Below are 56,707 nucleotides of genomic sequence, written 5' to 3' on the forward strand. Positions count from 1 at the left end.
ATCTTGGGAACTCCTCAGGCCGCGTCCTCGTCGCCGCCCCGGCCGTCACCGCCCCTGCCGTCGGCGTTCGCGGCCCCGTCCTCCCGGCCCCGGAACGGGAAGAAGTCCGTGTCGAAGAAGTAGTGGCGGCGGTGGTCGATCAGGTCCGCCGGTGTGACGTCGTTCCACGGCGGGAGGGTGGCGCGGAAGCCGCGGACCTGGTCCGTGCTCTCGGCCGGCAGGTAGCGCGAGCGCGGGTGGCGGCGCTGCCACTGGGCCCACAGCTTGTCGACGAAGGCGTGGTGGAGCCAGAACGCGGGGTCGTTCGGCGAGACGCCGGTGGCCATCTGGCCGCCGACCCAGAGGTGGACGCGGTTGTGGACGTTGGGGCCGCGCCAGCCTTCGAGGTGGTTCCGGAAACCGGTCGCGCAGGTGCTGTTCCACGGCTCGGTGTCGTACTCGTCGATCGCCAGCACCGATTCCACTTCTGCCTTCGTCGGCAGCTCGGGCGCCCGCGGGGACAGGCCGAGCTGGCGGCGCAGGAAGGGGTTCTCATCGATCTTGACCTTGAGTTCCCAGTTGCCGCTGCCGTACGCGAACGGGCCGTCCATCACCTGTCCGTCGAGGTCCCGGCCGGTACCGCCGAGGAAGTCCGGCGCCCAGAGCGACGAGGCAGGGCTGCGGTCCTGGGTCCAGTCCCAGTACGGGAGGGTGACGCGCCGGTCGACGGTCTGCAGCGCCTTCTCGAACTCGATCAGCATCCTGCGGTGCCACGGCAGGAACGACGGCGAACGGTGCCCCACCCGGCTGCCGGCATCCTGGTCGCTGAGGAAGAACGTGCTGTGCAGCGTCACGAACTCCTCGTACGTGCCGTTCCGCTTGAGCGTGAGCAGGGCGTTGACGAAGCGGCGCTTCTCGGCCCGGGAGAGCCGGGCCTGGTTCTTCCGTATGTTCACCGCGCGCCTCCGGTCTGCAGGGGCAGCAGCTGGGCGCCCTTGAGGTCGACGACCGCGGCGCGGGCAGCGGCCAGCGGGCTGTCGAAGGTCTCGTAGTGGTTGACGACACTGACCCAGGTGCCGTCGGCGTTCCGCATCAGGTGCAGGTCGCGGCCGTCGATGCGGACCGACCAGCCTTCGGTGGCGTGCCCGGAGTGGTCCTGGCCGCCGGCGGCGCCGTGGCCGGAGTGGCCGGAGTGGCCGCCCTTGCGGGCCGCGGACGCGTCGGGGGCGGTGCGGACGCCCTGGATACGGCGGCCCTGGAAGACCTCGTCGAAGCCGTCGGCCCCGGCGCCGGCGTCGGCGCCGCGCGCGCCGGTACGGGGCTCCGGGTCGGCGAGCGCGGTGGAGTTGGCGACGCCCAGGGCGGACAGGGTGGATACGACGCCTGCCGCGGCCAACAGGGCGCGGCGGCGGGTGACTTGAGGCATGGCGATCCTTCGGCGGAGGGGTGGTGTGAGCCGAAGAAGTACCACCGGGCCGGGGGCCGGCAAAGCACCTGCCTAAGCCGCTGCGGACTTCCGGACGCGCAAGATCCGAGTTGCGCGCGGCGAAAGATCGACGATCTTCCGGTCAATGCCGGGACGGACACCGACGGAACCGACAATTCCGCCCGAAAAGCCCGCCCCCGAACACAAACTCTTCACCACCCCACCCACCCAGCCTGCGCCCCAGCCCCCACAACCTGACGCAAAACCCCCGCTCGGCCGGAGCACCGCTCCCTCCCCGGACTGCTGCTCTCATCCGACCCCAGCCCACGCCACCCGAACCCGCCGAGGGAGCACCGCTCCACTCCTGGATCACCGCTCACGCGTCCCCGTACGACCCGCAATCCGCTGGACACCGTCACTCCGCGCCCCGCGATACTGACCTCATGGCCGTGACCCAACAACTCGCCCGCGTCTCGGCGGAGTATCTGGCCGCATGCCGCCGTTCAGCCGAAGAATCCCCGGACGGCGACCCGGGCTGGGACCGGCCCCCGGCAGACGTACTGGACCTGGACTGGGCAGCAGCAGCCCTCCTCCGCACCCGCGAACGGGCGGGCCCGGACGACCTCCAACTGAACGCCCTCCGCGACGCCACATCGGGAGACCCGAACGTCGACGTCGGCTACCTCAACACCCATCCCCACGCCATCGGCCCGTTCGGCCCCGCCGCAACCGCCGTCACCCCCGTCCAGGTCACCCGCATCTCCGACCTGCTCGCCGACATCGACCTGCCGTCCCTCTTGGCGACCCGGCCGGCGGACGGGCCGGACCTGACCGCCCGGACCGTTGACCGCGCGTACGGATCCGGCGGGGCTTCGGAGGCGTACCTCCTGGAGCACCTCGATGCCCTCCGCGCGTTCTACCGCGAGGCGTCCCGACGGCGTCTTCACATCGTGCTGTGGTGGGACTGACCTCATCCCCCGACCCGCACAGCCTCACGACCTTCGCAGTCGCGGCAGTCGCAGCCGGTCAGCGGAACTCGTGGACGAGTTCGATCCGGCCGACGATGTGGGCGTTGAACTCCGGCAGTTCCTCGGCCGGCACCCAAAGCTCCAGGATCGTACGGCCGCCCGCCTGCCGGACCGGGTACCTGCGGACGAAGTCCGACTCGACCTCGAAGCGGGTGACGAATCCGGCGCCGTCGTGCTTGACGTTCCAGTCACGGGCGATCTTGATCGCGTAGTCCTCGTTGAGGACCGGGTAGAAGATCGGCTGGTCGGCGAGACGCGGCGGCCAGGCCCGCCACCCCGACTCCCGGACGAGTTCCAACTCCTTGGGCCCGGTCGGGCGCCACAGGGTCGTCGTCGGTGGGTGCAGGCCGGCCATGGGAAGCGCTCTCTTTGAGGTACGGACGTGGCAACCGCGGACACGGCTCGCGCGCCCCGGTCTGACCTGGCCGACCGTACTGGCTGCGCCGCCGGGGCGACCAGCGGTTTTCCGTTCACCCAGCCCTTCGCTGCATCACTGCATGCCCCACGCAAGAGCCCCCCTTCGGGCCCACTGAACGTCGCATCCGACCCCGGGCGCTACGAGGGCACGGGCAGCGAGATCGCGCGCCTCTGGCTGGAGTGGGTACTCAGCGCCATGGTTCTCGGCGAACCGGCCACCGGGCTGGGGGCGCGGCCGGCCGAGCGGGGGCGGTAAGAGTCCGGGGCGGGCGTTGTGCGGGGGCAGTCGCTCTGCACCGGCGTTGGGCGCGTGACCATGCCGACCGGCACTGACAACGCCGCGATGGGGCCCGACGGTTCTTCCATGGCGCCGTACGTGATCATGAGCAGATGAGCCTCATACTTCCGCCGATCGTTCCGCCCGGCCGCATGAGTGAGCGCGAGCAGCCGACGTTCCGGCTTGCGCACGGAATGGAGCTGCGGCCCTGGGAGGCGGGCGACGCCGGCGTGCTGGCACGGTCGTGCCTGGACCCGGACATCCGGCACTGGAACCGCCCCGAGCAGCTGACGGTGGCCGGTGCCCGCGAGAAGATCGCCACCTGGCGCCGGCGCTGGCAGAGCGAGGCTGCGGCGATCTGGGCGATCGCCCCGGAAGGGGCGGAAGCGCTCGGCCTGATCGGCGTGGCCGACCTGGACCTGCCGGGCGGCCAGGGCGAGATCCTCTACTGGCTCCTGCCGGCCGGCCGCGGCCGCGGCCTCATGACGGAAGCCACCCTCCGCATCTCCCACTGGGCCCTCCACGACCTCGGCCTCCACCGCCTCCGCCTCACCCACTCCGTCCACAACCCGTCCTCCTGCCGCACCGCAACCAGAGCCGGCTTCCCGCTGGAAGGCACCATGCGCCAAGCCCTCCTCCACTCCGACGGCTGGCACGACGAACACCTCCACGCCCGCCTCCACTCCGACCCGCCACCCTCCTGAGGGGGCCCGCGCTGCCCGTCGAGGGCCGCAAGCACCGGAACCTGGTCTGGCCCCGGTCCGCCGGCAGGGCTCATCCCCGCGGGTGCGGGGAGCGCGCTCAGGGGGCGAGCAGCAGAGACGGGCCGGCCGGTCACCGGCAGAACGGGTGCGCTGCCGGGATGGCTGCCGGGACCGCATCATGATCGCGCAGCCCCACCCGCTTCGTGTCGTGCATCCTTGGCAGCGACGGCGTTGCCGCGGACGACCCTCGTCAACCGGTGGTCGGGGCCCAGCACCCGCTCACAGTCAGCCAGCGTCCGCTCGAACAACGGAATCGCCCGAACCAAATCCCCCGCCGACTCATACGCGTAAGCCAAGTTGTTCCCCGAGTTCAAGGTGTCCGGGTGATCGGAGCCCAACACCCGAGTCCGCTCGAACAACGGAATCGCCCGAACCAGATCCCCCGCCGACTCATACGCGTAAGCCAAGTTGTTCCGCGAAGTCAGGGTGCTCGGGTGGTCGTGGCCCAGCACCCGCTCAATGTCGGCCAGCGTCCGCTCGAACAACGGAATCGCCCGAACCAGATTCCCCGCCGACCGGTAGCCATAGGCAAGGTTGTTCCGCGAGGTCAGGGTGTCCGGGTGATCGGAACCCAACACCCGAGTCCGCTCGACCAGCGTCCGCTCATACAACGGAATCGCCCGAACCAAATCCCCCGCCGACTCATACGCGCTGGCAAGGTTGTTCCGCGAGTTCAAGGTGTTCGGATGATCAGAGCCCAACACTCGCTCGCCATCGGCCAGCGTCCGCTCGAACAAAGGAATCGCCCGAACCAGATCCCCCGCCGACCAGTAGCCATAGGCAAGGTTGTTCCGCGAGGTCAGGGTGCCCGGGTGCTCAGAGCCCAACACCCGCTCAGTGTCGGCAAGTGCGCGTCGTAGATGCTTGAGCGCCCTGCCGGGCAGGCCCTGCTCGCAGAGGAAGAACCCGGTTTCACTGAGGATACGAGCGGTGACGACGGTGCCGTCGTCCTCGGTGATGTGGTCGGCGAGAAAGTCTGCGTGGGGAATCAGGGTGCGCCAGGTAGGCCATGTAGCAGGGTCGTCCAGGGTGGCGGGCAAGGCAGTGTTCAGGTTGGCGGCAGCCCGGTTGCGTGCCTGGCCGATGGCGTCGGGGGGGCGGTGAGGGTCGTCGTGGTCGGGAGTGCGCGCGAGGGCTTGGACGAGCCGGTGGATGGTCAGGCTGTCGGTGTCCGGGTCGGGGGTGATCATGCTGTAGGCCGTGAGCAGGCCGATTGCCTTGTTCCGGGCGGGTGCTTCGGCGAAGCCGTCCAGCAGGGTGATGGGGATCTGGTCGGGGGCATACCAGGCCAGGGTCCGCAGCAGGTCGCCGGCGAGCGGGTGGAGGCTGTCGATGCGGTCCAGGGTGAGGCGCCAGACGCGGGCGATGGTGCGTTCGCTCGTGGTGGTGACGGAACCGTCGCGGTACATGTCTGCGGGGTAGCGGGCGAGGAGGTCGAGGTAGGCGCGGGGGGTGGGGGTGGTGACCTGGTTTTCGACCAGGTAGGCGGCAGCTTGTTCGATGGCGAGGGGCAGGTGGCCGAGTTCGGCGCACAGTTCGGCGGCGCCGTCGAGGTTGCGCAGGCCCGTGGCTGTGGTGATCCGGGTGAGGAGGTCCAGGGACTCGTCCGGGTCGAGGACGTCCAGGCGCACCACTGTGGTGGCGTGGTTCCAGGTGGTGGCGAGCCGGCTGGTGATCAGGAGGCGGCCGGTGGTGGGGCCTTGGGTGAGGGGGGCGATGTCGGTGGGGTCGTTGACGTTGTCGAGGATCAGCAGCCAGCCGGTGTGGGTGGCCAGCCACTGCAGGGCGCGTTCGGCGAGCTTCTCCACGGGCAGGGTGTGGGCGAGGGTCGGTTGCAGAGCGGCGGCCAGGTCGGCCAAGCCCTGCTGCACGCCTGCTTCACTGTCGGCGTTGATCCACCGGACCGGAGTGCAGCCGTGGGCGCGGGTGGCGGCCCAGTGGGCGGCGAGGGTGCTTTTCCCGATTCCTCCGAGGCCGTGAATGGCCTGGACCACAGCCCTGCCGGGGGCAGCAAGCGCGGCGTCGAGCCGGTCCAGTTCGCCGGTGCGGCCGACGAAGTGGTGGGGGCGGTTGTGGAGGTTGTCCAGCCCGGGCGGGGCATCCACCTCGGCTGCCGGCCGTAACGTCTCGGGAGGCAGCGCTAACGCTACGACGCTTGCGTTGTCGCCGGTTACCGCAGGCCCGTAGCTGTCGCCGGCGATGGCGATGGACCGCTCCCCGCCCGCGTCTGACCTGGCCGGAGGCCGAGTGGGCGCAGGCGGCTGGGGCCCCTCGGCCGGCTTCCGGAAAGGCCACCTCACGGCTGTGTACCGCCGTGGTGGTCACCGGTCGACAGGGGGCCGGTGTTGTCGCCGCCGATTGCGATCGAGCGGTCCCCTGCCGCGGACACTGTGCCCAGGGCCGGCTGAGCGGAGGACTGCTGGGGCGTCGGCTGCCCGCCCGCGGCCTGATCGGAGGGCGGGCCAGGGGTAGGGGCATGGGTATCGCTGGTGGAAATGCTGCCCGAGTTGCTGCCGCCGATTGCGACCGCGCGCCCGCCGGGGGCCTGGACCACGGGGCCCAAGGGTTCGCTTCCACTGGGGCGAGCGGCAAAGCCGTACCCCCACATGCCGGCCAGCGCCGCCACGGCCGCACCGACTCCCGCGGCCACCGACCATCGGACCCCGGAATCCTCCAGCACCGACGGCAGAACCAGCACCCCGCACAACCATGTGGGCACCGCGAAGCCCGCAACCGTCACGAGGCCCGCCACCACCCACCTGCCGAACCGTCCCACGCCCGCCCCTCCCCGAACGATCGTCCGTGTCCCCATCACAATGGCAGTCGCAGGCCGTTCCTGACGCCCCATCTGCGCGGACCAGGGACCTCTCCGAGGTGCTGTGTGCCCTTGGGGCGGGCGGAGGTGTCGGTGACGGGCTTAGTCGGCGCCCTCACGACGTCGCCGCACCATCGCCCTGCCGTACCGAAGTGCCCACACACCGGTGAGGAGCGTCAACGAGGAACCGAGGCTGCCGAGGAACTCCGGAATCGCGGCTGCCAGCAGCGCGTTCACCGGTCGGCCCGCCCGAGGGCGCGCTCGGTGTGGAGCTTGCCAAGTCGCTTGAGCTTGCGGCGGACCCGCTCCCCGGCGCTGTCGGGATCCGGCTCGTGCACGGCGGCCGCGGCCCGGCTCCAGCTGGCCTTCGGGTCGCCGGCCCACGCACGGGCGACGGCGGCCTCGGCGGGATTGAGGCCACGCAGCACGGATGGGAGGCGGGCGTCGCTCATCTCGTCGGCGAGGAGATCGTCTTCGGGGAGGCGGTGGTCGATGGCGAGGTCCGCGAGCGTGAGGGTGGAGGTGAGAGGGGACTGGAGGAGGCCAACCCTCTGACCCCGAATCCGGTGGTCCCACACCGGCTTCCACCGTTGCCGCTCCATCGCCAGGTGGGTGTTGAGGATGTCCAGGAGCTCGGGATCGGTCAGGTAGCGGCCGAGGTCGTCCACCCAGTCGCCGAGAAGCGCGTCGATCAGCCAGTCCCGGCAGTCCTCGGGACGCCGGATCCCCAGCACGTGCCGCGCGAAGGCGTCGACTGCCGCGTGGTCGCCCTCGATAGCCGCGTTCCGCGCCGCCAGGGCGGCACCCAGCACGATCCGGCGACTGAAACGCACGACGTCGTTGACCAGCTTGGCCCAGCAGAGGAACGAAGGGTGGGCGCCCAGGTCGTGGACGGCGAACTCGAAGTCCGCCATGCCGTCGCGCCACCAGATCGTTCGAAAGACGAACCTGGCAAAGCGGTCAGCGCGCAGCAACTCGGCCGAGCGGCAGAGAAGAAACGCCTGCAGTCGTTCCCAGAGGGGTCCAGGCCGACCGATGAGGACCTCGCGGACACACGGTGCTGCCCGGTCGGGCACCGGCCGCCGCCTTGAGGCCGTCTGGTCGGCCGGCTCGGGGAAGAGCACGGCGGCGGTGCACGGGGTGGTCGGGGCGGGCATGAGGTCTCCTTTGCCGTTGAGGGGAGGTTCCCCTATCTCTTGGCGCGGCAGAGACCGGAACCGGCAAAGAATCTTGGAAGCGCCCGAGTTCGGGGTCTGAGGAAAATCGGTGTCAGATCGTGCGCTAAGCCTCCGTCGGCGCTGGTGGGCGGTCGGCGGGGCGTCCGCATAGGCGCGTCTGAAGTCGTCCCCTGCTCGCGAGCAACCGGCCTTGGGGAGGATCGGCTCGGTGGGTAGCGGTTGGGTGTGCAGTTTGCTGAACACCTTCGGGTCGTGATCAGCGTTTGATGCGCCCTCGGATGGCGAGGACGGCGAGGGCGAGGAGCGCGGGTTCGAGGAGGCGGGAAGTCATCTCGATGTAGGTGCCGGTGGTAGTGAGGTCCTGGCCGCTGGAGCGGAAGACCACGGAGTTGAGCGTGACGCCCAGGGCCTTGTCGAAGCGTTTGCCGGTGAACCTGTCCCCGGTGGGGTTCTTCACCTCCTGCTTGTCGATGGTGAAGGTGACGGTGCCGCCGCCCGCCGGGACGGTGCCGGTGGCTTCCTGTTTCGGGGACGACATCGGCAGACCGAAGGCCATCAGCAGCACGATGGTGGCGACCATGGCGGCGGCGAGCCAGCCCAGGGCGCGGCCGGCGCGCAGGCCGTAGCCGGAGAGCAGCCAGTAGGCCCACAGCAGGCGGCGTTCGGCCTTCGGAGTGCCGGTGCGGTCGTGGCGGCGCATTTCGCACTCGCCGTAGTAGAAGTCGGCGGCGCCGGGTTCGTTCTTGCCGTCCTCGAACGCCTTGCGGAGCTGCCGGTACAGGGCGGCGACGTCGTCGGGGTCCGGGGTCCGGGCGGAGTCGGGGTGGTGCAGGCCGGTACGCCACTGGCCGGGCTCGGGTGCGGTGTCCGCGGGTATGGGGGGCTGTCCGGCGGTCTGAGCCCGCCAATGCTGCTCCTCGGCCAGCGTGCGTCGGCGGGTCCAGCGGACAGGGAATGTGCCTTTGCGGTGCCAGCCGGTGGGGGTGAAAGCGAGGGTGGTGCGGCCCTCCAGCCGGAGCTGGTCGAGGTGGAAGGCCCCGGAGAACAGGCAGTCGGACAGGTCGGTGTCGGTCAGGACCAGATGCGCGGCGTCCACGCCCTGCACCGACACCACCCGCACTACCCCGACCCCTGACAGCGTGCTCTCGTCCAGGGTCGCGCCGCCTCTCGTGGTGAAGGGGCTGGGGTGGGCGGTGACGGCGATAGGCGCCTCCAGCACCGCATGCCCGAGATCCACTGAAGCATGGCGAACGCGGACGGTGGCGGTCGACTGCCACCGAGTCCGCGCACACCGCACCTGCCTCGCTGCGACCTCCAGCGTGACCGGCGCCCCGAACACCGCCCCCGACAAATCCACCGTCCCCACGCATACCGCCGGCCCCCACCACGAAGCCAGCAAGAACTGCGCCCCGTGGAACCGGGCGTCGCGGGAAAATTGCACCCCGTCGAACCGGGCGTCGCCGGAAAACTGCACCCCGCCGAACCCGGCATCGCCCGAAAAATGCACTCCGCCGAACCCGGCATCGCCGGAAAACAGCGCCCTGTCGAACCGGGCCGCGCCGGAAAATTGCACCCCCTCCAACCTGGCCGCGCCGGAGAACTTCGCCTCGTCGAACCGAGCCTGGTCGGAAAATTGCGCCTCGCTGAACCAAGCGTCGTCGGAGAACTGCGCCCCGTCGAACCAGGCGTCGCCGGAAAACTGCACCCCGCCGAAATCGGCATCGCCGGAAAACTGCGCGCCGTTGAACCTGGCACCGCCGGAAAACTGCGCCGAACCAAACCGGGCATCGCCAGAGAACTGCACCTCGCCGAACCAGGCGTCGCCGGAGAAATGCGCCCCGTCGAACCCGGCACCGCCGGGGAACTGGGCCCCGATGAACCGGGCAGTCCCAAGGTGGGGGTGTGTGGTGGTGGGGTCGCGGACGGCATTCAGGAGGCGGTTGAGGAGGTCTTCGGTGAAGGGGGTGCCACGGTGGTCGATGTCGGCGCCGGGGACCAGGCCAGCCAGGTAGGTGTCGCGGTCGGTGCCGGTCAGGTGAGCGAGGCAGGTGGTATGGCCCGGGACATGGATGCCGCGGCAGCCGACGGGATCGAGGGGGTGGGCGCCGTGGGCGCAGTACGGCCAGGACGGTGCGGGCGGGCGCGTGCTCATGGGCTGACGGCTCCAGGAAGGAAGAGTGCCGGGTTGCTGCCCGGGTGGGTAGCAGCGGGGCGGGACAGAGGCGCGAGGTCAGTCGCGCCCGAACGGGTTGCGTTGCGGATGCACCCGGGTCGGCAATAGATGCGCCGCCTCAGCAGCCTTCCGCACCAACATCCCCTCGGCCCGCGCCGCAATCGGCGCCCAGGTTGGACGACTGATAGACACCACCTGCTTGTCGGATACCCAGCGCCCCTCATAAGCGCCGCCTGGCCGTGCGGCGCTCGCGGGCGTGCGGGCTGTTCAGGGAAGGTCGGGCAGGGCGTCGATCGCGGCCTTCCAGGGGTAGGCGTCGAGGTCGCCTTGCCTGGGTGGGTGGGGTACGAATCCGTCCTCGCCGAGGAGTACGGTCACGCCGGCGGCGCGGAGGTCTTCGACGTGGCGGGAGACCGCGGGGTGGGCGCCTTGGGCGCGGTTCCAGTGGGGCAGGGCCACGATCGGCAGTCCGAGTCCTATCCCTTCGGTCATCAGGCCGAGGGCGAGTGTGTCGGAGATGGCGCCGGCCCATTTGCTCAGGGTGTTGCTGGTGAGCGGGGCGATGAGGAGGGCGTCCGCGGCCGGCAGGACGTCGTCCTGTGACGGCAGTTTGTACTGGTGGCGGACGGGGTGGCCGGTCAGCGTCTCCAGCTTCTCGATCTCGCCGTCGGCGTCCTCGGACGCCCACCGGTAGGCGGAGGGGGTGAGGATGGCGCAGACGTCCCATCCGGCCTTCTGGGCGGCGCGGATGGGGATGTGGAGACGGCGGGCGGGCGGGGCGGCGCAGGCGATGAGGTACAGGGTGCTGGTCACTCGGGCAGTCCACAGCGAACGGCCAGCGCACGCAACCGTCCCTCGGCTGCGGGGCCGACGCCGAGCAGCTGGAGGTTCTCGATGGTGGTCCGGGTCCGGGGCCGGCACTGCACTTCCTCCGGCGCGAGCCGCTCGGCCGCGAGGAGTGTGTCGACGGCCTCTGCCCGGCGGCCGGCCTGGAGTTCGCCGAGGGCGCGGTCGGCGAGCATGTGTGCGCGCCGTTCGCGGGGCAGGCTGTCGAGGGCGTCGGCGGGGATGCCGGCGGCGGCTGCGATGGCGTCGGCGCCTTCGCTGAGCTGGACGTGGGCGGCCACCCGGTAGCAGGAGACGTTGGTCGGACCGAAAGCGGTCCAGAGCCGGTTGGAGTCGGCGCCGAGGCGGTGTGCGTGCTCGTCGGCCTGGTCGAGGAGTTCGGGGACTTGGCGGGCGTGGGCGGCCGGGGTGCGGTCGTCGGCTTCGGAGGCGGCCGCGGCTGCCATCGCGGCCTTGAGGTAGAGCATGCCGAGGACGGACAGGCCGTCCGGCCCGCCCGCCAGCAGGTCGTTCTGGAGGCGTTCGGCTGCGGCCAGGACGAAGCGGGCGGCGTCGGCGGGCTGCCCGTGGTGGGTCATCGCGTCGCCGAGGTGCCGGGCCGCGGACGCCATGATCACGGGATCCTCGCTGCGTTCCGCGGCGGTGACGGCGCGGTGCCCGGCGATGAGGGCCAGCTCCGGGTCGCCCCACTTGATCGCGGCCGCCTCGGCAAGCTCCAGGCTCAGGGAGAGGAGCGCGTACGCCGTGAGCCGGTCGTCGCCGCGGTAGTGCCGGGTGGCCCGGGTGGTGTCGACCAGCAGGGCCGGGATCGCGGCGCCGAGCTGCGCGAAGTGGCCGGCCTGGAAGCCGTTGCGGGCGTGGCTGAGGGAGCGGCGCAGTTGCTCAACGGGCAGGGGGGCGGTGTCGTCGCAGGCGCCGGTCAGGATGTCGTGGCGGTGCAGGACGCGGCGTACGGCATCGATCTCGGTGTCGCCGACGCATTCGGTGTCGATGACGTCGGCGAGCAGCCGCTCCAGGCTGATGCCAAGCCGGAGCGCGATGAGCCGCATCACCGACAGCTGCGGGTCCGCCTGCCGGCGCCCTCCCTCCAGCTCCTCGACCCAGCGGACGGATCTGCCCATGAGGGCGGCGAACTCCGGGCGGGTCAGGTTGCGGCGGGTGCGCCAGTAGTGGACACGGGCACCGAATGAGGAGGACGTCACGGGGCTTCTCCGGGTACGGAGCACAACCCACACACATCGTGTGGTCTCACTCCGGTATAGCGCCCCTACCGTGCCGCCATGGCCAACTCCCAGAACTCGTTCAGCCCTTCGTGGGCTTCACTGCTCCCCCTCGACAATGAGACGTACGCCCGGCTGATCACGGCCCGCAGGCAGGAGGCCCGGCTCGTGCCGTGCGGGGCCGGCCGGGATGCCGTCGTGATCGCCCCGCTGCGCCGCGGCCTCGCCGCGCTCGACGCGATGCAGCTGCCGGTGGAGGCCGGTTACTCGGTGCTCGGCAACTGGTTCCGGCAGGAGCTCACCGTGGTGGTGGAGGAGGGCTGGACCCACCTGTGGGAGGGGGTGCCGGGTGTTCAGGTGCTTTCGGTCGGTCACTGGCTGCTCGTGCCGGTCGACCCGGACGGCGGCACCCTGGCGGCCTCGTGGCTGAGCCGCCCCGAGACGATCACCCCGCGGCTGTGGCGGGAGGCGCCTGAAGGCCCGTCCCTGGCGGGGGTGTCGGCCCGGGTGGACCCGCGGGAGCTGCGGGAGGCGCTGTCGGCGGTGGACCAGGGGTGCCGGGTGGCGGTGGCGCCGTGATGTCCTCCGTGCTGCACGATCCCGAGGGCCTGCTCGGCGCGGTAATGCCGCTGGACCGGGAGCCGTACGTGTCCCTCGTGCACGCGGTACTCGCGCTACCGGAGACGGCCGACCTGCCCCAGGGCGACTGCGACCAGATCACGCTCCAGCTGACCGGGCACGGCCGCGCCGTCGCCGACGACGTCCGGCAACGCTGCGCCCGGCTCCCGCAGGATGCGCAGGCCCGGATGCTGGCCGCGGTCGTGCTCGACGAGGCGGAGCGTCGGCTCTCGGCGCCACGACTGGGCACGGTGCGGTGCGTCCAGCAGCGCGCCCGGATGGTCCGCGCCCTGTACGAGCGGCTGGACCGGCTCGACAGCATGAGGCTCACATCCCCGCCGACCAGGCTTCACAAGGGCGAGGCCACTCGGCCGGTGGGCCAATCCCGCCCTCCGGTGCCTTGACCACAGCCGCTCGCAGGAGGAGCGTCGCGCAAGTACCCGCAACAGGCTTGGCGTTGGAGGGAATCGTGGACCTACAGTTCTTCGGTATGGACCCGGACACACCCAACGGCGGATCTCCCACCGTGTGGGTGGAGGGCGACACGGCCGAGATCGTCGTACAGGGCTGGCTCCCGGACGCGGAGATGCACTCGAAGATCAGCGGGACCGAGTGGGTGGAGGGCCACCCCACCGGCGTGCCGGACCACGAGGGCGTGGTGCGGATCCCGGCCCGGATGATCCCGATCCTGAGGAAGGCGTGCGATGCAGCAGAACGTGCCGGACTTCACCGCCCTGCTGAGGAGCGCTGAGCGCTCGGCCGTCCATCTGGAGATGCGCGACTCCTACATGGACGACCCGCTGTTCGCAGCCTGGCGCGAAGGCCGGGAGGTCGGCCTGCCGCAGGAGTACCTGCAGTGGCGGGAGCTGGTGAAGGAGACCGTCGGCCGCGGCGTGCTGCTGCGCCGGGCCCGGATCGTGTCCGAGCCGGTGACCGACTACATCCGGTGGGAGCACTCCCTGACCACCCCGCACAACATCGCCGCCGGCGAGTCCGTCCGCTGGCTTCCGCGCCGGATCGCCTCCGACCTCTGCCTCCCGGGCAACGACCTGTGGCTGATCGACGGGGAGCGGGTCCTCTTCCACTGGTTCACCGGGGACGGGCACTGGGCCGGCCACGAGTTCAACGAGGACCCCGCCACCGTGAAGATGGTCGCCGCCGCCTTCGAGGCCGTGTGGGACCGTGCCATCCCGCACGAGCAGTACACCGTCTGAGCCCCGCCGCCCGCACCAGGACACCGCATGTCCTCGTCCCCGTCGTCCAGCGTCGTAGAAGCCCGGAAGGCCCTCGCCTGTCGGTTGACCGTCCTTCGGAAGGACGCCGGGATCACCGCGCACGAGCTGTCGGTCCGGTGCGGGTGGCACCCCGCCAAGACCAGCCGCATCCAGAGCGGGAAGCAGGCGCCTTCCGAGCCGGACATCCGCGCCTGGTGTGCCGCCTGCGGAGCGGACGGCCAGACGCCGGAACTGATCGCGGCCGCCCGGGCCGTCGAGTCGATGTACACCCAGTGGCGGCAGATGGAACGCAACGGGCTCCGCGCCGCCCAGGAGTCCGTGCTCGCCCTCTACGAGCGCACCCACCTCTTCCGCGTCTACGCGAGCCGCGTCCTGCCCGGCATGGTGCAGACCCGCGAGTACACCGCCGCGGTCCTGCGCTCCATCCAGCGGGAGCGGGTCGTGATCGATGACGTGGACGAGGCGGTCGCCGCCCGGATGGAGCGCCAGCAGATGCTGTTCTCCGGGCGGCAGCGGTTCGGCCTCCTCATCGAGGAGTACGCGTTGCGGGCCGCTGTCTGCGACCGCGACACCATGGCCGGCCAGCTCGGTCACCTCATCGCCGTCAGCGCCCGCCCCTTCGTGAGCCTGGGCATCATCCCCACCGGCTGCGACCGCCCCCATCTCCCCGTCGAGGACTTCTACCTGTTCGACGAGGCGGAGGTGGCGGTCGAGCTGACATCGGGGTACCTGCGCGTCACCCAGCCCCACGAGATCGCCGACTACGTGCGCACCTTCACGAACCTGTCCGCCACGGCCGTACGCGGAGCCGCGGCCCGGTCCCTCATCACGGCCGCCATCGACGCCCTCGGGTGACTGCGCGCAAGATGGCGCAAGTTCGTTGAGGCCGGCTTCCGGTCTTTCCTACGGTGGTCCTGCACCCCGGAGCGGCCACCTGCTTCGGAAGTGATCCCCGCGCGACGGGCCGCCGGGCAGACCTCCGCCCGGCCCAGGCGGACAGCACCACCTCATGCACCACTCGAAGATGATCGAGAGGAGCACGACATGACCGAGATGCTGACCAGGCCGGCCGAGCCGGCCTCCGGCCAGTACCGCAACCCCCGCGACTTCGTGAAGCCCGAGGTGTGGGACCGCGAGATCACTCTGCTGATGCGCGACCATCCCTTCGACGAGGTCATGGCGACCCGGCTGTTCCACGCCGCCGTCTCCTACCTCGTCACGGCCATGGAGAAGTGGGACGAGCCGGTCCCGCTGGAGATGTGCTGTGGCCGGATCGTGGACATCGCCGTGCACGTGTTCATCCTCGACACCAAGAACTACCGCGAGTTCTGCGCCGAACACTTCGACGGCCGGTTCCTGGAGCACATCCCCGAGATCGCGTTCAAGTACGACGGCTCCGTGGAGCGCACCGCGCAGATCATCCACGACAACGGGTTCGAGGTGGACTGGAAGCTGTGGGAGGCCGACTACGCCAAGTGCGGCCCCTGCCACCCCGGCGCCAAGTGCCACTGACCCGTAAGACCCGAACACCCCGCCGGAGGTGCAATCATGCGCCTCCGGCTTTTTGTGCCCATATGTGTGAGTTTCCGCCTTTCACCCTTGCCCCGGGACTCCCGCCGGTAGCGTCTCGCGCACCGGAACCGAGAACCTCCCGAGGAGCCTCATGTCCAGCGCCCCCACCACCCCCGCCGAGTACTGGGACAAGTACCGCCCCCACCGCGGCCAGGAGCCCCAGCAGCGCCCGGCGGCCGACCGCTTCGACTGGACCGGCCTGCCCGACAACGGTCCCGGCGCCGAACTCCTCGGCTCCCCCAAGACCGCCCTCGACCTCGGCCCGGCCGAGGGCGAGAACGCCGCCTTCCTCGCCCGCTCCGGGGTGGAGGTCACCGCCGTGGACTTCTCCCCGATCCAGGTCGAACGCGCCCGCCTCTTCTGGGCCGACCTGCCGGGCCTCGACTTCGTCCACGCCGAGGCCTGCGCCTTCCTCGACCAGGACCTGCGGCTGTGGGACGCCGTCTACTCGACGTGGGGCGCCGTCTGGTTCACCGACCCCGACGAACTGTTCCCCCGCATCGCCCGCCGCCTGGCCCCCGGCGGCATCTTCGCCTTCTCCCACCGCGAGCCCGTCGCCTGCCAGTACGGCGCCCAGCAGATGGGCGGCGCCTGGCTCGAAGGCCGCGAGAACGAGCTCACCGTCCTGCGCTGGCAGCACACCCCCGAACAGTGGACCGACCTCCTCAAGCGCCACGGCTTCACCGACATCCACGCCCAGGTCATCCCGGCCCCTGAGGCAGCCCTCGGCACCTTGCTGATCACCACCACGGTCGGCTGACGACGGGCCGAGGAGCTGCTGCTGAACGCGAAGGCTGCCGACGGTACTGAGGGGAACGTGACGACCTCGACTGGCACTGTGCGGCAGTTCGCGACCGAACTGGGTGCTCTGTGTGAGCAGAAGCCCAGTGAGGAGCTGATGGCGGTCGTAGCCGACGAGCTGTTCACACTGAACGAGGACTTCTACACCCTCTGAGTACCAGGGCAGGGCCCCCCGGTGAGCCGCGCCCAAGGGAATTCGCTGCCACCCGGCTCCAGACCCCATCAGCGTCCTATCCAGCAGGCTCGGCCTCGGGCCTGGTGCCCAGAGCTGTCCGTGTCGCGTCGGTGACCGCACGCCGCGCGTTTCCAACTTCGTTCTGTGCCCTGTGACGCACTGCTTGCACCCCGGGGCGACGATGCGCATCGGAAAGGAGCACCTCACGAACCTCTTGGAGGCCAGCCGCGTCCAGAGCGGCGATGGCCGGTACGTACGCGGCGGGCGGGTCGCCGAACAGTGGTTCCCACGAGGGTGGAGTCTCGACACGGCGGATTTGGAGCAGTTCTTGTGCGGCCCGGCGGGCGTTCTGATCACCGGCCCGGACGAGGGCCTCCAGGGCGGCGTGGGCGCGGCCAGTCCGGCATTCCCGCTGTGCGGCCCGGTCCAGTTGGCGCAGCTTTTTACTCAGGACCTGAAGGGTTGGGCGCATGTCCTCTGGGACGGCCAGGTCGGCCTCGGCAGCCACTAGCCTGAATGTCCGACGGGCGTTCCTTGCTGTCTCCCGGTCCTCATTCCGGTAGTCGCCACTCATCAGATCCGCGTATTCGTCTGCGGCTCGCAGGTAGGCGGGCATCACAGTCCAGACTCGTTCCCGTACGGCCTGGACGTGCACGACGTTTGCGGCGGTTTCAGCAGCGTCCCGGGCAGCCTGGGCCTGAGCACGGCCGCCGCGGGCCTGAAGCCACGATCCGAGAACGGTCCCGCCTACGGTGCCGGCCACACCGACAACGCCTATCAGCGCAGTAGTGATCTGCGAATCCATCAGCCGTCTCTCCTTGGCTGGTTCCCGGTCGGGTCCTGCTCAACGGCCAGCAGGGCGCGTGCCATGGCGTACTCGCTGACGGACCGCTGGGCGCACGGTTGCACCGGCGTACGTCCAGCTCGCCCACCGTCGAACGGATGACGGGCCGGGCCTCTCAAGACTTCAAGATCATCCCTTGCCCCTTGACCCATCTCTCTCACACCCTAATGGGGATCAACGGTCGCTAGAGGCGAGCAGACTGGTGACTTCGGCGAGGACGGCCGCGCCGGGCTTGATGTACTTCCGGGCGCCGCTAACGGGCTTGTGCCCCGACTTCGCCATGAACAGCGGCAGGGAGACGCACTGCTCGACGAGGTGAGTCAGGCCGAAGTGGCGGAACTCGTGCGGCCCCATCCGGTGCCGTCCTCGCCGCCGACGCAGGTGTGGCGGTCCAGCAACGCGCGCAGCTGGCCGTACTCCCCGGTACTGCCAGATGCTGCGGCATCGCCGTAGGTGCGGAAAACGATCGGAGATCCTCTGGTCCGCCTGCCACCATCAAGGCCCGATGGAACTTCGACCGCAGGGATGGGCATGGCCAACTTCCGCTTCGAACAGCATGACTACACGCTCAACGTCAGTCCGGCCCGTACCGCTGTCAGCCTGCAGCCCGGTTGGGGCGTCCATCGCCTCAGCCTGCACTTCGAAGTGAAGGCGATCGGGAGCTTTGGGAAGAAGGACCCCCATACGTTCGCGGGAGAACTCCAGATCTTCGACCTTCCGGGCACACCCACGTGGATCGGTGACCTTACCTGCCTGTGGCCTCTTGGCCTCGAAGAGTTCGGGACCAGCCTGCAGCTGAGCACGTCCATCACCGAGCAGCAGCTCCGCGGCCTGGAGAAGGCCCGCGCGGGCGCCGACCTGACCCTGCACGTGAACATGAAGGCCACCCGCGACGCCGAAGCCGATGCATGGCCTGCGGCACAGGGCCAAGAGCGCCTGGTTGTTCCTCATGCAGAGTGGTCAAGGGCGCTCTCCAGCGTGGACACCAGCGCCTACGTGGACGTCCTCGTACCCATAACCGACGTCGAGGGCCGGTCCACTGCTGCTCGTCGTATCCGCGAAGCCCAGGAAGCAATCCGAAACGGCCAGTTCGAACAGGCCGTGACGCTGTCCCGCGGGGCGCTCGATGCTGTTCGTGAAGCCAACAAGACGCTCCAGGTCTACAACAGCGCCAAGGATAAAAACCCCCGCGCCCGGAACCAGGCCGAGCGGTGGGCCATGCTCACCCAGGCCGCCTATGACCTCTGCAGCGGTGCCCCTCATGATGACGCCTGGACCACGGAACTGTTCACGTGGACGCGAGCAGACGCCGTGGCAGCGGTAGCCACCGCGGCGGGACTCCTCGCCCGTTTGGAGGACCTCGCCTAATCCTCATGCTGGACTCGGCCACCACCGAGAGTGTGGCGGCCGAGAGCCCCTGTTGGACCCGCTGGGTCCAACAGGGGTTGTGTTCGCTTCAGCGCGCGTCTCCGTCGATCCGGCGCAGCCCTTGAAGCGAAGGTGAACGAGGCCTACGCCGATGCCTGAGGACCGCGCGCTACCGGCGCCGCAGTAACGGCAACCTGCGGCGTCGGCGCGACGGCCCTCTGCGGAGATCGGGACGCTCCGGGCGTTGGAGGTCTCGTTGAAGGCGTTGGCGAACTCGCGCAGCACCCACACCACGGAGTTGCCCAGCATGGTGGCCGCCTCTTCGAGGGCGTCGGCCGCGAACTTGGAGATCTTGCCGGCCGCCCAGTCCCCGACGTCCTTCGTCAGCGGGTAGTCCTCTTCACCCTTCCTGAGTCAGAACTCGAAGGGCTTCTTCTCCTTCATCACGCAGTCCGTGACGAAGGCGTTCAGCTTCGGGTAGTTGTCGTGGCTCTTGTCCGCCGCCTCCCGCCAGCGCTTGAGCTGCCCCTCCGCGAACCGCTGGGCGTCCTCGTCGTCCCTGGAGCCCTCACCCACACAGACGGTGTGGCCCGCCGGGTAGTCCTCGCAGTCCTCCGGCATACGGCAGTTGGCGCGGATCTTCGGATCCGGGGAGCCGAGGTCGCAGTACTCGCCGGTGACCTTGTGGATGCCGACCATGTCCAGGCCGGCGAACTCAGGCGGATAGGGCTCCGGGGGCTTGGCCCCTGCAAGTGCCGCCGAGGTCCCGGAGGCCACGACGATCAGTAACGCGGCGAGCAGGGTGACGAGCCGGGCGAGCAACCTACCCATGGGACACCTTCCGCCAGCCGAGCTGGAAGGAGTCCTTGCTGTCAGGGGAGTACGGGACCAAGAGCACCGACTTCCGCGTGTACTTCTCCTCCTCGGTGACCTTCCAGTCCCCGTCCTCCCACTTGAGGATCAGGTTCGTGGTCTGGTCCTTGAGGGGGTCGTCGTCGGCGCCCTCGCCCCGGACGACGCCGTACCGGTCGTAGTGCAGCCACACGTCGAGGATCTCCCCGGTCTCGTCGAGGCTGCGGGCATAGACGGCCTCGACGCTCGTGGTGAACGTGATGCCGTCGGGGCTTCCCCCCGCCGGCGGCAGCCCGGCGGTCTCCCGAATCTTGCGGACCTTCGAGACCGCGCGGTCGACCGTCCCGGGCGAGTCCTTGGACGTGATGGCCTTCCACTGCCGACTCGCGAGTGCGCCGTCCAGGAAGCTCAGGTCCTGCCAGTAGCTGACCGCGGCGGAGAGGGCGCCGAGGGAGGAATGCTCGAACCCGCGCCCGATGCCCTCGGTGTGCACTGTCGGCTTCAGTACGGAGACACGGCGGGCCGTCTCCGGGGTGAAGTTCCTGCCCGGCCCGGCCCCCGGCGTGCCGGGGGCACTCGCGGCAGGCGTCGCCTCCCCGTCCGCAGCCGCCGCCGGGCCGTCGTCCTCGGCGAGGCTGACCACACCGACGGCGACGGCAGCGCCGATCGCCAGGCCCGCGACACCGACCCCGATCAGCCGCATGCGGGCCCGCCAGGCCTTGCGCTCGTAGTCCACGGCTCAGGCCTGGGTCATGTTGTAGAAGGCCGTTACGAGCGCGGCGGTGACGCCGATGCCGCCCCCGGAGATCAGGCTCCACACAATGGCCTGCTTCCCGCGGGAGGCGAGCGCTGCGCGCTCCGTGTTGTGCCCGACAGCCACGCAGGCCCAGCCGGACAGGCCGCGCAGGGTCGCCAGGGCAAGGCCGCCGCCTGCCGTCCAGCCCAGAATCTGCTCGGTGGCGTCCTTCAGCGGGCCGGGGACGGTGGGGGTGAACTCCGGCACGGGGTTGGCGTCAGCGGCGAACATGTTGGCGGCTTCGAGCAGAGCGCTCATGCGGGCACCTCTTCTTCGGCTAAGGCGGTACGGGCAGGTAAGACGGCAGGAGGGGGGCCGGGCACCGGCGGCGCCGCGGCGGGAGCGGGCGCTGCGGGCAGCGGGTCCCCCCAGCTCCGGTGGGCGGAGGACAGTACGGCTCGGCCGAGGTCCTCGACGGCGTCGCGGAGTTTGCGCGAGGCGAGCAGGTGCGCCTCGGCGAGGCCGCCGGCGCGGATGCGGGGCTCGTACGGCACGATCACCACCTGAGCGACCTGGGACTGGAGCATGGTGGCGGCCGCACGGACGACAGCCGGTACGCGTCCCTCGCCGGTCTCGGTGAGGGCGACCACCATGCGCTGGAGCGGGAGGCCTTCGGCGCTCGCGGTGCGCACAGCAATCTGGAGGGCGCTGACGCCGGGTCCGGTCGCCGGCACGGCGAGAACGGGCACCGAGCAGGGCAGGGAGCACCAGCCGGCCGTCAGGCACGCGACGCGGTGGCTGCGGGCGCTGACGATGTCGTGCGCCATCGGGTGGGCGGTGTCGCCGATCACCACCTGCCATCCTCCGGCCGCCGCCAGCTGGTACCAGGCGGCCGGCTCGGCGGGCAGGTGCAGGGGCGCACTGCTCCACTCCTGGTGGTCGGTCAGCACCTGCCAGTCCCCGTCCGGTCCCGAACAACGCGACGCGGCCGCGCGTACGTCGGACGGAGTCATCCGGCGGTCCGGCGGCACGGAGGCGACTCCGGCGCCCGGGTCAGCAGCCCAAGCGGGCCAGTGCGAGACCAGCCAGGGGGCGGTGTCCAGCACGACGGTCGTCCCGGTGGTGCACAGGTACGAAGCAATGAGGCCGACGATGGTCGAGCGGCCCGTACCTCCGCCGGCACCGAGCACCGGTACCACCAGCCGAGCCTGAGGCGGCAGCGCGAAGCCTAAATGCGCCCTCTTAGCCAAGACTTCCCCGCATTGCAAAAGTAATCAGACCATCAGGTCGCCGATGCGACACGTGCCCCCGCAGTCTATTCACGGGATGACGTGACACCAGTGGCACCTGAGAGGCCGTTGACGCGTCAATTCACTTCCCAGTCAACCAAGTTGGCGCGATTCACGCCATGCTGCCGCCCTTTCATCCCATCTGCTGCGAATTGACCGGCAGTACCAACCAGCTTCCGCAGCAAGGCCTTTGGGGTTGTAAATGTCGTGTGGCAGGGTGACGATCACAGCACGGAGGCGACGCCGGCATCGGACCAGACCATTCCGATGGTCGTCCGAGAGGACTGCGCACGGCCCAGGATCGGTGGCGGGGGGATTCTGTGAGAGCCAAGCGGGGGATCGTCGTCCTCGGTGCCGCACTCGCGGCGAGCCCGCTCGCCCTGGGCGTCGGCCTGGTACTTCTCCTCACGACATCCAAGGACGGCGGCGACAACGACCTGGGCGACTACATCAACAGCTCCGGATCGCTGAGGGTCGGGAAGGGCTTCGTGCCCGCGAAGTACGCCGGGCTCATCGAGGGCGCCGCCGCAGCATACGACGAGAACCTGCCCGCGGGGATCCTTGCCGCGCAGATCGAAGCGGAGAGCGGCTTCGACCCGGACGCCGTCTCCTACGAGGACCCGGAGACCAAGAAGCGGCCGATCGCGTTCGGCATCGCGCAGTTCATTCCCGACACGTGGGAGCCGGAGGGAATCGACGGCGACGGCGACCGCAACATCTGGGATCCGATGGACGCCATCCCCTCCCAGGGCAGCATGGTGTGCAAGCTGCTCAAGACCGCGAAGAAGCACCCGCACTACGACGGCTCCCCCATCGAGCTCGCACTCGCCGGGTACAACGCCGGCTGGGGTGCCGTGGAGCGCTACAAAGGCGTGCATCCGGAACGCTTCGCCGAAGGCCAGACGTACTGGTACGTCCAAAGATCATCAACCGTCAGGACGACCTGACCGCCCCGGACACCAGCGGCGACCCGGAGATGTCCGGCGACTGGACGAAGCCGGTGAACGCCCGCATCGGCACCGACTGCCACGTGCCGGGCGGCATGTGGGAGAGCGGCTACCACACCGGCATCGACTTCTCCGTCTCCACGGGCACGGCGGTCCACGCCATCGGACCCGCCACCGTGCATGCCGGGTTCAAGCTTCGATGAGACGAAAGGGGCGGTCGTCAAACTTCGGTGAGACCGTTCAAGGTCCGATGAGACAGGGCTGCGCCCTCCCGACATGGCGCCAAGTGGGGCCACGCCGCCGACCTTTTACCGCGGTAAAGGTTCCGAGGGGAGCCGGAGGACGGCGGGGACCTTTTACCGCGGTAAAGGTTCGGCGCGGGAGCGGGCGGGCGGCAGGCATGCCCCTGTCCCGTCCCAGGTAGGTCTGGGCAGCACTGCGCCCTGACATGCGGTGCCCAGGGCTGAGTGAGACAAGTCGTTGATCGGAGTCCCACCCAGCCCTGGGCAGCTTGCCGTTCATCCACGGATCCTGGCCAGAAGTCACAGCCGGGGCGGCCACGCTGTGCTGGTTGGAGCGGTGCGGGAAGTCGTGTTGCGTTTCTGTGCTTGAGAGCGGAGCTGGTGCAGGGTGAGGTGCATGCTGCTCCTTCCTCCTACTGGAGCTCCACGACGTCTGCGACCACGCAGCTGACGTTGTCGGGACCACCGATCCCGTTGGCGAGCGCGATGAGCTTGCGGACCGCCTGCTCGGGATCGCTGGCCTCGGAGAGAACCCGGCGGATCTCTTCGGTCTGCACGACGGTGGACAGACCGTCGGAGCAGAGCAGGTAACGGTCTTCCTGATGGGCGTCGTGAAGACGCATGTCGGGGGTGGCGTCGGCTCCTCGGCCCAGGGCTCGTATCAGCAGGGACCGCTGGGGGTGGGAGGCAGCTTCTTCCGGGCTGAGGCGTCCTTCGTCGACCATCGACTGCACCATGGTGTGGTCGTGTGTGATCTGGAACAGCTCTCCGTCACGCAGGAGGTAGACGCGGGAGTCGCCGATGTGGACCAGAGCCAGCTGCGAGCCGGTCCAGAGCATTGCGGTGAGCGTCGTGCCGGCCTCTTCGGGTGACGAGCTGGTCCCGGTGACGCCGTGCACGGCCTGCTTGGCCTGTTCGACGGCCTCTTCGAGGACGTTGAGGAGATTGCCCGCCGGGATGCTGTCGGATTCGAGGCGCTTGAGCGCGTCGACAGCGGCGGCGCTCGCTGGGGCTCCTCCGCTGCCGTAGCCGTCGGCGATGGCAAGCAGGCGGGACCCGGCGTAGGCGGTGTCCTGGTTGCTCTCACGGACAAGGCCTGTGTCGGAAAGGGCGGCGTAAAGGATGCCCAGGGGCTTGGCAGTCGGGGACAAGGCAGGGTCCTTCCAGGACAGATGGTCAATGAGGAAGGTGGCCAGGTCCCGCCGTGCGGCGGTGTCAGCCTCGACCTGCGCCCAGAACGCGCGGACCTCCTGGGCCGCCGACACTGCATCCAGCGCGCAGACGTGCTGGATGCGGGCCAGGGGCATCCCCAGGCGCCGGAGCCAGGCGACCAGTCGGGCCTGGTCCAGTTGTTCCGGTCCGTAGAGGCGGTAGCCGGTCACCAGGTCGACGCGAGCGGGGGTCAGTAGGCCCAGCTCGTCGTAAAGACGCAGCGCCTTCGGCGACAGCCGGGACGCCTTCGCGAACGCCCCGATGGTCAGCAACCCCATGCTCGTTCCTCCTCATGCCGAGCACATTGCCCGGCCCCACTGATGCTGCGCCTTCCCCCAAGGTGAAGGTCAACTCCTGGCCTTCCTCCCCAGGCCACGAGCCGGATTTCCCGCTCCGAGCTCTGGGCGATCGTGCTGCAGGGCTTCGCCGATGCGCATGGCGGTTCGTCTGAGTTCGGTGAGAAACCAGAGCCCGGGCCGTGGTCCGGAGCGCTCGTTCCTGTGGCAGTCGTCGGTTGAATTCCGCTTTGAACCAAGGACAAGGAGGCCGCGCGATACGGCGTGTTGCCACATCCCCGACCGCCAGAGGTGAGTAAGGCACCCCCATGAGCGCTCCATATGACCCTGAGGACAGGGAAAGGGTAGTAGCCAAGTTGCCGGCCGCCCTCCGTCAGGAACTCAAAGTCCGGGCAGCCCAGCTGGGAATCGACATCAAGGACGCGGTGACCGAAGGCGTCCAGGCATGGCGCGAGGATGCCTCCGCAGCCGTGCCCGTGGACACGTCTGGGGCGAGCTCGTTCTCGACGTACCTGCCCACAGGGCTGTACGCGAGCTTGGAGGAGGACTGCAAGGCCCGGGACGTGGCCTACAACCAGGGCCTCGCACGCTCGATCCGCCTCTGGCTCGACACGCACCCCGTCTCCGGACGCCGCAGCCCGGAAGCCCAGCGCGCCCGCAGGTTCGTCGTCTGCAACCAGAAGGGCGGCGTCGGCAAGAGCGTCATCGCCAGCGGGGTCGCCCAGGCGCTCGCGGAGACGGGAACACGTGTCTGCGTCATCGACTTCGACCCTCAAGGTCACCTGACCCGGTACCTCGGCCAGGACATGGTCTGCATCAAGGACCCCAGCCTCGCCAAGCACATGCTCGGCGAGACCAGCGGCCGGATCCGCGACCTGCTCCTGCCCATCGAGCACGGTGCGCTCGCCGGCCGGCTCTTCCTGCTGCCCTCCTGCAAGGACGCCTTCCTCCTCGACGCACGCCTGGCCACCACGCGCCACGTGCGCACCAAGGAGACGGCGCTGGAGAAGGCCCTGGAGGACCTGGAGAAGGAGTTCGACTACATCGTCGTCGACTGCCCGCCCAGCCTGGGGTACAGCATGGACACGGCTCTCTACATACTCCAGGACCCGTGAGGGCGAGGCTCCCCGCTCCTCCGGCGTCATCGTGCCGGTCCAGTCCGAGGACACGTCGGCCGACGCCTACGACATGCTCATCGAGCAGATCGAGGACCTCGTCGACGACCTCGACATCGAGGTCACCCAGCTCGGGTTCGTCGTCAACCTGTACGACAGCCGCAAGGGCTACGTCGTCACCAGCTCCCTGGAGAGCTGGAAGTCCTTCGAGGACCCGCCGGTGCTCACCGTCATCCCCGACCTCAAGGAGCAGCGCGAAGCGGTCCGGCTGAAGGAGTCGCTGCTGCACTACTCCCCCGACTGCGAGCAGTCCGAGTGCATGCGTGAGATCGCACGGAAGGTTGCGGCATGAGCAAGAGCGACCTCCTGGGCACGGGATCGGCGTTCGCCACCGCCAGGCGCTCCGGCGGCCGCAGCGAGCGCGGCCGCGCCAAGGCCATCGCCCAGGGAGACCTCCCCGCGTACGAACTCGTCCGCATCGCCCTTGACCGTGTGTCCCCGACGCCGCTGAACCCTCGTCGGAACTTCGGCAGCGACGAGGAGATGGCCCGCTTCGGCGAGGAGCTCCGCGAAGCCCAGCTCGCCGCCTGCGTGGCGGTCTCCCGCTCGGCGTACCTCGCACTGTGGCCGGAGCACGAGACCGGCGTGGGCGACGCCGAGTACGTCCTGATCAACGGAGAGCGCCGGTACCGGTGTGCCCTGGCGGTCGGCCTCGAAGCTCTGGACTTCGTCGTACGCGACGACCTCGCCGGCACGCGCGAGGACTTCTTCGACCACCTCCTCTCGGAGAACCTCGACCGCGAGGACTTCAACGTCATCGAGCGGGCCCGGGGCGTCGCGCAGTTGGTCGACTTCTGCGCGGAGGAGCGCCTGCACGGCGCCAAATCGCGGGCAGCGGAGCGCATGGGCAAGAGCCCTGGCTGGGTGACTCAGCAGCTGGCACTCCTGGAGCTGCCCGAAGCGATCCAGCGGCTGCTCATCACGGGCGAGCTTCCGGAGAGGGACGGGCGCTTCCTGACGCGTGCGGCGAAGGACAACCCGGCTCTGGCCCCTGAGGAGCTCATCGGCCTGCTGCAGCAGAGCAAGGCCGAAGAGGCACGGAAGAAGCAGCAGGAGCGCGAGATCCTCGCCGCCCACACGGCGGAAGGATCGGAGCCGCCGGCCGGACCTTTTACCGCGGTAAAGGTTCCGGCGGTCTCCCAGACGTCCGAGTCCGCTGCAGCACCGGCTTCAAGCGAGCCCGCTGACCACCTTGAACAGCCTGGCGCCTCGGGGGAACGCAGCCTGCCGACCCAGGATGCTGCCGTTGCTGTCGACGTGCCGGAACCGAGGATGCCTTCGCTGCCGGCGGGCACGCCCGATCCGGAGACTGCCTACGCCGAGGACGCCGCGCCGTCCGATGACAACCAGCACTCGCCGTACATGGTGGACGTGCGAAAGATGCCGAGGGTGCCCTGGCATGACGGCAAGGCCGTTGCGCAGCTGGTGCTCCAGAAGATGCCGGACCACCAGCGCACGGTGCTCCTGGAAGTCCTGCTCGAAGCACACGGGACGGACTGATGTGGATCTTTGTTGAAAAACGGCCGCTGTCGCTCTTCGCCTCACTTTGTTGCTGATTGAACGGTGTGGGGAGGGTGGGGATCGGAGAGCGTGCGTGGGCCCCGCCGACCTGACGGTCGGCGGGGCCCCTGATTGTGGACCTCAGCTGTTGGTCAATTGATCAGCCCGCACTTCGAACTCGACTCGCCCCTCGAGTGATTCGAGGCCCCAGGGGCTGACGGAGATCTTCACCGTGTCCGAGGTGTCCGTGGTGTCGTCGGAGGTCAGGATGTCGCAGAGGATGACGACCTCGACGGGATAGTGGGCGTCGGGGGACAGGTCGTCCCTCTCGGTGAAGACGGGCCACTTGTCAATGAAGGCCCACTGCTGGTTGTGGGCGTCGGTGAAGCGGACTTCGACCAAACCGGGCTGGGGTTCGTCATCGACCCATCGGACCGCTTCGCAACGCAGGAGGACCATGGGCGGACTCTGCCATCACGGGCCTGCAGTCGGCAGCCGGATTTCTCGGCTGCCGACCGGATGGTGCTTTTGCGGAGCCAGCGAAACGGGACGACAGCGGCAAGGCAGGTGAGAACCGACGGCCGAGCAAATCCTCTCGCGAGCAGGGCAGCGATGGTGACGGGCTGCTGGCAACGGACGTTGTTGCGGGTCGCGATCGGTCGCAGATAGTCCCGCTCCCGAGGCTGTCGAGAAGTAGCTCGTGGGGTCGGCTTGGGGGCCGACGGCAGTTCAGGCAGCGACAGAAGCGGAGACGAAGCCACTCGGGCACCCCACTGTGAGCAAGGCATGGGCCGATATGGGCTGCAAGACCGCCGTCGTCGAGCATGGCGCCACCCTCGGCATCGACGTTGAGATCGTCCAACGCGACCCCACGGGCGCGGGATTCGTGATCCAGCCCCGCCGCTGGGTCGTCGAGCGAACCTTCGGCTGGTTGATGAACCACCGCCGCCTGGCCCGAGACTACGAAGCCCTCCCCGCCCGCTCCAAAGCCGTGATTCACGTCGCGATGATCAACCTCATGACCCGCCGACTGAACGCCGAAACCACCCCGACCTGGCGCGGAACCTGAGCCACAAATCAGGGATGAAACGCCCGGTCAGGATCGGGTGCCCGGGGCAAGCGGTTTCCAGTCGCGTGCGATCAGGTCGATCACCCGTCCGCTGTCGGTCTCGGCCCGGATTCACGCGTGGGCTTCGCCTCGCCCCGGTCTGACGGGGCCTCCTCCCACCTCGCCCAGTCCCGAGCTGCGTCTGGCACTCCGTCAAAACAGCAGGTCAGGGACCAGTTTGGAGAGGAAATGAACGCAGCACACACATTGTGTTCCTGTCTTCGGAGGTAAGCTAAGTCCCGTCTTTCACCGCGTAGTTCCCGGAGGGCCGTGGACTTCAGCCATGGCCCGGCTTTCCAGGTTCGACACGGCGAAAGGGCAAGAAGACATGGGTAGTACCGGTAACGGTGACGGTGACCAGCTCGACCCTGAGAGGGAAGGCCGGCCCGCCGCGCCCGCCCGGGACTCTCATGATGCGTGGTCGCTCGCGATCAACCTCTTCGGAGTGTTGTTCGGGGACGACGTCTCGGACTGGATCCTCAGCGCCGGACACAAGTTGCTGGACAACGTCATCAGCAGCCTGTAACGCACTCTGCCCCCTGGTGCGCCAACACAAGAGGGCAGGGAATCATGGGACGAGTCCCAGATTGATGTGCAACGGCACGGCCCCTTCCTCTTGCGACGGAGTGGGGCCGTTGTCGTGCTTGCGGACAACTATAACTATCACCGACCACGCGCCCAATGTGTACACCACGTCCATATGCTGTTTGCGCGGGTTACAGCCCCGGTGCTGGCCACTGAGGCCTGTTCCGACGGCACCGATCTCGTGGTGTGGGTGCCCGCCGCCGAGGTGCAGCAGATCGTCACCCTGTACGCCCGGACCGCCCGCCTTGTCCGGGCGCCCGGCGCCGACGGCGCCGACCCGGAGGCGGATGCGCACGCGTTCCTGGCCTGGGCGGCGACGACCTCCCGCTCCTGGCTGGTCGTACTGAACGACGTAACGGACCCCGACGGGGTCGGGCCGTGGTGGCCGGCCGGGCCGAACGGCTGGGTCCTCGCCACCAGCCGCTTCCACGACGCCCGCATGACCGGCGGCAACCGCACGCGCATCGACGTCGACCTGTACACCCCCGACGAGGCCGTCGCGTACCTGGAGACCCGGCTCGCCGGCGAAGCCGCCACCCATCTCCTCGAAGGCCGGGCCGCCGAACTCGCCCACGCCCTCGGCCGGCTCCCCCTCGCCCTCGCGCACGCCGCCGCGTGCCTCATCAACGAGGACCTGACCGCCGGCGAGTACCTGCAACGCCTCGAAGACAGCGGGCAGCTGCTCGAACAACTGCTGCCCGGCTGGGCCGACACCGAGCAGTACGGCCGCGGGGCGGCGGCCGCCCTGCTCCTCTCGCTCGACGCCGCCCACCACACCGAACCCGCCGGTCTCGCCGAACCCGTACTCCGGATCGCCGCCCTCCTCGACCCCGCCGGCCACCCCGGCACGCTGTGGCAGACGCCGACGCTGCTGGGGCACCTGTCGGAGGCGGCGGGGAGGGAAGTGGCCTGGTCGGAGTCGCGTTCGGCGTTGCGCGTGCTGCACCGCTACCACCTGCTCGCCTACGACTCCCGTACGCCCTGCCAGCAGATCCGCATCCACGCCCTCACCGCCCGCGCCACCCGCGAAACGACCCCCGTGACAGAGCAGCCCGGCCTTGTCACGACTGCTGCCGACGCGCTGCTGAAATCCTGGCCGGACCCGGAACAGCACCACCGGGAACTCGCAGCGACGCTCCGTGCCAACACGGACGCACTCCATCTCAACGGCGGACGGCACCTGTGGAACGGCGCGGCGCACCCGCTGCTGTTCCGCTCCGCGATCAGCCTGCACCACGCCGGTCTCTACCGGACGGCGCACGACCAGTGGCACGAGATCATCCGGCTCGCCGCGGAGTTCCTCGGTCCTGACCACCCGGACACCCACTACGCCCGGACCAACCTGGCCAACAGCTACAGCCGACTCGGCCGGTACGCAGACGCGCTCGTGCTTCATGAGCAGGCCCTGGACCATGTCACACGGACGCACGGCCCCGACCACCCCGACAACACATGGCGCCCGGAACAACCTCCCACCACATACCGGGATCTCGGCCGCCACCAGGAGGCCGCCGATCTCGCGGAACAAGTCCTGGCCGGCTACGAACGGACGCTGGGCCCCGATCACCCGGACACCTTCCGCGCCCGTGCCAACCTGGCTGTCAGCTACGACAACGTCGGTCGGCACGACGAAGCCCGCGCACTCGGAGAGCAGGCCATGGCCGACGGCGAACGCATCCTCGGCCCACACCACCCGGCCACCTCACGTGCCCGTGACCGTCTCGCCGCCACCTACCTCAGCCTCGGGGCCGGTACGCGCATGCCCAGATCCACTCAGAGCAGGCACTGAGCGCCTTCGAGCGCGTCCTGGGGCACGACCATCCCGAGAGCATCACGGCGCGTGCCCATCTCGCCACCATCCACAGTCGGCAGGGCCGGCACCACGACGCTGCGGTCCTCCTGGAACAGGTCCTGGCCGGCTGCGAAGGCACCCTGGGCCCTGACCATGCCCAAACCGACCGCTCGCGCTCCGAGCTGGCGCTCGTCTACCGACAGCTCGGCCGCCACGACGACGAACTGGCCCTCGTACGGCAACTCCTCGCCCGCTCAGAACGAGTCATGGGCCACGACCACGCCGACACCCTCCACCTCCGCATCGTCATGGCGATGGCCCACAGCCGGGTCGGCCGGAACGACGCGGCCGTTGCGCTGGCGGAACCGGCCCTCGCCGATCACGAACGCGTGCTCGGCGCCGACGCCCAGCAGACCATCACGGCCCGCATGCTCGTCGCGGTCTTGTACGGGAACCTTGACCACCACGCCGAAGCACTCTCGCTCGCCGAACGCACGCTGACTGACAGCGAACGCGTCTGCGGGCCCGACGACCCGGCAACCGAATCCATGCGCACCTTCGTCACGAAGCTCCGCAAACCCGCCGAAGAGACCTGACCGGGCCCGCTGCGGCGGCCGTGCCACGGCTCACGCCTCGGATCCGCACGATCGGACGGCGTACGGGCACGCGCGCCCGCACGCCCTTGAATCCCCGGCCACCTGGCGCGGCCACTGCCGGGTTGATCATCAGCCAAGCAACCTGGAGCCATCACTGCGGCCTCGCCGCCGGCTCGCCTGCCGGGAGCCGTCACCGCAGGCCCGGCCGCCGGCCCACGCTCCCCACCCCTCGCCCTCCCCCGCCCGTCCGCGGGCACGACCGGCACACCCACCCCGACCGCCGCACCGCCGACGGCCGGCGCTGGGACTCGTGACCGGCGGCGCAGCGGATGCGGTGCGGTACGTGGACTCCCCGCCAGCTCCCCTCCAGCAGCTCGGCACCGACCGCGGCGAGCCGTTCCCTGAAGGCGGCCTCGGCCGCGTCGGGGCAACGGCGGGCGCAGACGCGGCAAATCCCCTGCCCCTGCTGAAGGTTGGCCGGGCGCGGGCTGACGAGGTGGCCTGCGGCGCAGCGCACGGCGTGCGGAACTCCGTTGCCACGCCAGTCCGCTTCGAGGAGCTGGGCACCGGCGTCGGCGAGAAGCGCCCGGAAGGCCTTCTCCGCGCGTAACGAGTGGGCGGGCCGGGGTGGTTGCACATGCTCTCCCGGGTCATGGCAGGCCGAAGAGCAACCGTACGCGGGACGCGGTCGGCTACGCACGTACCCACCCGGACGCCCACGACCACTCACGGCCGGCACCCCCGGTCTGACCGGCACCGTCGACCGGGCCGGCACCGTCGACCGCAGACAGACCCCCTCGGTGCAGTTCTTCGGGTCGCAGCGCCCAGGCGATGGCTGCGCCCGGGCCACAGAAGGCAGGATCGAGGTGGAACGTGGTCCGCGTCCCGCAGGCCTCGGCGCCACGAGCTCTTCCCTGGGGCCGACCCTGTCCGTCCCGACGAGCTCCTGGCGATGGCCACGGCCATCCAGCCACACCTCGGCGACCGTACGGGCGCTGAGTGCGGCAGCGGCAGAAGGAGCCCAACGCTGCATGTCGACTACGTCGAACATGTCGAGCAGGGAACCGAGCTGGGATGATACGCGGGCAGGTTCCGGGTTCTGCACGAGTTTGCCGATTCGGGCATCCATCGCAAGTCAGCCATTCGGGCTGAACCGACAAACCTGCGCGAGGCGCGGCCTGTGGTCCTGCCGGCCCGCTCAGGCTCCGGCCGGCATCCCCGGTGGGGGCCGGCGCGCGAGCCGGGTCGATCGCGCCGGCCACTACGGCTCGGTGCGGATCGCCTCGGCCGGGACCTCGAAGACGAACGCCAGGCCGTCCGTCTCGTTGCCCTTCTCGCCGACGCGGGTGAAGCCGAAGCCCTTGATGGTGGCGAGCGAGGCCGCGTTGTCGGAGCCGATGGTGGCGCGTACGGTCCGGACGCCCGGTTCGGCGGCGGCCCTGAGCAGCAGCGATCGCAGCATGGCGCGCGCGTGGCCCTGGCGGCGGAACCGGGGTACGACGCAGTAGCCGACCTCGATCACACCGTCCTCGTCAGGCGGACCGTGGTACCCCGCGTCGCCGATGACCACCCCGTCCGGCTCGGACACGGCGGCCCGGGTGATCCAGGGCGCGGCGGACGGGTCCCGGGTGACCTGGTCGGCCCGGTAGCGGAAGATCGAACGGGCCCGTTCGGAGACGAAGTACTCGTCGAGGGAGACCCCGGCCTCGGCGCTGCCCGCGGCGAGATCACCATCGGCGAGCGCGCGGAGCGCCGTTGCGCTGAGTTCGACGAAGCGGACGTGCTTGGGTACGGAATGAGGTTCGCTGTCCATCGGAGATGATGATCACTCCGGAACGGCCGGCTGTCCACCGCTTTCCGGAGCGTCGGGCGAGACCGGGCGAGACCGGGCAAGGGCGGGCGAGGCCGTGCGAGGGCGTGGCGGACGTACGCGAACCCAGGTGCAGGGAAAGGCCGTTGGCTGCACGGGATCCCGCGGGCGGCGGAGATGACCGTACCCGGCCTCGTTCGGACACTCCGGCAGTCGTGGCACCCGCTCACCCGCCCACCGCCGGTCACTCCGGCCAGTCGAGCGCCGTCATGACCCACGTCTCGGAAGGCGCGTGATCCCGCACCTCGCCGTTGACGCTCCAGGCGCCGTCCCATTCGATCCGCCAGATCTCCCCGTGACGGTTCTCGAATTCCACGAAGCTGCCGGGCGCGCCCTCCAACAGCGGAATTTCCCTCAGCAGGACGTCGTACGTGGTGAATCCGCGGGCATTTCCCTCGCTGCCTCCGAGGGTGCGCGTGTTGTCGTAGCGCATACGGAGGTACGGAACCGGCCGCCGATTCATCACCGGCGTATCCAGCATGCGCCTGCGGGTGACCGCCTCCTCCAGCGTCTCGTCGCCGGCGAACTCGCACCGGTAGGCCGGGAAGACGCCGACCACGGCCTCGTGGAGCTCGTCGTACTCACCGACGTAGTACCCGTGCACGGGCGGGGGAACGGCGACGACGACGTCAAAGCCGTACCCCGGATACGAGAACCCCGGCACGACGTCGAACGGCCGCGGCGCCTCCCCCAGCCCGACCCGACGCTCCCGCGCAAACTCGAGCACCGCCCGCACGAGCCCTGCATCGAAGGAATTCCGCGTATTCAGCTGATAAATCCGATCCCCATCCGCATCCAGAGCCAACGAAAACACAAATATGGGCAGCGGCGACCGCCGCCAAGCCCGCTCCATCCCGGGAAACCGCTCAATCCCCTTGATGGAAGCAACGACCCGCTCCAGCTCGACCACTGCGCCAACCTCTCGATCCATCGCCCAACCCGCCCGCTCAAGCCCACCGCCCAGCATGCAGGAGCGGCCACCTGCATCGGCTGGGCGGGGGTCCGCGACCCCGCCCGTTACAGGACCCCCCAGTACGCCATGCTCTCCAGCGTCCCCGCCAGCGTGCGGACCAGGGACGACCTCGTGCGGGAGGCTTCCGGGGTGTCCACGTGGACCGTGTTCAGGTGGAGGCCCTCGGGGGTGCGGTGGAGCCAGAGGAAGAGGCCGTTGGTGGCGGGGATGGAGGTGTAGACGGCCGACTGACGGTCATCGTTGCGGGCGGTGCCGGGGGCGTCGCGGACGTCCATGTACGAGCAGAAGTTGACCGCGTGCGGCCAGGGACGGGCGTAGTGCTCGGGCGCGAGCAGCCGCAGCACGGTGACGAACGGTGTCCGGCCGCCCCTGATCATCCGCGTCGACGCGTCCCCCGCCGCGGCCAGCGTCTGCGCGAAGCCAGCCCCCGCCGGCACCGGGAACTCCACCGGCACGAGGTTGACCAGCCACCCCGTGGTCCGCGCATGCCGCCCCCGCCCCCGCGTGCCCACCGGCACCAGCGCCCGGTACACGTCCGGCCCGCCCTCCCGCCGCAGGCTCACCCCCACCGCCGCCAGCACCCCCGCCGCCACACCGCCCCCGGCCTCCCGGCAACGGGCCTCCAGCGCGTCCGCCCCGCCCGGGTCCAGCAACGTAACGGTCGCGTTCACTGCCGGCCCCCCGGCCCCCGGCTCGATCCCGAGGTCGAGCGGGAACTTCGGGAACGGGCCACCGTTCCGCTCGATGAACCCCCGCCAGTGCTCCAGCCCCCGGGCATCGGCACCCACCGCCTCCGCCCGGCGCCGTTCCGCCCCCGCGTGGTCGAGGAAACCCCCCACGGCAGGCAGCGCGGGCTGGTGACCACCCGCAAACGCCTCATAAGCAGCCGCAATCTCATCGAGAACGATCACCATCGACATCCCGTCCGTCACCAGGTGATCACAAGCGAAGTGCACGGTCGTGGACCGCTCCCGCACCATCGCCCCCATCACGAACCAGGGCCCGCGCCGCGTGTCCGTAGCCCCCAGGAACCGCTCCACATACGCCCGCGCCTCCACCTCCGAGCCGACCACCCCCCGGTCGTACACCGCCAGCTTGACGTCCTCCGGCGCAGCGACGTCGACAACGAGCCCACCGCCCGCCGCCTCCCGGAACGTACAGCGCAGCGCCTCGTGCCGCCGTACGCAGTGCAGCAACGCCGCCTCCAGCGCCCGCCGGTCCAACGGCCCCCGGATCTCGAACGCCCCCGCGAACGAATCCGTCCGCAACCGCGGCCCCCCACCCCCGCACGCCCCGAAGTGGTACTCCTGATTGAGCGACCCCGGCACCCCGCCCCCGGCCTCCCCCTCCGAGCCTTCCGCCCCGTACGCCGTGACCGCCTGCACACGCCACTCCACGGCGTGCCCCGGCGCAATGACCATCTCCGAGCTGGGAAGCTGAAGCACCGACCGGCGCCCCTTTCAGTGTGGGTACGAACGACGTGCACAGCGCGCATCGAGCGGAACGGCCCGGTCAGAACCGACCGGCGGAAGCCACGCTCTCCAACGTCCGTACGAGCGTCCCGATCAGCGACGCCTTCGTCCGACGGGCCTGCGGGGTGTCCGCGAAGATGGAGTTCAGGTGGAGCCCGGCGTGGCTCCGGTGGAACCAGAAGAAGATCCCGTTGCTGTGCGACGTCGACACGTACGTACGCGCCCGCCGGGCCACGTGCAGCTCCGCCCCCGGCGTCATGCGGAGGTCCAGATACGAGAAGAAACTGACGGCACACGGCCAGACGCTCGGCCCCGTTGCCTCACTCGTCAGCAGATCAAACACCCGCACGAACGGCGCATCGGTGTAAGGCCGCATCGCATCAAGCGCCCCCTGCGCCCCGCCCACCACCCCCGCAAAATCCGCCTCGTCGGCTACGGGGAACTCCACCGGCAGCGTGTTCACGAACCACCCCATGCTGTGCTCACGCGCACCCCGCCCCCGCGTGTTCACCGGCAGCAGCGCCCGGTACACGTCCGGCCCGCCCTCCCGCCGCAGGCTCACCCCCAGTGCGGCCAGCACCCCCGCCGACACCCGCCCGCCCACCGCACGGCAGCGCTCCTCCATCGCGTCCAGCCGCTCCGCCGACAGCAGCGCGTCCGCCTCGTTGACGGCCCGGTACGGCACCCCCGGCTCGATCCCGAGGTCCAGCGGGAACGGCGGAAACACCTGCCCGTCGTTCCGCTCGACAAAGCCCTGCCAGTGTTCCGTCAGCGGATCGCCCAGCTCCAGCGCCGCCCCCCGCCGCCGCTCGGCCGCCGCGTGCCCGAGAAAACTCCCCGGCGCAGCCAGCCCCGGCTCACCACCGGCCGCGTACGCCTCGTACGCCTCCGCGATGTCATGGACGGCCACCGCCGTCGACACCCCGTCCGTCAGCAGGTGATCACAGGCGAAGTAGACGGTCGCCGACTCCTCCCGAACCATCGCCCCCATCACGACCCACGGCCCCCGCAGTGTGCTCGTCCCCCGCAGGAACCCCCGCACATAGGCACCGGCCTCGGCCGCGGACCCGAACGAGCCCCCGTCCGCCCGCTCCAGCTTCACATCTTCCGGAGCAACCAGCTCCACCCCCGGCTCCCCGTCCGCCGCCGCCCCCTCGGCGAACACGCACCTCAGCACCTCATGGCGCCGTACGAGGTACAGCAGCGCCGCCTCCAGCGCCCCGAGGTCGACACTGCCCCGGATCTCGAACGACCCGCCGATGTACGACGCGTACCCGATGTCCGCGGCCCGCAGCGCCTGCGCGACGGAGAAGTGGTCCTTCTGGTTGTACGAGGCCGGCAGGCCCGGACCGGCCGGCCCGGCCGGCCCGGCGGCGGCAGCCGCGGACACCCGCCACTCCACGGCGTGTCCGGGCGCCATCTCCATGTCCTCGACGGGCAGTTGCAGCACGGTGGCCTTCCTGAACGGTCGGCGTCACGTCGCTCGCGGATCGGAGGTCGTGAACGCGGTCCCGGAGCAGCAACGGCAGACCCCAGCCTCCCGCCAGGGCCGCAACCCCGGGTTCATGCCCCAGTAACGAGCCGCCCACCCCCCGGTGACGCCACCACCCCACCGCCGCAGGTCAGAGCCCCCTCCCCACCCACCAGGCCACACCCCCGGCGCACACCCGCACGCCCCCCACCCACCCGGCCGGACCCCGACCCCCCGTGCGCCCTCCGCACCCCGCATGGCCGCCCACCCCGCCGGGCACGGTTGTCCCCGTGACCGCACCCGACAGCACCCTGCACACCTTCACCGCGTTATCGGCTCACCTGACCGGCTTTGACACCGAAACCCTCGAAGGCACCGACCTCACCACCACCTACCGCACAGTCACCCACCGACAACTGGGCCCGGACCGCTTCGCCCGCCTCCTCGACGCCTGGCACGAGGACCCCGAGGCCGCCCGCAGCCTCACCCTCCTCTGGTACACCGGCACCTGGCCCGGCCCCCCGCCCTTCGTCGTCTCCCCCCACGCCTACGCCCAGGCCCTCGTCTGGAAGGCCGCCGGCCTCACCGCCCCCGCCACCACCCCGACCACCCACGGCAGTTGGTCCGTCCGACCCCCCGAGACGAGCCCCCGGTGAACCAGTACGACGTGATCGTCGTCGGCGCAGGCGTGGCCGGCTCGCTCATCGCCCACCGCCTCGGCCACCACGGCCGCCGCGTCCTGGTCCTGGAAGCAGGAGCGGCAAGCACCGAAGACCCCCTCCCCACCTACCTCACCGCCCCCGCCAAGGTCCCCGGCTCCGCCTACCGGCCCGACCCCGGCGCCCCCTGGCCCGAGGTCACCGACCTCACCGGAACCACGAGCATCCCCGGCACCCCCGGCACCACGAGCACCCCCGGCACCCCCAGCGCTCCCGGCACCCCCGGTTACACACACTCGCCCACCGCCCACCTCCACCAGAACGGCCCCCTCCCCTACGCCAGCGGCTACGTCCGGGTCAACGGCGGCACCGGCAACGTCTGGACCGGCCTCGCCCCCCGCATGCACCCGGAGGACTTCGACACCGAGCGTTTCGGCTACGGCCGCCGCTGGCCGCTCTCGTACGACGACCTGGAGCCGTCCTACCGCGAGGCCGAGCAGGAGCTGGGCGTCTCGGCCGACGCCGCCGAGCAGCGGGAGCACGTGGGACTGCCGTTCCCCGACGACTACGCGTTCCCCATGCGCCCGATCCCGCCCAGCTACCTCGACCGGGTGCTGGCCGCCGGTCTCGACGGCCGCCGCGTCAAGGACCCCGTCGCCTTCGACGAGGTCGAGCTCCGCGTGGTCGGCACCCCGCACGCCCGCAACGGCGTCCCCGACCCCCGCCACGACGGCGGCCGCGGGTACGTCCCCCGCGGCGAGCACGGCCGGCCGGCGCCGGACAACCGCTGCGTGGGCCACGCGAGCTGCATCCCGCACTGCCCGTCGTACGCGAAGTACACCCCTCTCAAAACCCAGGGCCAGTGGAGCGGTTCGGTCGCCCTCCAGGACCGCTCGGTCGTCACCCGCGTCCTGGTCGACGGCTCGGGCCGCGCCACCGGCGTTGCCTACCGCTCCTACGACGGCACGGACGCCACCGCCCACGCGCGGGTCGTCGTACTCGCCGCGCACGCCATCGAGAACGCCCGCCTGCTGCTCCTCTCCGGCCTCGCCGACCGCAGCGGCCAAGTCGGCCGCAACCTGATGGACCACCCGGTCCTGCTGACCTGGGGCCTGCTGCCCGACGCCGTCGGCCCGTATCGCGGGCCCGGCTCCACGTCCGGTTTCGAGGGCTTCCGCACCGGCCCGGCACGCCGCCGGCGCGCGCCGTTCCGCATCGAGATCGGCAACTGGGGCTGGGTCTGGGCGAAGGGCCCGGTCGACACGGACGTCGCCGAACTCCTCACCGGACAGGGCCTGTTCGGCCCCCGGCTCCGACAGGCGGTCGGCGACCGGATCCGCCGCCAGTTCACCCTCCAGTTCGAGATGGAGCAGAGCGCCGACCCCGCCAACCGGGTGAGCCTCCACCCCACCGAGCGCGACCCGCTCGGCCTGCCGCGACCGCTGATCACGTACGACCTCGACGACCACGTGAAGGCGGGCATGGCCGCCGCCCGGGCCGTCTCCGACCAGATCTTCACCCTCCTCGGCGCCGAGGACCGCACCGACTACGGGCCGTCTGCAGCCTGGCCGGGCCGCTTCGAACACGGCGGCCGTACGTACGGCTACCGCGGAGCCGGTCACGCCGCCGGCACGCACCTCATGGGCGACTCACCGGCCACCTCGGTCGTCGACACGTGGCAGCGGTGCTGGGACCACCCCGGCCTGTACGCCGTCGGCTGCGGCAGCATGCCGTCGGTCGCCACGTCCAACCCGACGCTGACGATGGCGGCACTCGCCCTGCGCAGCGCGCAGCGGATCGAGGCGGAACTCAGTGGCGGCATCACGGTCAGGGCAGTGCCCACGACACACGCCGTATGAAGACCGGCCCGGTCCCACGGGGGCCCGGTCCAGCCCCGGCCCCCTCCGAAGTCGTCCCACCCCACGCCGGCTCCCTCGGGAGTCGTCCACACCCCACGGAGCCCCGCATGTCAGCCCCTCTCCCCCTCCCTCCCGTCCCGGACCCCTTCCGCCTCCCCTTCCACTACGGCGCCCTGCACCAGCTCGGCATCGACTGGCTGGTCGATCCCGGCCCGGTCCGCGACCTGCTCGCCAAGCACCACCCGGACCTGACGGCCGCGGAGTTCGACGGCCGGGCGCTGGTCTCGCTCAACTACCAGCTGTACTTCGCGCAGTACCCGTTCGGCGGCGGCATCACCCAGGAGATCGAGTACAGCGTCATCGCCTTCCCGACGGCCGACCGCGACCGCCTGCCCGAGCTCACGTACGCCCAGTACGCGCAGGGCTGGGACCAGACGAAACTGCTCGGCATCGCCCGTATCCACGTCGTGTGCGACAACCCGTTCGCGATCCGCGCCGGTCGCGAGCTGTACGCGGAGCCGAAGCGCCCGGGCTGGTTCGAGGTCACCCTGCCCTCACTCAACGGCCCTGCCGGCGACACCTGGACCGTACACGTCAACGACGCCGCGATCGGCGGGTCAGACGGGCCCGGAAGGTCCGACGGGCCCGACACCCTCGACCGGCACGATGCGCCCCTGCTCGACTTCACGGCGGCCCTGGACGGCCTCCGCCCCGCCCCCGCCAACCTGGCCCCCGTCACCGGCTACGGCACCACCCCGGACGGCCGCCTCCTGGCCGGCCCGATGAACGTCTACCACCCTTACCAGTGGTACGACCTCACCCACCACACGGACCGCACGAACCTCACCGTCCACTCCCCCACCACCCCCCTGGGCCAGGACCTCACCACCCTGATCGGCCCCGCCCCCGCCGCCGGCGCCTGGACCTACCAGTCCCCCCCGGTCGCCGCCCACAACCGCCCGTACTACGTACGCCCCACCACCGCCTGAGGGCACTGTCAGACTCAGCCGTTCCCACTCCGCCAAGCCTCCCGCCACCTCCGGATCCCAGTCGCTTCGGTCGCTTCGGTCGCTTCGGTCGCTGAACCGTCGGCACCCGCCGACACCCGCCGCCCGCTCCACCCGTGTCGGTCCGCCGGTCGCTTCGGTCGCTTCGGTCGCTTCAGTCGTTCCGGGCGGCTCTCTTCGCCGCCGTCATTTCCGTACCCCGTCGCACCGGATCCGCAGGTGCCGCGGGCCTCGCAGTACCGCGTTCTGACGGTAGGGGGGCGGGTCGTCCACCAGTTGCGGGTTCTCCAGGCGGCGGGCCAGTTCGGCGAGGGCGGTCTGTGCTTCGAGGCGGGCCAGTGGGGCGCCGAAGCAGCTGTGGATGCCGCTGCCCAGGCCCAGGTGCTGGACGTCCTTGCGGTACGGGTCGAACCGGTCCGGGTCGGCGAAACGTTCCGGGTCGCGGTTGCCCGAGGCCAGGACCAGCCACAGGTTCGCCCCCTTGGGGATCGTGACGCCGCGGACCTCGATGTCGGCGAGGGTGGTCCGACCCGGCAGCAGCTGCACCGGAGGCTCGTACCGCAGCAGCTCCTCCACCAGCGGGACGGCGAGCCCCGGGTCCGCGCGCAGGTCGGCGAGGACGTCCGGGTGCCGGAGCAGGGTGAGCATGCCGTTGGTGATGAGGTTGACGGTTGTCTCGTGGCCGGCGATCAACAGCAGCGCGGCGGTGCTCAGCAGCTCCATGGTGGACAGGGAGCCGTCCTCCCCGGAACCCGAGCCGAAACCGAAGCCGGAACCGGCACCGGGGCCCGACCCCGACCCGCTCCCCGCCGCCAGCTGCGACAGCATGTCGTCCTGCGGGTGCTTGCGCCGCTCCTCGATCAGCCCGGCCAGGTACATGCCGAGCTCCATCCGGGTGCTCTGCGCCCGTTCGGCCCGCTCGACGGGGTCGGAGTCCGGGTCCGGATCGAGGTTCGCGGCCAGGGTCTCGGCCCAGACGTGGAAGCGGGACTCGTCCTCCTGCGGCACCCCCAGCAGCCGGCAGATGACGGTGACGGGGAACGGGTACGACACCTGCTCGACCAGGTCGATGCTGCCGGGATCCCCGATCCCGTCGATCAACTCCTTCACGATCGCATCGAGTTCGGGCCGCATCGAGTCGACCCGGCGCGGTGCGTGCGGCGGCCCGAACGGCCGGTTCGTCATCCGGCGCAACCGGTCGTGCTCCGGCGGGTCCAGCCGCAGGAAGGCGGGCGGCAGGGTGCCGGACCCCTCCTCCTCGCCGCCGGCCAGCAGGTCGCCGACGCTGTCCGTCCGGTTCCGCGGATCGGAACTGATCCGCGGATCGTGCAGCAGCGCGCGGATGTCGTGGTACCGGCTGATCGCGTACGGCCCCTCCCCCGCGTGGTAGACGGGCGTCCGGCGAAGCTCCTCGTACAGCGGGTACGGGTTGGCACGGCCGGCGGGGTCGAGGATGCGGCGCAGGATGTCTTCGGTCATGGCGGTGACGGCTCCTCCGGGGCCTGGCCGGCGGGTCAGTGCCCGGCGGGGGTGAATTCCATGCGCCGATCGGCCGGCGAGTACCCGCTGAGGGTGATCGTGGGCCCGTGAGTGGGGACCGAGGGGTCCGGGAAGTCGGCGGGGACGGGGTGGCGGCCCTCGGGGCGCCGGTCGACGGTGTCGTACGGCGGCGGGAAGGGCGCGGTGATCTCGATCTGCCGCTCGTAGAACTCCAGCCAGCGCGCGTTGTCGAAGGTGACGGCGCCGATGACACGGCCCTGGTACCCGTACACGGCGGCGAACCGTCGTTCGGCCAACGAGCCCTGGGTCACGAGGATTTCGGTTCCCAGGGACGGTACGCCGACGGACTTGACGTTGATGCCGAACTGGGTGGACCAGAAGGCGGGCACCCACATGTGGGGCCGCCGGTCGGTGCTCTCGCTGACCATGTTGTGGGCGGCGGTCTCGGCTTGCGAGACGGCGTTGCCCCAGTGCTCCAGTGACAGGAACTGGTAGCCGAACAGCGGGTGCGGGGACCGGGCCACGTCGCCGGCGACGAAGATGTCGTCGGTGACGATGCCCCGGATGTCGAAGGCCCGGCAGCCGGCGTCGCAGGCGATGCCGCGGGGGCCGGCGCCGAGCCCGGATCCGGCGAGCCAGTCCGTGTTGCGGACGGCCCCGAGGGACACGACCGCGACGTCCGCCTCCACGGTGCTTCCGTCGGACAAGTGCGCGGCGCGGAACCGGCCGGCCGAATCGCCCTCCAGGCCGGTGACCATCACTCCGGTCCGCAGGTCGACGCCGTTCTCCCGCTGGAGGTCGGCGGCGACCCGGCCGATCACCCCGCCGAGGGCGCCGACGAGCGGGGCGTCGCCTCGTTCGGCGACGGTGACGTCCAGGCCGCGCTCGCGGCACGCGGATGCGATCTCGGACCCGGTGAACCCGGCGCCGATGACCAGCACCCGGCGCGGGCCGGCCGCCAGCCGGCGCGCCAGGCCCGCCCCGTCGTCCCGGGTCCTGAGCACGAACACGCCGTCCAGCTCGGCCTCGGCCTGGTTCGGCCACGGCCGGGCCCGCACCCCCGTCGCGATGAGCAGCCGGTCGTACGGCACTTCCTCGCCGTCGGCGAGCCGCACCCGCCGCCCGGCCATGTCCAGCCCGGCCGCGGCCACCCCGAGCTTCCACTCGGCCCCGATGTCCCGGCGGCGCGGCAGCACGGTGTGCGCGGCGTCGGCGTGGCCCAGCAGGACCTGCTTGGACAGCGGCGGCCGGTCGTAGGGCTCGTACGGCTCGTCGCCGATCATGGTCAGCCGCCCCGCGAACCCCTTCTCCCGCAGCGTCTCGGCCGCCCGGAGCCCCGCCAGCGAGGCTCCGACCACGACGATCCGGCCGTCCCGCTTCAGCTGTTCGAGCGCGGAGTCAGCCATCGACGGCCGCCCCGGCCCCGACCGCATCCCCCGCCGCCAGGTCGGGCCCGTCGATCAGGATGGCCTGCACCGGGCAGGCCGCTGCCGCCTGCACCACCCGCTCCCGCTGCGCCGCCTGCGCCTGCGGGTCGTAGAGCAGCCCTTCCTCCCCGTGCATGGCGAACACGTCAGGCGCGAGAAACGCACACTGCGCATACCCCTGACACCGATTGAGATCCACCACGAGCCTCAGCACCCGACGCACCTTCCCCTGACCCACCACCACACCACCCGCCCACCCTCCCCGCCGGCGCCCGAGGGGGCACGCGAGGAGGGTCCGGAGGGGTGACGGGCGGCCTGCGACGGCAGGTCAGTGGATGCCGCCGCCGTACACCTGCCAGCCGGTGGCGATCCTCGTCCCGGCCGTGAAGGTGCCCCTGCCGGTGCCGCTCCAGCGCCAGAGCGCACCGCCGGTGTCCCGGCCGACGAGGTCGGCGTGGCCGTCGCCGGTCAGGTCTCCCAGACCGACGAGGCTGTTGTACGTCGTACCGAAGTCGGTGGCGACGAGGGCGCGGGCGGCGAACCTGCCGGTGCCGGTGCCGTACATGCGCCACAGCTCGTTCCCGCCGTCGTGCAGCAGCAGGTCGTCGTGTCCGTCGCCGTTGAGGTCGCCGGCGCCGACGATCCGCTTGTAGCCCTTGAAGGCCGTGCCGAGGCCGACGCGGGCGCCGAGGATGCCGGTGAACGTGGCCGGGTAGAGGTACAGGGCGCCGGTGGCGGGTTCCCGGGCGATCAGGTCCGGGCGGCCGTCGCCGGTGACGTCACCGGGCGCGGTGAGGAGGTCGTAGACGTTCCAGCCCCCGCCGAGGACCTTGTGGGCGGTCGTCGGGGTGACGGGCTTCCCGCAGCCGGGGGTGTAGCGGCGCATTTCGCCGTTCGCGAGGCGCACGAGTACGTCGTTGCAGCGGTCGCCGTTCATGTCGCCCATCGGCACCGGGCGGAAGCCGGCCGGCCAGCCGCTGCCGGTGACGCTGCCGCTGAAGTTCCCGGCCGCCGGGTTGCCGTACGCGGTCCGCAGCGATCCGCCGGCGACCGAGAAGAGGTCACCGGTGCCGTCGGGGGCGCCGGCCGCGGACCCGAAGTCGCGGCGTGCGGCCCCGCCGCCGCTGATGGTCGCGGAGCCGGTGGCCACGGTGGTGGCGGTGCTCTCGCCCCAGGCCGTCGCCTTCAGCGTCCAGCGGAAGGGACCGTTCGGGATGTGGGCGCCCGACGCGGTCCTGCCGTTCCAGGACACCTTCGGGCGGGCGGGCGTGGCCCCGCCGGAGACGGTGTGCAGGAGGCGGCCGTTGAGCGCCGTGACGGCCAGGGACCAGGAGGCCACCGGCCGGTTCAGCAGCCAGGCCGCGTCCAGGGTGCCGGTGCCGTCGGTCCTGCCGACGCGGATCTCGGTGTCCGTCTGCGACTGGACGGCCGCGAGCGGGCGCGGCGCCACGCCCGAGTGCCGTACGTGGACCTTCTCCGCCGTGTCGGTCCAGGCGACCAGGCCGGTCGTCTCGTCCAGGGTCCAGCGGGCCCGTCGGCCGAGCCCGTCGGCCGTGTCGGCGGGCGGTACGGCACCGGACAGGACCCGGGTGGCACCGGTGGTGTTGACCGTGACGACCAGCTTGTGCGTCTGTTCGTCGCGGTGGACGGTGAAGCCGTCACCGAGCAGCACGTCACCTGCCGGCGCCGGCTTCGAGGTGCCCGTCCGGGTGTCGTGCACACCGGCCGGGCCCTCGCCGTCACAGCGCCAGTACAGCCAGGTCCCGGCCGCCTGGAGCTCGACGGGCACGCACGGCGCGCCGGTCGTCACCTCGGGCAGCTTCTGCTTCCTGACCAGGTCGTACGGTGCGATCCGGCCCTTGTCGGACGTGGCGCTCCACAACAGGGTGCCGCCCAGCGCGGCGGCGCGGCGGGAGCGCTGGACGAGCGTGGAGCCCGTGCTGATGCTGCTGACGTACTGGACCCGCGTCGAGCCGGTCTCGTAGATCACGTATCCGTCGGAGACGTCGACGATGCGGCCGTCGTTCGAGGTCCCGTCGAAGTCCACGGTCTTGCCGTCGAACGTGTACAGCCGGTTGGCGTAGTCGTTGCTGCCCGTGCCCAGCACGGCGTCTCCGCCGGTGCCGCTGTTCGCCCACACCTGCTCGCACTCCTTGGCCGCCAGGCAGTCGGCCAGGTCGTCCCGGCCCGGGGTACGGGCGGACGCGGCGAGCCCGGTCTCGGGGCGCGAGGAGATCTGCCAGGTCTGCGTGCGCAGGGTGGAGTGGTTGCCGCGCTCGTATTCGACGACGCGCAGGGAGCCGCGTCCGAGCGAGAGGCCGGTTTTCACGTGTTCGCGCGTACTCGGGGGAACCGGCAGGACCGTGGCCGCGGCCGGCGGGGTGGTCGCCGCCGGGGCGGTGAACCGCTGTACGCTCCACGCGGTGGCACTCGTACCGCCGACGGCCAGCGGGCGGCCGCCGGGTGCGGGGAACAGTCCGAGGTGGGAGCCGGCCAGCACGGTGCGGGCGGCTCCGCCGGCCAGCGGCAGGGCCAGCACCTCGGGCTGCGGCCACTGCTCCTGGATGAGGACCCAGTTGCCGGCGAGCGCGGCCTTCTGGGCGTACCCGGGGTTGTCCCGGAGGTCGATGAGCTTCTCCTCGGCTCCCAGGGCCTTCCGCGCCTTGGTCACGACGACGCTGCCCGGCTCGAACATGCCGACGTGCGTGGCGCTCAGCAGCAGCTGGTCGTCGCCGTCGAAGGTGTCCGCGACAGGGGTGAGGGTCGCCGTCTTGAGGTCGAGGTGGCCGACGAACGTGGAGTCGCCGTCCACCTCGTACTGCACGACGGCTCCGGTGGAGTCGGCGATGCCGTTGCCGTACACGACCGCGCCGGCGACCCCGGTCACGGGCCGCTCGCGCCGCTTGCCGTCCACCATGTCGATCAGGACGGAGGCGCCGGTCTCGCGGTCGCTCGCCTGGATCGTACGGCCGAGGGTTCCTTGGTAGGAGAAGCCGTCGAGGGGCACGGTGACGGGCGGAGTGCCGTCGGCGTACCAGAGGGTCACGGACTCCGGGGACCACGACGTGTCGCTCGGCAGCGCGACGACGTCGGCCCCGCCACCGTAACGGTTGGTCAGGCAGACCGGGTCGTAGGTGTCGCACCCCCGGCGCGTGATCACGGCGGGAGCGCCCTGCGGAGTGGTCACCGTGGTCGTGGTGCCGTCGGCGTACCTCGTCCAGAACGCGCCGGTGCTGCCCGGCGGCCGGTGCAGGAACCCCGTGGGACCGGCGGCGAGGATCTCCACCCGGCCGGGATCCGGATGCGCAACCGGGCTGTCGAGGACGAGCTCGGTGACCGGTCCGGCGGCGGCCGGTCCGGGATCGGACACGGCGTACGCCGGAGACGTGACGGTGGCCAGAGCGGCCAGTGACACCAGCGTGGCCAGGCCACGCCGGAGCAGCGCAGTGGTGCGCACGATTCCCCCAGAACAAGGCATGGGGGGCGGGACGGTACGGATACGGGCCGTCGCCCGGCTTCCCCCGTGCAGAAGTGGAGCGATCTTACCCAGACCCGGGGAGGGTTCTGACGGGGGTCTCGGGTGGTGCCCGGAGTGGGCCGCAGGCCCTATCCGACGATGTGCCGCAGGTACGCGTCCGGTCGTTCCAGGTAGCGGCGCCAGTGGTCGACGATGGCGAGGTCCTGCCAGGTCGTGGGGCGGATGCCGTGGTCGCCGATCTCCAGGACCGCGGCGCCGGGGAGGGCGGCGAGGATCGGGGAGTGGGTGGCGCAGACGACCTGGGCGCCGGTGCGGGCGAGTTCGTCGAGGAGTCCGACCAGGCGCAGGGTCGAGGTGAAGGACAGGGCGGCCTCGGGCTCGTCGAGTACGTACAGGCCGGGCTCGCGGAACATGGACTCGAAGACCGTGAGGAAGCCTTCGCCGTGGCTCATCTCGTCGGTGCGTTCCGACCAGTAGCCGCGCGACCCCTGCTTCTCCTCCATCATCTGCATCGCGCTCTCGGCCCGCAGGAAGAACCCGCGGCGCGCTTCGCGCGGCCCGTTCGCCATCCGGCGGCCGTGTGGCCCGTACTCCAGGCGCAGGTACTCGCCCAGCACGCTGCGTTCCCGGTGCGAGGCATACCGGGAGCCGGCCCGGCCGCCGTACGAGTCCAGCCCGAAGGCCTCCGCCAGCGCCTCGGCCAGTGTCGACTTTCCCGACCCGTTCTCCCCCACCAGGAACGTCACGGGCGCGGAGAACGCGACCCCGCTGCCGAACAGCTCCGCCACGCAGGGCACGGTCCACGGCCACCGCGCGGCCTCCGCCGCCCCGAGCATCTCCCGATGCACCCGCATCCGCTCGACGATCACGAACGCCTCCTCCTGCGACCGGGTCCCCACTCTCGAACGGACCGATGCTACGACTCCGTACGGCAGCCGGCGGCGGTCCCGCGTCGCCACGAGGTGCGGGGCAGCAGCTCGCTCCCGTCGGCTCCGGCCCGCTCAGTCCGCAGCGGGCGGTATGCGGCCGGGCCGGTAGAGCCGGCTGGTCCGGTTCCGCCCCTCGCCGGCCATCCGCAACTCCAGGCTCCCGTCGGGGCGTACCGTCAGCGTGGCGATCGGCGCCGGACGGTCCGGGGGCTGCAGGCCTCCGCAGTCCGAGTCCGGCGTACGCTCCAGCTCCATCGGCGGCCCCGCTCGGCGCAGGGTGAAGTGGTCGCTGCAGTTCGTGTCACCGGCTTCGCTGTACCAGCGGACGACGCGGTCGCCGGTCCGGCCCTGCGAGACCGAGAGCTCGTTGCGCCCGTCGGCGACTCCGTCAAGAGGCGGTGACAGGTACTCGCGCCGCCACTCGCCGAGGAATTCGGTGGGCACGGACTCCGTGGCCGGGCCGGGCGTGCTGCAGCCCGCCAGCACGGCAATGGACAGCACGGTGGCGACGGTGCCGGCGGCGGTCCGTCGGGCTGCTCGTGGTGCGTGTGTCGAGGTCAACGGGGGCGTTTCGTCAGTCCGTCGGCTCGGCGCGGAGGCGTCGTACGTCGCGGATCAGGCCGTAGGCGCACACGAGCAGGATGGCGATGCCCGCGCCGAGCCAGAGGACGGAGGCTCCGGAGCGGAAGTCGTCGACGGCGACCGCGAGCAGCAGCATGCCGGCGAGGACGCCGAACGCGGATATGAGCGCACTGACGAGGTTGTTCACACGGACATCATCGGGCACAACCCCGGGCCGCGGGAGGGGTTCACGGGATGCTCGTCAGCCCAGTGTGCGGGCCCGCTCCCGTACCTCCGCCGGAGCCTTGGCCAGGGATCCGGTGTCGAAGGGGGGCTGCGGGTCGTACTCGGTGTACAGCTGGATCGCCTGGGCGGTGAGGTCGTCCGTGAGCAGGGCGGCCAGGCGGACGGCCATGTCGATGCCGGACGAGACGCCGGCCGAGGTGATCACCCGGCCCTGCCGGACCACCCGCTCGGGTGTGTACGTGGCGCCGTACGACTCCAGTTCGGCGGCGGCGTCCCAGTGCGTGGTGGCGGTCAGTCCGTCGAGGAGGCCGGCTGCGCCGAGGACCAGCGAGCCGGTGCAGACCGAGGTGGTGAAGCGGGTGCCGGTGTGCATCCGGCGTACCCAGTCGAGGAATTCGGGGTCGTTCTGCATCCGCAGGAAGCTGCCCCCGCCGGGCACCAGCAGGACGTCGCACCGCTCCACGTCGCCGTACCACGTCGGCACCTGCACCGGCAGCGACCCCAGCACGTCCCGCACGAGCCCCGGTTCGGCGGTGACGAACCGTACGTTCGCCCCGGGCACGTACGCGAGGATCTCGTACGGGCCGATCGCGTCGAGCGGCTCGAAGTCGTCGAAGAGCGGGATCACCATGTCCATGGGCGGCAGCTTAGCCAGGACCCCGGCAACGGGCGGGAGTGCGGGGCGGGTTGACGCGCGGGCCGGCCGGGTCGGCTGGCCGGCCGGGTCAGCGCGCAGGCTTCAGGCCACGAAGCCCATGAGGGCCACGCGGAGGGCCTGGGCCTGTTCGACGTCCGGCACGGGGGCGGGTTCGTCGCCGCGGCCTTCGTGTGTGGCGGGGACGAAACGCAGGCCCTTGACGCCGTCCGCCGCCCAGGGCGCGTCGAGCGGCGGCAGGGACAGCGTCACGCGGCGGCCGTCCCCCAGCGTGGCTTCCAGCTTCGACTCTTCCCTCGGCTCCATGGCTCCTCTTTCCGAGCGGCACACAGCGGCGGCGATCGTGTTCATGACGTAGGACGAGCCGCCGCGCCGGATCGTTCCCGCCCGCCGGGACGGCCTCCCGTCACCGGCGGGCCGCGGTCAGGCGCTCCGCCGGGGCCGGGTCTGCCGGCGCGGACGGCGGCGGTCCACCGGCGCCTCCGGAGCGGCCTGCGGCGACGAGAAGAGCGACGGGACGGGGGCCAGCGCCGGAGCCGGTGCGGACGCCTGCCCGGGGGCCTGCCCGGGGGCCTTCGCGGGGGCCGGTACGGAGGCCGCGGCGGAGCGGGAGGCCGGAGCCGCCGCCGAGGGCGCCTCCTGGGCCCGGCTCACGACGGACGCGTGCGGGATGACGCGCGCGCAGGCCTGGCACATCTCGGCGAGCGTCCATACCTGCCCGACGGCGGGGTTGTGCACCAGCACGAGCATCGAAGAGCCCACGCACTGGGTCCGGGTGCTCTCGTGGAGCGCACACTGGGCGGCCCGGCAGGTGCAGGCGGCATGGGGGCGTACGACGGCCAGCTTGGCGTGCGCCCTGACGTGCTCGGCGGCGAAGCGCTTGAGGGCCGCGGTGTCCTTGGAGCGGGCCGGCATGCGGCAGGCGTCGTTGCTGCAGGTGACGGAGGCGCTGTGATCGGCATGGCCGACGAGCCGCACCGTCCAGGTCCGGCCGGGAACACGAGATCCGGGCATCAGGGTCATGTTCGGGTCCGATCGTTGTGATTCAGGTGGATACGGCGCACAGGCGACCGGCGTGTGCAGTCAGGTGCGAGAGCGGGTCCTTCGCGGGGCCGCCGGCCCGGCGGGGAAGCGGGGCGTCGGGCGCGCTGCCCGTCGACGCTCTCGGAGTACGACGTGGGACGTAGGACGTATGACGTCTTTGTCGCACGCTCCTCGCTCCGTGTCAATGAGGCACCCACCGCAGCTCCGACAAGCACGAAAGCCCAGCATCTCGACGCGACGGGCGCCCCTCTGGAGACATCGCACCAAAACCGACAATCAGCACGAAAAGCGACCCGCAGAATGGCCCCTCAGAGGCCCGATCTCCTACCAGCCAAAGGGATTGCCTCATCGGGCCCCTGAAAGCCCGTCACGCGGCCACACAGCCGTTTTCACCCCTCCCGGAGAGCCCATTTTCCCCCTCGGAACCGCCTCCGGCCCCCCGGCCCCGCTCCCCGTGCTCCGTCCGGCGCATCGCTCGCTCGTGAGAGCTACCCCCCACCCCGTACGGATCACGCCGGGCAGCCGACGGCGATGGCGCGTGGTCGGCTGTCCTCGGCCGGCTGCGGTCCCTGACGGCCGGACCCTTCACCACACCCAGAGGAGCCTCTCATGTCTCGTCGGCACGTCCCTGCCGTCCTCGGTCTCGTTGCGGGCGCACTCGTGGCGCTGCCCGCCCCCGCCGCCCACGCCGCCACCGTGAACGTCCGCTGCTCGGTCCCCGACCTCATCGCGGCGATCAACGCCGCGAACACCGCACCAGGACCAGCCACGCTCCGACTGACGTCCAAGTGCACCTACAAGCTGACCGCACCGGCCACCGGAAGTCCGGGGAACGGTCTGCCGAGGATCAGCAGCGAGATCACCATCGACGGCCGGGACGCGACGATCCTGCGTGACCCGAAGGCCCCCAAGTTCCGCATCCTCTTCGTGACGGGCACTGGCGACCTGACCCTCAACCGCACCACGATCAAGGGCGGCTTCGCCGTCGACTGCCCGTTCTTCGAAGAGCAGGTGCCGGGCATCGTCTGCGGAGGAGGCATCTCCAACACCGGAACGATGAAGGTGAACCGCAGCAGGTTCGTCGGCAACACGGCCCGCTCCGATGTCTTCGCCCAGGGCGGCGCGATCGACAGCCCCGGCACGGCCACCGTGAGCAAGACCGAGGTGCGTGGAAACCACGTCGTCTACAGCGGGACCGCCGCCGGCGGCGGAGCCGCGGGCGGCGCCATCGCGAACGACGGCCCGCTGACACTGACCGGCTCCCGGCTCACCGACAACACCGCCACCGTCACCAAGGACACCGAAAGCTTCGCCTTCGGAGCCGGCCTCATCAGCTTCGCCGAGACGACCGTCGAGCACACCGTCATCAGCAAGAACCGCGCCTTCGCGCCCGGCGGGTTCGCACGCGCCGCCGTCTCCAACGGCATTCCGGCACCCGGCCGGCTCACCGTGACCGGCGGCGCCATCAAGGACAACACCTCGGACGCCCCGGACGGCTTCGCCCAAGGCGGCGGCATCGCGACCAATGCCCTGATGACCGTGGAAGAGGTGGAGATCAGCGGCAACCGGGCCGTCGCCAAGAACGGCACCGCCCGCGGCGGCGGCATCCGCGTGGGCCCCTTCGGCACGCTGGACCTGACCGGCAGCCGCGTCACCGGCAACACCGTCGACGCACCGAACGGCACCGCCCAGGGCGGCGGACTGGACAACCCCGACGGCGGCACCCTGACGGCAACGGGCAACAAGGTCCTCCGCAACACGGTCACTGCGAGGGGCGGTACCGCGCAGGGCGGCGGGCTCTACCACGCGAGCGGCACCACCACGCTCACGAGGAACGCCCTCACCCACAACCGGGCGGGCGACGGCGGCGGCATCTTCAAGGCCTCCGGCACCCTCACCCTCGACGGAGATGTCATCCGCGACAACCAGCCGAACAACTGCAGCCCGACGGGCACCATCCCGGGCTGCACCGGCTGACGAGCCGCCCGGGATGCACGGAGGCCCGCTTCCCTCCCCCGAAGGGGCGGGAAGCGGGCCGTTTTTCAAAACCGGGTTTTGAAACCGCGCCTACTGGCAACCACGGACTACATCTGCTCCAGCAGCAACTCGGCCACCCGCTGACGGTACGACTCGTCCGTCAGCTCACGGAGCCCCTGGACCAGCTCCTCCGGCGAGTCCACCTGCGCCAGCAGCGAGCCGAGGAGCGGCAGCACTGCGGCCACTCCCCCACCCGCCGACGCCACCGGCTCGGCGACGGGCCGCGGAACCTCAGCCACCGGCACCTGCTCCTCGACGGGATCCGAGGAACGCGGCCGCACCACGGAAGCCGCAGCCGCCGGGCTCTCCACCGGAACGGCCTCCACCGGCGGCTCGTACGCCACCACCGGCTCGCTCGCCACCACCGGCTCCGGCACCACCGGCTCCGGCGCCACGGGGGGTACGGGGGCCGGGGGCGCCACATCGGGAACGACGGCCTCCGGCACCGGCGCGGCAGCGACGGGCGGAGCCGCCAGCGGAACGGCAGCCGGGGCGGGTGCAGGAGCGGGAGCCGGCGCAGGAGCGGGAGCCGGCGCCGGGGCGGCCGCCGGAGCGGGCGCCGCCTTCGGCAACTGCGCCTGCCGCAACTGCTCCGCGAACTGAGCCATCTGCTCGTCGTGGTCGGCCGTACGGGCCGCCATCTCCCGCGCCGCCTTCAGCTTGAACGTACCCGCGTCGACCCGCCGCTGGAGCTCCGGCGCGAGCCGCAGCAGGGCGAGCCGGTGCGAGACGTACATCTGCGACTTGCCGATGCGCTGGGCCACCTTGTCCTGGGACCCGTACTTCTCCACCAGCACCTGCAGGAAGGCCGCTTCCTTGCAGGGCTCGATGTCCTTGCGGTGGATGTTCTCGATGATGACGGCCTCGTCGAGGAGGCCCTTGCCGTCACCGAGATGGTCCTGGACCTTGATGTCGAGCCGGGTCCACCCGAGCTGCCGGGCGGCAGCGTGCCGGCGGTTGCCGTTCACGACCACCCAGTCCGCCGTGCCCAGCGCCTTCGCGTGCTGCGGCTTGAGCCGCAGGAACACGTCACGGGAGACGACGGCCACCGGCTGGAGCTGGCCCACCTCCCGCAGCGTGCTCATCAGCTCTTCGAACTCCGGGTCGTCCGGGCTGTACTCGGCCTTGCCACGCGGGTTCTCCGGGTTGCCGACGAGCGTGTGCATCAGCGCGGAGTGCGGGGGCAGCTTCTTCTCAGGCTCTCCCCCGGCGGTCGCCGCAGCCGCCTTCTCGCCGATCAGGCTGGCAAAGTTGGTGCGCTTGCTCATCGACGCTTGGCCCCCGCTCCGATCTCCAGGGCCAGCTTGTAGAAGTCCTCACGGGCTTCCATCGCCACGCGGTTCTTCTTGTACCGGGTGACGACGGTGCCTTCGACGGCCGCCCGCGCGTGGACCTTGTAGTGGCGGATCACCGTGTTGGCGAGGTTCCAGCCGCTGCCCTCGATGAACGCGCGGGTGTCCTCCAGGTCGGCGAGACCGTCACGCGGGTCCCAGTTGTTGATGACGACCCAGTACGGCAGGCCCAGCGGCTTGACGACCTCCTCGATGGTGGTCTGGGTCGGGATGAAGCCGAGCGGTTCGGGCTCGACCGGGATGATCAGGTCGTCGGCGTTGGCGAGGACGGCGCGCATGGCGTCGGCCGCCGCGCTGTCACCGAAGGGGTCGCCGGCCTGCTGCACCTCGTCATCCGGCAGGTCCATCCAGCCGGGAGTGTCGATGAAGGCGTGCTTGACCTTGCGGGTCTTCTTCAGTTCCGGGAAGTACGTGAGGTCCTTGCGCGACTTGGTCTGGATGAAGGAGAAGGGGAGGTCGTTCCCCACCCGCTCCGACCACCAGGTCGCCGAACCCTGCGGGTCGCTGGAAACGGCGACCACGTAGTCCGGCTCCCCCGAAGGGGCCTCGCCGAGGACCTCGGCCGCGACGGCGGCCACATTGACGGTGAGGGTCGACTTGCCGACCCCACCCTTGCGATTGATGACGGCAGTGATGCGTGCCATGGATGGTGCTCCATTGGATTCCGTGTGCTTCCCGGCCACGGGTGACCGGTACTGCGGACCCGGACAGCATTGCACGTCAAGGGCTCGCGCCGGAATCTCACACCCCCACAATTCGCGATCAGTTCGTGAGAAATCGGGCACATCGCCCCTCAACTCGGAAGCCAGAGCCTCCACTTTCAAAACCGGGTTTTGAAAACAGGGCCCGGGAGCGCGCTCCCAAAGCGGTGAACTCCCCTACCCCGCGCGCCCAGCCAGGCCTGCCGCTGCAGCAGTGGGGCGAGCGTGATCGCCCCGCACAGACCGACCACGAGGGCGCACGCGACGCGGCCCCGCAGGTACGGCGTACGGAGGCCCGGCACCCAGCGCGCCCGTCGCTGGAACGCCGGCAACACCGCGAGCAGCGTCGCCCCGACGAACGTCCTCAGGTGCGCAACACCCCTAGCCGCCGGTGGTCCAGTAGTTGTGTACGGCCTGGGTTGCGGGCGGCTGGGACGGGTCGACCGGGAAGCCGAACTCGACCGCGATGGGGGCCATCCGCTCGCCGAAAGCCCGCATGTGTTCTTCGCTCTCCCAGAGATCGAAGATCTCGATGCCTCCGCCGACCCGGGCGCACACGTGCGACAGGCAGCCGTCGAAGATGCCGGGCATCTCCTGCAGCCGCGCGTTGAGCGCGTCGTACTGCTCGGTCGTGATGCCGGGAAGCGGAACGTGAATGAAGACGGCCATGCCCGGTGGCTCCTCACCTGATGAACCCTGCGCTCAACCCTGAAGGGCACCCGACGCTCCGACTGCCCACCCCAGCACAACACGCCTGCCGTGACCCGGCACCTACACGGAGGCCGATCGGGGGGGCCGAGGTGGTCCTCCTCAGCCGGACTTCAAAACCCGGTTTTGAATCAGGCCCGGACGACCTCCCGGAGCGGCTGCCGGCCTCCGCCCCGGAGCCGAACGGGCGAGTCTGAGGGGTGGCCGGCGGACTCCCTCGCGACCGGTTTCAAAACCGGGTTTTGAAAAACCCTGCCCACCGGCGGCCGGCCCCTGGCGCCATGCCCACTCCTCCACCCCCCACTCCCCCGCTCCCCCACTCCTACGGAAGCTCCGTACTCTCCCGCCGCCGCCAGTCCCAATCCGGGTACCGGTCGATCAGGGCCAGGAACTCCCCCGCCGCCAGGATCTCCCCGTGGTTCGTGTCGAGCAGCCCGTCGAACCCGCTCAGCACCTCCCGCAGGAACACCCGCGCCGCCTCCATCGACTGACTCGCCACCCACACCCCGTACGGCTCCCCAACCCTCGCGGCGACTTCCTCCACCTCATCCGGCTCATAGTCCGCCAAGATCCCCCCGGACAGATCGAGGTGGTACGAGTACCCCCGCCAGTACAGCCGCTCCCCCTCAACCGCCGCATCCGGCACGACCCCCGACCCCCGGATCCGCGCCTCCAACCCCGCCCGCTCCCCCACAGCCCCAAGAATCACCACCGACGGCCAACCCACGACCCCCTCCTCCCACCCGGTTTCAAAACCGGGTTTTGAACTCACCACGGAAAACTCCCTCACAGCCCCCGGATCGCCTCCCCCAGATCCGAGCCGTACGAGGCCCAGCAGATCACCGTTCCGTCCGCCTCGGTCCGTCCCATGAACCACTCTCCTTCCGCCTCCACGAGACACAGCTCGTGGAACGTCAGGATCACTCCGGCCTCCAGCGGCACGTACTCCCCCAGCCGCCAGTCCTCCACCACCACGAACCGCTCCCCACCCGAGACCGCTGCCCGTGTATCCCCCGACTCCTCCCGCACCCTCTCCACGGTCCACCCCTGCGGAAGCCCGCCCCCACCCATCGAACCCACCCTTCCGAGCGCCACTTTCAAAACCGGGTTTTGAACCCGCCCCGCCAGCCGGTGCCTCAGGACGGGTGCAGTACGGACATCGCGATCTCGCGGACGCGGGCCAGTGTGATGCCGGTGCGTTGTTCGACGGCGAGCGGGTGGGTGGTGGGCTCCAGCTCGATCGAGGGGCGCATGCCCACCAGCCGGGTGTGGGCGTTGGTCCGGAGGTTGGTGGTGCTCTCGGGATAGAGCGCGAGTTCGGTGCTCAGCCAGCCGAAGTACGGCTTCTCGGTCTCCCGCCCCTGCGTGTCCCAGACCGCACGGGCGCGGACGAAGTTGTCCTTGCTGAGCGAGACCCACACGCCCCAGGAGAAGACGTCCCCGCTGTCGATCACGGGTATCTCGATCAGCCCCCGGATGAAGAAGTGCTGCCCTCTGATCACGCACTGGTCGGACGACAACATGCAGTCCGGCTCCGCCTCGAAGCTGGGATCCCAGACATCGGGGGCGAGGGTCGAGTAGCTCAGGGGCAGCTCTGTGTGGTGCTCACCGCAGCACGCGCAAGTGAAGCCGAGATCGTTAGCCATGGCCCGAGCGTAGTGACGCCGGTCTGGCCATGGGGGGGAGTACCAC

The 56,707-nt window shown here is 70.6% G+C and carries 57 protein-coding genes and 2 pseudogenes; 24 read left to right on the top strand and 35 right to left on the bottom strand.

Annotated elements, in window-relative coordinates:
• Positions 1-14 precede the first annotated feature (14 nt).
• Together melC2 and melC1 are read right to left on the bottom strand one after the other, a co-directional pair.
• Entirely contained in the window at positions 15-935 is a 921-nt protein-coding gene (melC2, locus tag LG634_RS16910) for a tyrosinase MelC2 (protein WP_226734661.1), read from the bottom strand.
• Positions 932-1,405, bottom strand: a complete 474-nt coding sequence (gene melC1, locus LG634_RS16915) for an apotyrosinase chaperone MelC1 (protein WP_226734662.1) — start codon at positions 1,403-1,405, stop codon at positions 932-934. Before melC1 ends, melC2 begins: the two co-directional genes overlap by 4 nt.
• 443 nt (positions 1,406-1,848) lie before the next feature.
• Here melC1 and LG634_RS16920 point away from each other — a divergent pair, with 443 nt between their 5' ends.
• A complete protein-coding gene (locus LG634_RS16920; RefSeq protein WP_226734663.1) occupies positions 1,849-2,373 on the top strand; it encodes a YfbM family protein in 525 nt (174 codons plus the stop codon).
• Positions 2,374-2,431: 58 nt separating this feature from the next.
• On the opposite strand, the gene LG634_RS16925 is transcribed toward LG634_RS16920, so the two are convergent.
• On the bottom strand, positions 2,432-2,788 hold the full coding sequence (locus LG634_RS16925) for a hypothetical protein (RefSeq protein WP_226734664.1): 357 nt from the start codon (positions 2,786-2,788) through the stop codon (positions 2,432-2,434).
• Positions 2,789-3,240: 452 nt separating this feature from the next.
• On the opposite strand from LG634_RS16925, the gene LG634_RS16930 reads away from it, so the two are divergent.
• Entirely contained in the window at positions 3,241-3,831 is a 591-nt protein-coding gene (locus tag LG634_RS16930; protein ID WP_226734665.1) for a GNAT family N-acetyltransferase, read from the top strand.
• A 176-nt stretch (positions 3,832-4,007) separates the two neighbouring features.
• Here the strand turns inward: LG634_RS16930 and LG634_RS16935 are convergent, their stop codons facing one another.
• The 5 genes from LG634_RS16935 to LG634_RS16955 form a co-directional block, all read right to left on the bottom strand.
• Positions 4,008-5,996: a tetratricopeptide repeat protein gene (locus tag LG634_RS16935; RefSeq protein WP_226734666.1), complete on the bottom strand. Its 1,989-nt coding sequence runs from the start codon at positions 5,994-5,996 to the stop codon at positions 4,008-4,010.
• Between the two features lie 943 nt (positions 5,997-6,939).
• Entirely contained in the window at positions 6,940-7,620 is a 681-nt protein-coding gene (locus LG634_RS16940; RefSeq protein WP_226734667.1) for a hypothetical protein, read from the bottom strand.
• 520 nt (positions 7,621-8,140) lie between these two features.
• Complete coding sequence (locus LG634_RS16945) at positions 8,141-10,036, bottom strand: pentapeptide repeat-containing protein (RefSeq protein WP_226734668.1); 1,896 nt, start codon at positions 10,034-10,036, stop codon at positions 8,141-8,143.
• Between the two features lie 288 nt (positions 10,037-10,324).
• Entirely contained in the window at positions 10,325-10,870 is a 546-nt protein-coding gene (locus LG634_RS16950) for a flavoprotein (RefSeq protein ID WP_226734669.1), read from the bottom strand.
• The gene (locus LG634_RS16955) at positions 10,867-12,105 is read right to left on the bottom strand and encodes a helix-turn-helix domain-containing protein (RefSeq protein WP_226734670.1); all 1,239 of its coding nucleotides are present in this window, start codon (positions 12,103-12,105) and stop codon (positions 10,867-10,869) included. Before LG634_RS16955 ends, LG634_RS16950 begins: the two co-directional genes overlap by 4 nt.
• A 78-nt stretch (positions 12,106-12,183) precedes the next feature.
• Here LG634_RS16955 and LG634_RS16960 point away from each other — a divergent pair, with 78 nt between their 5' ends.
• From LG634_RS16960 to LG634_RS17000, 9 genes are all read left to right on the top strand, one after another.
• Positions 12,184-12,702, top strand: coding sequence for a hypothetical protein (locus tag LG634_RS16960; protein ID WP_226734671.1), 519 nt, complete (start codon positions 12,184-12,186; stop codon positions 12,700-12,702).
• Positions 12,702-13,145, top strand: a complete 444-nt coding sequence (locus tag LG634_RS16965; RefSeq protein ID WP_226734672.1) for a DUF6415 family natural product biosynthesis protein — start codon at positions 12,702-12,704, stop codon at positions 13,143-13,145. The genes LG634_RS16960 and LG634_RS16965 overlap by 1 nt, the downstream gene beginning before the upstream one ends.
• A 65-nt stretch (positions 13,146-13,210) precedes the next feature.
• On the top strand, positions 13,211-13,492 hold the full coding sequence (locus LG634_RS16970) for a hypothetical protein (RefSeq protein ID WP_226734673.1): 282 nt from the start codon (positions 13,211-13,213) through the stop codon (positions 13,490-13,492).
• Positions 13,446-13,955, top strand: coding sequence for a DUF6879 family protein (locus LG634_RS16975; protein WP_226734674.1), 510 nt, complete (start codon positions 13,446-13,448; stop codon positions 13,953-13,955). The genes LG634_RS16970 and LG634_RS16975 overlap by 47 nt, the downstream gene beginning before the upstream one ends.
• 27 nt (positions 13,956-13,982) lie before the next feature.
• The gene (locus LG634_RS16980; RefSeq protein ID WP_226734675.1) at positions 13,983-14,831 is read left to right on the top strand and encodes a helix-turn-helix domain-containing protein; all 849 of its coding nucleotides are present in this window, start codon (positions 13,983-13,985) and stop codon (positions 14,829-14,831) included.
• A gap of 189 nt (positions 14,832-15,020) precedes the next feature.
• Positions 15,021-15,488 carry a glycine-rich domain-containing protein gene (locus tag LG634_RS16985; RefSeq protein ID WP_226734676.1) on the top strand — a complete coding sequence of 156 codons (468 nt, stop codon included), beginning with the start codon at positions 15,021-15,023 and terminating at the stop codon, positions 15,486-15,488.
• Between the two features lie 151 nt (positions 15,489-15,639).
• Positions 15,640-16,308 (top strand): class I SAM-dependent methyltransferase, encoded by a 669-nt coding sequence (locus LG634_RS16990; protein ID WP_226734677.1) that lies wholly within the window; start codon positions 15,640-15,642, stop codon positions 16,306-16,308.
• A gap of 57 nt (positions 16,309-16,365) precedes the next feature.
• Positions 16,366-16,503, top strand: coding sequence for a hypothetical protein (locus LG634_RS16995; RefSeq protein WP_226734678.1), 138 nt, complete (start codon positions 16,366-16,368; stop codon positions 16,501-16,503).
• Positions 16,504-16,705: 202 nt separating this feature from the next.
• Positions 16,706-17,035 (top strand): hypothetical protein, encoded by a 330-nt coding sequence (locus tag LG634_RS17000; RefSeq protein ID WP_226734679.1) that lies wholly within the window; start codon positions 16,706-16,708, stop codon positions 17,033-17,035.
• Between the two features lie 507 nt (positions 17,036-17,542).
• Here LG634_RS17000 and LG634_RS17005 read toward each other — a convergent pair.
• Entirely contained in the window at positions 17,543-17,722 is a 180-nt protein-coding gene (locus LG634_RS17005) for a site-specific integrase (RefSeq protein WP_226734680.1), read from the bottom strand.
• A gap of 177 nt (positions 17,723-17,899) precedes the next feature.
• Between LG634_RS17005 and LG634_RS17010 the strand changes: the two genes are divergently transcribed.
• Positions 17,900-18,736: a hypothetical protein gene (locus LG634_RS17010; protein ID WP_226734681.1), complete on the top strand. Its 837-nt coding sequence runs from the start codon at positions 17,900-17,902 to the stop codon at positions 18,734-18,736.
• A gap of 414 nt (positions 18,737-19,150) precedes the next feature.
• On the opposite strand, the gene LG634_RS17015 is transcribed toward LG634_RS17010, so the two are convergent.
• From LG634_RS17015 to LG634_RS17030, 4 genes are read right to left on the bottom strand one after another with little or no spacing between them, the layout of a single operon-like run.
• Positions 19,151-19,567, bottom strand: coding sequence for a hypothetical protein (locus LG634_RS17015; RefSeq protein ID WP_226734682.1), 417 nt, complete (start codon positions 19,565-19,567; stop codon positions 19,151-19,153).
• Complete coding sequence (locus tag LG634_RS17020; RefSeq protein ID WP_226734683.1) at positions 19,560-20,324, bottom strand: hypothetical protein; 765 nt, start codon at positions 20,322-20,324, stop codon at positions 19,560-19,562. Before LG634_RS17020 ends, LG634_RS17015 begins: the two co-directional genes overlap by 8 nt.
• 3 nt (positions 20,325-20,327) lie before the next feature.
• Positions 20,328-20,642 (bottom strand): hypothetical protein, encoded by a 315-nt coding sequence (locus LG634_RS17025; RefSeq protein ID WP_226734684.1) that lies wholly within the window; start codon positions 20,640-20,642, stop codon positions 20,328-20,330.
• Positions 20,639-21,523: a hypothetical protein gene (locus LG634_RS17030; RefSeq protein WP_226734685.1), complete on the bottom strand. Its 885-nt coding sequence runs from the start codon at positions 21,521-21,523 to the stop codon at positions 20,639-20,641. Before LG634_RS17030 ends, LG634_RS17025 begins: the two co-directional genes overlap by 4 nt.
• A 410-nt stretch (positions 21,524-21,933) precedes the next feature.
• On the opposite strand from LG634_RS17030, the gene LG634_RS38235 reads away from it, so the two are divergent.
• Both LG634_RS38235 and LG634_RS17040 read left to right on the top strand, forming a co-directional pair.
• A complete protein-coding gene (locus LG634_RS38235) occupies positions 21,934-22,560 on the top strand; it encodes a lytic transglycosylase domain-containing protein (RefSeq protein WP_226734686.1) in 627 nt (208 codons plus the stop codon).
• 29 nt (positions 22,561-22,589) lie between these two features.
• On the top strand, positions 22,590-22,763 hold the full coding sequence (locus LG634_RS17040; RefSeq protein WP_226734687.1) for a M23 family metallopeptidase: 174 nt from the start codon (positions 22,590-22,592) through the stop codon (positions 22,761-22,763).
• A 452-nt stretch (positions 22,764-23,215) separates the two neighbouring features.
• On the opposite strand, the gene LG634_RS17045 is transcribed toward LG634_RS17040, so the two are convergent.
• The gene (locus tag LG634_RS17045) at positions 23,216-24,292 is read right to left on the bottom strand and encodes a MerR family transcriptional regulator (RefSeq protein ID WP_226734688.1); all 1,077 of its coding nucleotides are present in this window, start codon (positions 24,290-24,292) and stop codon (positions 23,216-23,218) included.
• 326 nt (positions 24,293-24,618) lie between these two features.
• Between LG634_RS17045 and LG634_RS17050 the strand changes: the two are divergent.
• Positions 24,619-25,777: pseudogene (locus tag LG634_RS17050) on the top strand (ParA family protein).
• Positions 25,774-26,985 (top strand): ParB/RepB/Spo0J family partition protein, encoded by a 1,212-nt coding sequence (locus LG634_RS17055; RefSeq protein WP_226734689.1) that lies wholly within the window; start codon positions 25,774-25,776, stop codon positions 26,983-26,985. The pseudogene LG634_RS17050 and the gene LG634_RS17055 overlap by 4 nt, the downstream one beginning before the upstream one ends.
• Positions 26,986-27,126: 141 nt before the next feature.
• Here the strand turns inward: LG634_RS17055 and LG634_RS17060 are convergent, their stop codons facing one another.
• A complete protein-coding gene (locus LG634_RS17060) occupies positions 27,127-27,387 on the bottom strand; it encodes a hypothetical protein (protein WP_226734690.1) in 261 nt (86 codons plus the stop codon).
• A gap of 364 nt (positions 27,388-27,751) precedes the next feature.
• On the opposite strand from LG634_RS17060, the pseudogene LG634_RS17065 reads away from it, so the two are divergent.
• From LG634_RS17065 to LG634_RS38580, 4 genes and pseudogenes are all read left to right on the top strand, one after another.
• Positions 27,752-28,054 (top strand): annotated as a pseudogene (locus LG634_RS17065) (transposase); the annotation flags it as partial.
• Between the two features lie 367 nt (positions 28,055-28,421).
• Positions 28,422-28,619: a hypothetical protein gene (locus LG634_RS17070; protein WP_226734691.1), complete on the top strand. Its 198-nt coding sequence runs from the start codon at positions 28,422-28,424 to the stop codon at positions 28,617-28,619.
• Between the two features lie 201 nt (positions 28,620-28,820).
• Positions 28,821-30,467: a tetratricopeptide repeat protein gene (locus tag LG634_RS17075; protein ID WP_308072522.1), complete on the top strand. Its 1,647-nt coding sequence runs from the start codon at positions 28,821-28,823 to the stop codon at positions 30,465-30,467.
• Positions 30,446-31,066: a tetratricopeptide repeat protein gene (locus LG634_RS38580; protein WP_504967648.1), complete on the top strand. Its 621-nt coding sequence runs from the start codon at positions 30,446-30,448 to the stop codon at positions 31,064-31,066. Before LG634_RS17075 ends, LG634_RS38580 begins: the two co-directional genes overlap by 22 nt.
• 1,261 nt (positions 31,067-32,327) lie before the next feature.
• On the opposite strand, the gene LG634_RS17085 is transcribed toward LG634_RS38580, so the two are convergent.
• From LG634_RS17085 to LG634_RS17100, 4 genes are all read right to left on the bottom strand, one after another.
• The gene (locus LG634_RS17085) at positions 32,328-32,879 is read right to left on the bottom strand and encodes a GNAT family N-acetyltransferase (RefSeq protein WP_226734692.1); all 552 of its coding nucleotides are present in this window, start codon (positions 32,877-32,879) and stop codon (positions 32,328-32,330) included.
• Between the two features lie 241 nt (positions 32,880-33,120).
• The gene (locus LG634_RS17090; protein ID WP_226734693.1) at positions 33,121-33,846 is read right to left on the bottom strand and encodes a hypothetical protein; all 726 of its coding nucleotides are present in this window, start codon (positions 33,844-33,846) and stop codon (positions 33,121-33,123) included.
• 107 nt (positions 33,847-33,953) lie between these two features.
• A complete protein-coding gene (locus LG634_RS17095) occupies positions 33,954-35,177 on the bottom strand; it encodes a condensation domain-containing protein (RefSeq protein WP_226734694.1) in 1,224 nt (407 codons plus the stop codon).
• A gap of 244 nt (positions 35,178-35,421) precedes the next feature.
• A complete protein-coding gene (locus LG634_RS17100) occupies positions 35,422-36,831 on the bottom strand; it encodes a condensation domain-containing protein (RefSeq protein ID WP_226734695.1) in 1,410 nt (469 codons plus the stop codon).
• A 311-nt stretch (positions 36,832-37,142) separates the two neighbouring features.
• Here LG634_RS17100 and LG634_RS17105 point away from each other — a divergent pair, with 311 nt between their 5' ends.
• The 3 genes from LG634_RS17105 to LG634_RS17120 all read left to right on the top strand — a co-directional run bounded on the left by LG634_RS17105 (position 37,143) and on the right by LG634_RS17120 (position 40,359).
• A complete protein-coding gene (locus LG634_RS17105) occupies positions 37,143-37,508 on the top strand; it encodes a hypothetical protein (protein ID WP_226734696.1) in 366 nt (121 codons plus the stop codon).
• Positions 37,505-39,370 carry a GMC family oxidoreductase gene (locus tag LG634_RS17115; protein ID WP_308072526.1) on the top strand — a complete coding sequence of 622 codons (1,866 nt, stop codon included), beginning with the start codon at positions 37,505-37,507 and terminating at the stop codon, positions 39,368-39,370. The genes LG634_RS17105 and LG634_RS17115 overlap by 4 nt, the downstream gene beginning before the upstream one ends.
• 107 nt (positions 39,371-39,477) lie before the next feature.
• Positions 39,478-40,359, top strand: coding sequence for a hypothetical protein (locus tag LG634_RS17120; protein WP_226734697.1), 882 nt, complete (start codon positions 39,478-39,480; stop codon positions 40,357-40,359).
• Positions 40,360-40,563: 204 nt separating this feature from the next.
• Here LG634_RS17120 and LG634_RS17125 read toward each other — a convergent pair whose 3' ends face one another.
• The 10 genes from LG634_RS17125 to LG634_RS17170 form a co-directional block, all read right to left on the bottom strand.
• Positions 40,564-41,856, bottom strand: coding sequence for a cytochrome P450 (locus LG634_RS17125; RefSeq protein WP_226734698.1), 1,293 nt, complete (start codon positions 41,854-41,856; stop codon positions 40,564-40,566).
• A 35-nt stretch (positions 41,857-41,891) separates the two neighbouring features.
• A complete protein-coding gene (locus LG634_RS17130; RefSeq protein WP_226734699.1) occupies positions 41,892-43,283 on the bottom strand; it encodes an NAD(P)/FAD-dependent oxidoreductase in 1,392 nt (463 codons plus the stop codon).
• A complete protein-coding gene (locus LG634_RS17135; protein WP_226734722.1) occupies positions 43,276-43,515 on the bottom strand; it encodes a ferredoxin in 240 nt (79 codons plus the stop codon). The genes LG634_RS17130 and LG634_RS17135 overlap by 8 nt, the downstream gene beginning before the upstream one ends.
• A gap of 117 nt (positions 43,516-43,632) precedes the next feature.
• Complete coding sequence (locus LG634_RS38240; protein ID WP_226734700.1) at positions 43,633-46,761, bottom strand: FG-GAP-like repeat-containing protein; 3,129 nt, start codon at positions 46,759-46,761, stop codon at positions 43,633-43,635.
• A 149-nt stretch (positions 46,762-46,910) separates the two neighbouring features.
• Positions 46,911-47,651, bottom strand: a complete 741-nt coding sequence (locus LG634_RS17145) for an AAA family ATPase (RefSeq protein ID WP_372482437.1) — start codon at positions 47,649-47,651, stop codon at positions 46,911-46,913.
• Between the two features lie 132 nt (positions 47,652-47,783).
• Positions 47,784-48,212 (bottom strand): hypothetical protein, encoded by a 429-nt coding sequence (locus LG634_RS17150; protein ID WP_226734701.1) that lies wholly within the window; start codon positions 48,210-48,212, stop codon positions 47,784-47,786.
• A 73-nt stretch (positions 48,213-48,285) separates the two neighbouring features.
• Complete coding sequence (locus LG634_RS17155; RefSeq protein ID WP_226734702.1) at positions 48,286-48,480, bottom strand: hypothetical protein; 195 nt, start codon at positions 48,478-48,480, stop codon at positions 48,286-48,288.
• Between the two features lie 54 nt (positions 48,481-48,534).
• On the bottom strand, positions 48,535-49,155 hold the full coding sequence (locus LG634_RS17160; protein ID WP_226734703.1) for a DJ-1/PfpI family protein: 621 nt from the start codon (positions 49,153-49,155) through the stop codon (positions 48,535-48,537).
• A 102-nt stretch (positions 49,156-49,257) separates the two neighbouring features.
• On the bottom strand, positions 49,258-49,479 hold the full coding sequence (locus tag LG634_RS17165; protein ID WP_226734704.1) for a hypothetical protein: 222 nt from the start codon (positions 49,477-49,479) through the stop codon (positions 49,258-49,260).
• 117 nt (positions 49,480-49,596) lie between these two features.
• A complete protein-coding gene (locus LG634_RS17170; protein WP_226734705.1) occupies positions 49,597-50,187 on the bottom strand; it encodes a hypothetical protein in 591 nt (196 codons plus the stop codon).
• Between the two features lie 639 nt (positions 50,188-50,826).
• On the opposite strand from LG634_RS17170, the gene LG634_RS17175 reads away from it, so the two are divergent.
• Positions 50,827-52,194 (top strand): hypothetical protein, encoded by a 1,368-nt coding sequence (locus LG634_RS17175; RefSeq protein WP_226734706.1) that lies wholly within the window; start codon positions 50,827-50,829, stop codon positions 52,192-52,194.
• A gap of 107 nt (positions 52,195-52,301) precedes the next feature.
• Here LG634_RS17175 and LG634_RS17180 read toward each other — a convergent pair whose 3' ends face one another.
• The 6 genes from LG634_RS17180 to LG634_RS17205 form a co-directional block, all read right to left on the bottom strand.
• Entirely contained in the window at positions 52,302-53,522 is a 1,221-nt protein-coding gene (locus LG634_RS17180; protein ID WP_226734707.1) for a ParB/RepB/Spo0J family partition protein, read from the bottom strand.
• Positions 53,519-54,250 (bottom strand): nucleotide-binding protein, encoded by a 732-nt coding sequence (locus tag LG634_RS17185; protein WP_226734708.1) that lies wholly within the window; start codon positions 54,248-54,250, stop codon positions 53,519-53,521. The genes LG634_RS17180 and LG634_RS17185 overlap by 4 nt, the downstream gene beginning before the upstream one ends.
• A gap of 438 nt (positions 54,251-54,688) precedes the next feature.
• Complete coding sequence (locus tag LG634_RS17190) at positions 54,689-54,976, bottom strand: hypothetical protein (RefSeq protein ID WP_226734709.1); 288 nt, start codon at positions 54,974-54,976, stop codon at positions 54,689-54,691.
• 361 nt (positions 54,977-55,337) lie between these two features.
• Positions 55,338-55,790 carry a hypothetical protein gene (locus tag LG634_RS17195; protein ID WP_226734710.1) on the bottom strand — a complete coding sequence of 151 codons (453 nt, stop codon included), beginning with the start codon at positions 55,788-55,790 and terminating at the stop codon, positions 55,338-55,340.
• 11 nt (positions 55,791-55,801) lie between these two features.
• Positions 55,802-55,990, bottom strand: a complete 189-nt coding sequence (locus LG634_RS17200; RefSeq protein WP_226734711.1) for a hypothetical protein — start codon at positions 55,988-55,990, stop codon at positions 55,802-55,804.
• A gap of 161 nt (positions 55,991-56,151) precedes the next feature.
• A complete protein-coding gene (locus LG634_RS17205) occupies positions 56,152-56,661 on the bottom strand; it encodes a DUF2199 domain-containing protein (protein ID WP_226734712.1) in 510 nt (169 codons plus the stop codon).
• Positions 56,662-56,707 lie beyond the last annotated feature (46 nt).

It is taken from the genome of Streptomyces bambusae (assembly GCF_020532645.1).
In the GTDB taxonomy this organism is placed as follows: Bacteria; Actinomycetota; Actinomycetes; order Streptomycetales; family Streptomycetaceae; genus Streptomyces; species Streptomyces bambusae.

Coding starts and splice junctions, on each gene's coding strand:
- melC1 (WP_226734662.1), bottom strand. CDS start 1,405: ATGCCTCAAGTCACCCGCCGCCGCGCCCTGTTGGCCGCGGCAGGCGTC.
- LG634_RS16920 (WP_226734663.1), top strand. CDS start 1,849: ATGGCCGTGACCCAACAACTCGCCCGCGTCTCGGCGGAGTATCTGGCC.
- LG634_RS16925 (WP_226734664.1), bottom strand. CDS start 2,788: ATGGCCGGCCTGCACCCACCGACGACGACCCTGTGGCGCCCGACCGGG.
- LG634_RS16930 (WP_226734665.1), top strand. CDS start 3,241: ATGAGCCTCATACTTCCGCCGATCGTTCCGCCCGGCCGCATGAGTGAG.
- LG634_RS16940 (WP_226734667.1), bottom strand. CDS start 7,620: ATGGCGGACTTCGAGTTCGCCGTCCACGACCTGGGCGCCCACCCTTCG.
- LG634_RS16945 (WP_226734668.1), bottom strand. CDS start 10,036: ATGAGCACGCGCCCGCCCGCACCGTCCTGGCCGTACTGCGCCCACGGC.
- LG634_RS16960 (WP_226734671.1), top strand. CDS start 12,184: ATGGCCAACTCCCAGAACTCGTTCAGCCCTTCGTGGGCTTCACTGCTC.
- LG634_RS16965 (WP_226734672.1), top strand. CDS start 12,702: ATGTCCTCCGTGCTGCACGATCCCGAGGGCCTGCTCGGCGCGGTAATG.
- LG634_RS16975 (WP_226734674.1), top strand. CDS start 13,446: ATGCAGCAGAACGTGCCGGACTTCACCGCCCTGCTGAGGAGCGCTGAG.
- LG634_RS16980 (WP_226734675.1), top strand. CDS start 13,983: ATGTCCTCGTCCCCGTCGTCCAGCGTCGTAGAAGCCCGGAAGGCCCTC.
- LG634_RS16985 (WP_226734676.1), top strand. CDS start 15,021: ATGACCGAGATGCTGACCAGGCCGGCCGAGCCGGCCTCCGGCCAGTAC.
- LG634_RS16990 (WP_226734677.1), top strand. CDS start 15,640: ATGTCCAGCGCCCCCACCACCCCCGCCGAGTACTGGGACAAGTACCGC.
- LG634_RS17000 (WP_226734679.1), top strand. CDS start 16,706: ATGCGCATCGGAAAGGAGCACCTCACGAACCTCTTGGAGGCCAGCCGC.
- LG634_RS17005 (WP_226734680.1), bottom strand. CDS start 17,722: ATGGGGCCGCACGAGTTCCGCCACTTCGGCCTGACTCACCTCGTCGAG.
- LG634_RS17010 (WP_226734681.1), top strand. CDS start 17,900: ATGGCCAACTTCCGCTTCGAACAGCATGACTACACGCTCAACGTCAGT.
- LG634_RS17015 (WP_226734682.1), bottom strand. CDS start 19,567: ATGGGTAGGTTGCTCGCCCGGCTCGTCACCCTGCTCGCCGCGTTACTG.
- LG634_RS17025 (WP_226734684.1), bottom strand. CDS start 20,642: ATGAGCGCTCTGCTCGAAGCCGCCAACATGTTCGCCGCTGACGCCAAC.
- LG634_RS17040 (WP_226734687.1), top strand. CDS start 22,590: ATGTCCGGCGACTGGACGAAGCCGGTGAACGCCCGCATCGGCACCGAC.
- LG634_RS17045 (WP_226734688.1), bottom strand. CDS start 24,292: ATGGGGTTGCTGACCATCGGGGCGTTCGCGAAGGCGTCCCGGCTGTCG.
- LG634_RS17055 (WP_226734689.1), top strand. CDS start 25,774: ATGAGCAAGAGCGACCTCCTGGGCACGGGATCGGCGTTCGCCACCGCC.
- LG634_RS17070 (WP_226734691.1), top strand. CDS start 28,422: ATGGGTAGTACCGGTAACGGTGACGGTGACCAGCTCGACCCTGAGAGG.
- LG634_RS17085 (WP_226734692.1), bottom strand. CDS start 32,879: ATGGACAGCGAACCTCATTCCGTACCCAAGCACGTCCGCTTCGTCGAA.
- LG634_RS17120 (WP_226734697.1), top strand. CDS start 39,478: ATGTCAGCCCCTCTCCCCCTCCCTCCCGTCCCGGACCCCTTCCGCCTC.
- LG634_RS17125 (WP_226734698.1), bottom strand. CDS start 41,856: ATGACCGAAGACATCCTGCGCCGCATCCTCGACCCCGCCGGCCGTGCC.
- LG634_RS17130 (WP_226734699.1), bottom strand. CDS start 43,283: ATGGCTGACTCCGCGCTCGAACAGCTGAAGCGGGACGGCCGGATCGTC.
- LG634_RS17160 (WP_226734703.1), bottom strand. CDS start 49,155: ATGGACATGGTGATCCCGCTCTTCGACGACTTCGAGCCGCTCGACGCG.
- LG634_RS17165 (WP_226734704.1), bottom strand. CDS start 49,479: ATGGAGCCGAGGGAAGAGTCGAAGCTGGAAGCCACGCTGGGGGACGGC.
- LG634_RS17170 (WP_226734705.1), bottom strand. CDS start 50,187: ATGCCCGGATCTCGTGTTCCCGGCCGGACCTGGACGGTGCGGCTCGTC.
- LG634_RS17175 (WP_226734706.1), top strand. CDS start 50,827: ATGTCTCGTCGGCACGTCCCTGCCGTCCTCGGTCTCGTTGCGGGCGCA.
- LG634_RS17180 (WP_226734707.1), bottom strand. CDS start 53,522: ATGAGCAAGCGCACCAACTTTGCCAGCCTGATCGGCGAGAAGGCGGCT.
- LG634_RS17185 (WP_226734708.1), bottom strand. CDS start 54,250: ATGGCACGCATCACTGCCGTCATCAATCGCAAGGGTGGGGTCGGCAAG.
- LG634_RS17190 (WP_226734709.1), bottom strand. CDS start 54,976: ATGGCCGTCTTCATTCACGTTCCGCTTCCCGGCATCACGACCGAGCAG.
- LG634_RS17205 (WP_226734712.1), bottom strand. CDS start 56,661: ATGGCTAACGATCTCGGCTTCACTTGCGCGTGCTGCGGTGAGCACCAC.